General features: G+C 69.9%; 54 protein-coding genes and 3 pseudogenes (2 of these 57 running past the window's edge). 29 read left to right on the top strand and 28 right to left on the bottom strand.

The window, feature by feature from the left end:
• The 4 genes from ACH492_RS12740 to ACH492_RS12725 all read right to left on the bottom strand — a co-directional run.
• A protein-coding gene (locus ACH492_RS12740) for a hypothetical protein (RefSeq protein WP_398985629.1) crosses the window boundary here: on the bottom strand, positions 1-290 show its 5' end (the start). It extends 910 nt beyond the left edge of the window; 290 of the gene's 1200 nt are visible here — the first part of the coding sequence; it begins with the start codon at positions 288-290; the stop codon falls past the left edge of the window.
• Positions 281-637: an NADH-quinone oxidoreductase subunit A gene (locus tag ACH492_RS12735; protein ID WP_398985627.1), complete on the bottom strand. Its 357-nt coding sequence runs from the start codon at positions 635-637 to the stop codon at positions 281-283. The genes ACH492_RS12740 and ACH492_RS12735 overlap by 10 nt, the downstream gene beginning before the upstream one ends.
• Before the next feature lie 120 nt (positions 638-757).
• Positions 758-1051, bottom strand: a complete 294-nt coding sequence (locus ACH492_RS12730; RefSeq protein WP_398985625.1) for a hypothetical protein — start codon at positions 1049-1051, stop codon at positions 758-760.
• On the bottom strand, positions 1048-1416 hold the full coding sequence (locus ACH492_RS12725) for a BlaI/MecI/CopY family transcriptional regulator (RefSeq protein WP_398985623.1): 369 nt from the start codon (positions 1414-1416) through the stop codon (positions 1048-1050). The genes ACH492_RS12730 and ACH492_RS12725 overlap by 4 nt, the downstream gene beginning before the upstream one ends.
• A gap of 83 nt (positions 1417-1499) precedes the next feature.
• Here ACH492_RS12725 and ACH492_RS12720 point away from each other — a divergent pair, with 83 nt between their 5' ends.
• Together ACH492_RS12720 and ACH492_RS12715 are read left to right on the top strand one after the other, a co-directional pair.
• Entirely contained in the window at positions 1500-1916 is a 417-nt protein-coding gene (locus ACH492_RS12720; protein ID WP_398985621.1) for a DUF6153 family protein, read from the top strand.
• A gap of 91 nt (positions 1917-2007) precedes the next feature.
• The gene (locus ACH492_RS12715; protein ID WP_398985619.1) at positions 2008-2637 is read left to right on the top strand and encodes a DUF305 domain-containing protein; all 630 of its coding nucleotides are present in this window, start codon (positions 2008-2010) and stop codon (positions 2635-2637) included.
• 260 nt (positions 2638-2897) lie between these two features.
• Here the strand turns inward: ACH492_RS12715 and ACH492_RS12710 are convergent, their stop codons facing one another.
• The 5 genes from ACH492_RS12710 to ACH492_RS12690 all read right to left on the bottom strand — a co-directional run bounded on the left by ACH492_RS12710 (position 2898) and on the right by ACH492_RS12690 (position 8162).
• Positions 2898-3707 carry a S1 family peptidase gene (locus ACH492_RS12710; RefSeq protein WP_398985617.1) on the bottom strand — a complete coding sequence of 270 codons (810 nt, stop codon included), beginning with the start codon at positions 3705-3707 and terminating at the stop codon, positions 2898-2900.
• 248 nt (positions 3708-3955) lie between these two features.
• Positions 3956-4513 carry a hypothetical protein gene (locus tag ACH492_RS12705; protein WP_398985615.1) on the bottom strand — a complete coding sequence of 186 codons (558 nt, stop codon included), beginning with the start codon at positions 4511-4513 and terminating at the stop codon, positions 3956-3958.
• A gap of 2 nt (positions 4514-4515) precedes the next feature.
• The gene (locus tag ACH492_RS12700) at positions 4516-5550 is read right to left on the bottom strand and encodes an ABC transporter ATP-binding protein (RefSeq protein WP_398985613.1); all 1035 of its coding nucleotides are present in this window, start codon (positions 5548-5550) and stop codon (positions 4516-4518) included.
• Complete coding sequence (locus ACH492_RS12695) at positions 5547-7136, bottom strand: ABC transporter permease (protein WP_398985611.1); 1590 nt, start codon at positions 7134-7136, stop codon at positions 5547-5549. Before ACH492_RS12695 ends, ACH492_RS12700 begins: the two co-directional genes overlap by 4 nt.
• Positions 7137-7142: 6 nt before the next feature.
• A complete protein-coding gene (locus ACH492_RS12690) occupies positions 7143-8162 on the bottom strand; it encodes an iron ABC transporter substrate-binding protein (protein WP_398985609.1) in 1020 nt (339 codons plus the stop codon).
• A 271-nt stretch (positions 8163-8433) separates the two neighbouring features.
• On the opposite strand from ACH492_RS12690, the gene ACH492_RS12685 reads away from it, so the two are divergent.
• Positions 8434-11037: an AMP-binding protein gene (locus ACH492_RS12685; protein ID WP_398985607.1), complete on the top strand. Its 2604-nt coding sequence runs from the start codon at positions 8434-8436 to the stop codon at positions 11035-11037.
• Here ACH492_RS12685 and pcaD read toward each other — a convergent pair.
• The 4 genes and pseudogenes from pcaD to pcaH form a co-directional block, all read right to left on the bottom strand.
• Positions 11036-11782 (bottom strand): annotated as a pseudogene (gene pcaD / locus ACH492_RS12680) (3-oxoadipate enol-lactonase); the annotation flags it as partial. The gene ACH492_RS12685 and the pseudogene pcaD overlap by 2 nt on opposite strands.
• Positions 11779-13116 (bottom strand): 3-carboxy-cis,cis-muconate cycloisomerase, encoded by a 1338-nt coding sequence (pcaB, locus tag ACH492_RS12675; RefSeq protein WP_398985606.1) that lies wholly within the window; start codon positions 13114-13116, stop codon positions 11779-11781. The pseudogene pcaD and the gene pcaB, both read right to left, overlap by 4 nt.
• Before the next feature lie 5 nt (positions 13117-13121).
• A complete protein-coding gene (pcaG, locus tag ACH492_RS12670; protein ID WP_398985605.1) occupies positions 13122-13673 on the bottom strand; it encodes a protocatechuate 3,4-dioxygenase subunit alpha in 552 nt (183 codons plus the stop codon).
• On the bottom strand, positions 13673-14434 hold the full coding sequence (pcaH, locus tag ACH492_RS12665; protein ID WP_398985603.1) for a protocatechuate 3,4-dioxygenase subunit beta: 762 nt from the start codon (positions 14432-14434) through the stop codon (positions 13673-13675). The genes pcaG and pcaH overlap by 1 nt, the downstream gene beginning before the upstream one ends.
• Before the next feature lie 161 nt (positions 14435-14595).
• Between pcaH and ACH492_RS12660 the strand changes: the two genes are divergently transcribed.
• The 6 genes and pseudogenes from ACH492_RS12660 (at position 14596) to ACH492_RS12635 (ending at position 19205) form a co-directional block, all read left to right on the top strand.
• Complete coding sequence (locus tag ACH492_RS12660; RefSeq protein ID WP_398985601.1) at positions 14596-15078, top strand: MarR family winged helix-turn-helix transcriptional regulator; 483 nt, start codon at positions 14596-14598, stop codon at positions 15076-15078.
• Between the two features lie 15 nt (positions 15079-15093).
• Positions 15094-15374: pseudogene (locus tag ACH492_RS12655) on the top strand (molybdopterin-dependent oxidoreductase); the annotation flags it as partial.
• A 232-nt stretch (positions 15375-15606) separates the two neighbouring features.
• The gene (locus tag ACH492_RS12650; protein WP_398985599.1) at positions 15607-17862 is read left to right on the top strand and encodes a nitrate- and nitrite sensing domain-containing protein; all 2256 of its coding nucleotides are present in this window, start codon (positions 15607-15609) and stop codon (positions 17860-17862) included.
• Positions 17859-18263, top strand: coding sequence for a roadblock/LC7 domain-containing protein (locus ACH492_RS12645; RefSeq protein ID WP_307665060.1), 405 nt, complete (start codon positions 17859-17861; stop codon positions 18261-18263). Before ACH492_RS12650 ends, ACH492_RS12645 begins: the two co-directional genes overlap by 4 nt.
• A 50-nt stretch (positions 18264-18313) precedes the next feature.
• Positions 18314-18628, top strand: coding sequence for a DUF742 domain-containing protein (locus ACH492_RS12640; protein ID WP_398985597.1), 315 nt, complete (start codon positions 18314-18316; stop codon positions 18626-18628).
• On the top strand, positions 18615-19205 hold the full coding sequence (locus ACH492_RS12635) for a GTP-binding protein (RefSeq protein WP_398985595.1): 591 nt from the start codon (positions 18615-18617) through the stop codon (positions 19203-19205). Before ACH492_RS12640 ends, ACH492_RS12635 begins: the two co-directional genes overlap by 14 nt.
• 33 nt (positions 19206-19238) lie before the next feature.
• Here the strand turns inward: ACH492_RS12635 and ACH492_RS12630 are convergent, their stop codons facing one another.
• From ACH492_RS12630 to ACH492_RS12610, 5 genes are all read right to left on the bottom strand, one after another.
• Positions 19239-19691 carry a YbhB/YbcL family Raf kinase inhibitor-like protein gene (locus ACH492_RS12630; RefSeq protein WP_398985593.1) on the bottom strand — a complete coding sequence of 151 codons (453 nt, stop codon included), beginning with the start codon at positions 19689-19691 and terminating at the stop codon, positions 19239-19241.
• Positions 19692-20148: 457 nt separating this feature from the next.
• Positions 20149-21513, bottom strand: a complete 1365-nt coding sequence (locus ACH492_RS12625; protein ID WP_398985591.1) for a carotenoid oxygenase family protein — start codon at positions 21511-21513, stop codon at positions 20149-20151.
• 117 nt (positions 21514-21630) lie between these two features.
• Entirely contained in the window at positions 21631-22077 is a 447-nt protein-coding gene (locus ACH492_RS12620) for an SRPBCC family protein (RefSeq protein WP_398985589.1), read from the bottom strand.
• A 32-nt stretch (positions 22078-22109) separates the two neighbouring features.
• Positions 22110-23660, bottom strand: a complete 1551-nt coding sequence (locus ACH492_RS12615; RefSeq protein ID WP_398985587.1) for an MFS transporter — start codon at positions 23658-23660, stop codon at positions 22110-22112.
• 102 nt (positions 23661-23762) lie between these two features.
• The gene (locus ACH492_RS12610) at positions 23763-24329 is read right to left on the bottom strand and encodes a TetR/AcrR family transcriptional regulator (RefSeq protein WP_398985585.1); all 567 of its coding nucleotides are present in this window, start codon (positions 24327-24329) and stop codon (positions 23763-23765) included.
• 174 nt (positions 24330-24503) lie between these two features.
• Between ACH492_RS12610 and ACH492_RS12605 the strand changes: the two genes are divergently transcribed.
• The 3 genes from ACH492_RS12605 to ACH492_RS12595 all read left to right on the top strand — a co-directional run bounded on the left by ACH492_RS12605 (position 24504) and on the right by ACH492_RS12595 (position 25711).
• A complete protein-coding gene (locus tag ACH492_RS12605; protein WP_398985583.1) occupies positions 24504-24695 on the top strand; it encodes a DUF6381 family protein in 192 nt (63 codons plus the stop codon).
• Between the two features lie 136 nt (positions 24696-24831).
• Positions 24832-25521, top strand: coding sequence for a HemK2/MTQ2 family protein methyltransferase (locus tag ACH492_RS12600; RefSeq protein WP_398985581.1), 690 nt, complete (start codon positions 24832-24834; stop codon positions 25519-25521).
• On the top strand, positions 25502-25711 hold the full coding sequence (locus ACH492_RS12595) for a CDGSH iron-sulfur domain-containing protein (RefSeq protein WP_398985579.1): 210 nt from the start codon (positions 25502-25504) through the stop codon (positions 25709-25711). Before ACH492_RS12600 ends, ACH492_RS12595 begins: the two co-directional genes overlap by 20 nt.
• A gap of 65 nt (positions 25712-25776) precedes the next feature.
• Here ACH492_RS12595 and ACH492_RS12590 read toward each other — a convergent pair whose 3' ends face one another.
• On the bottom strand, positions 25777-27063 hold the full coding sequence (locus tag ACH492_RS12590; RefSeq protein ID WP_398985577.1) for a peptide ligase PGM1-related protein: 1287 nt from the start codon (positions 27061-27063) through the stop codon (positions 25777-25779).
• 108 nt (positions 27064-27171) lie between these two features.
• Between ACH492_RS12590 and ACH492_RS12585 the strand changes: the two genes are divergently transcribed.
• Positions 27172-28161 carry an iron-containing redox enzyme family protein gene (locus ACH492_RS12585; protein ID WP_398985575.1) on the top strand — a complete coding sequence of 330 codons (990 nt, stop codon included), beginning with the start codon at positions 27172-27174 and terminating at the stop codon, positions 28159-28161.
• 5 nt (positions 28162-28166) lie between these two features.
• On the opposite strand, the gene ACH492_RS12580 is transcribed toward ACH492_RS12585, so the two are convergent.
• Together ACH492_RS12580 and ACH492_RS12575 are read right to left on the bottom strand one after the other, a co-directional pair.
• Positions 28167-28334 carry a hypothetical protein gene (locus ACH492_RS12580; protein ID WP_398985573.1) on the bottom strand — a complete coding sequence of 56 codons (168 nt, stop codon included), beginning with the start codon at positions 28332-28334 and terminating at the stop codon, positions 28167-28169.
• A gap of 336 nt (positions 28335-28670) precedes the next feature.
• Positions 28671-28841 carry a hypothetical protein gene (locus ACH492_RS12575; protein WP_398985571.1) on the bottom strand — a complete coding sequence of 57 codons (171 nt, stop codon included), beginning with the start codon at positions 28839-28841 and terminating at the stop codon, positions 28671-28673.
• A gap of 71 nt (positions 28842-28912) precedes the next feature.
• Between ACH492_RS12575 and ACH492_RS12570 the strand changes: the two genes are divergently transcribed.
• Positions 28913-30568 (top strand): serine hydrolase, encoded by a 1656-nt coding sequence (locus tag ACH492_RS12570; protein WP_398985569.1) that lies wholly within the window; start codon positions 28913-28915, stop codon positions 30566-30568.
• On the opposite strand, the gene ACH492_RS12565 is transcribed toward ACH492_RS12570, so the two are convergent.
• Complete coding sequence (locus ACH492_RS12565; protein ID WP_398985567.1) at positions 30563-31510, bottom strand: nucleoside hydrolase; 948 nt, start codon at positions 31508-31510, stop codon at positions 30563-30565. The genes ACH492_RS12570 and ACH492_RS12565 overlap by 6 nt on opposite strands.
• Before the next feature lie 438 nt (positions 31511-31948).
• Between ACH492_RS12565 and ACH492_RS12560 the strand changes: the two are divergent.
• The 3 genes and pseudogenes from ACH492_RS12560 to ACH492_RS12550 all read left to right on the top strand — a co-directional run.
• Positions 31949-32692, top strand: a pseudogene (locus ACH492_RS12560) (NADP-dependent oxidoreductase); the annotation flags it as partial.
• On the top strand, positions 32688-32852 hold the full coding sequence (locus ACH492_RS12555; RefSeq protein WP_398986213.1) for a zinc-binding dehydrogenase: 165 nt from the start codon (positions 32688-32690) through the stop codon (positions 32850-32852). The pseudogene ACH492_RS12560 and the gene ACH492_RS12555, both read left to right, overlap by 5 nt.
• Before the next feature lie 51 nt (positions 32853-32903).
• Positions 32904-33935: an aldo/keto reductase gene (locus tag ACH492_RS12550; RefSeq protein WP_398985565.1), complete on the top strand. Its 1032-nt coding sequence runs from the start codon at positions 32904-32906 to the stop codon at positions 33933-33935.
• A gap of 16 nt (positions 33936-33951) precedes the next feature.
• Here the strand turns inward: ACH492_RS12550 and ACH492_RS12545 are convergent, their stop codons facing one another.
• The gene (locus tag ACH492_RS12545; protein ID WP_398985563.1) at positions 33952-34179 is read right to left on the bottom strand and encodes a hypothetical protein; all 228 of its coding nucleotides are present in this window, start codon (positions 34177-34179) and stop codon (positions 33952-33954) included.
• A gap of 143 nt (positions 34180-34322) precedes the next feature.
• Between ACH492_RS12545 and ACH492_RS12540 the strand changes: the two genes are divergently transcribed.
• From ACH492_RS12540 to fxsT, 12 genes are all read left to right on the top strand, one after another.
• Positions 34323-34877: a (2Fe-2S)-binding protein gene (locus tag ACH492_RS12540; protein WP_398985561.1), complete on the top strand. Its 555-nt coding sequence runs from the start codon at positions 34323-34325 to the stop codon at positions 34875-34877.
• Positions 34874-37249, top strand: coding sequence for a xanthine dehydrogenase family protein molybdopterin-binding subunit (locus ACH492_RS12535; protein ID WP_398985559.1), 2376 nt, complete (start codon positions 34874-34876; stop codon positions 37247-37249). The genes ACH492_RS12540 and ACH492_RS12535 overlap by 4 nt, the downstream gene beginning before the upstream one ends.
• Complete coding sequence (locus ACH492_RS12530) at positions 37246-38109, top strand: xanthine dehydrogenase family protein subunit M (RefSeq protein WP_356226089.1); 864 nt, start codon at positions 37246-37248, stop codon at positions 38107-38109. Before ACH492_RS12535 ends, ACH492_RS12530 begins: the two co-directional genes overlap by 4 nt.
• The gene (locus ACH492_RS12525) at positions 38106-38993 is read left to right on the top strand and encodes an AAA family ATPase (protein ID WP_398985557.1); all 888 of its coding nucleotides are present in this window, start codon (positions 38106-38108) and stop codon (positions 38991-38993) included. Before ACH492_RS12530 ends, ACH492_RS12525 begins: the two co-directional genes overlap by 4 nt.
• Before the next feature lie 4 nt (positions 38994-38997).
• Entirely contained in the window at positions 38998-40152 is a 1155-nt protein-coding gene (locus ACH492_RS12520) for a VWA domain-containing protein (RefSeq protein ID WP_398985555.1), read from the top strand.
• Entirely contained in the window at positions 40145-41257 is a 1113-nt protein-coding gene (locus ACH492_RS12515; protein WP_398985553.1) for an XdhC family protein, read from the top strand. The genes ACH492_RS12520 and ACH492_RS12515 overlap by 8 nt, the downstream gene beginning before the upstream one ends.
• Positions 41258-41267: 10 nt before the next feature.
• The gene (locus ACH492_RS12510; RefSeq protein WP_398985551.1) at positions 41268-41945 is read left to right on the top strand and encodes an SRPBCC family protein; all 678 of its coding nucleotides are present in this window, start codon (positions 41268-41270) and stop codon (positions 41943-41945) included.
• A 153-nt stretch (positions 41946-42098) separates the two neighbouring features.
• Positions 42099-42278, top strand: a complete 180-nt coding sequence (locus tag ACH492_RS12505) for an FXSXX-COOH protein (protein ID WP_398985549.1) — start codon at positions 42099-42101, stop codon at positions 42276-42278.
• 56 nt (positions 42279-42334) lie between these two features.
• Positions 42335-44608 carry an FxsB family cyclophane-forming radical SAM/SPASM peptide maturase gene (locus ACH492_RS12500; RefSeq protein WP_398985547.1) on the top strand — a complete coding sequence of 758 codons (2274 nt, stop codon included), beginning with the start codon at positions 42335-42337 and terminating at the stop codon, positions 44606-44608.
• A 127-nt stretch (positions 44609-44735) separates the two neighbouring features.
• A complete protein-coding gene (locus tag ACH492_RS12495; RefSeq protein WP_398985545.1) occupies positions 44736-45407 on the top strand; it encodes a TIR-like protein FxsC in 672 nt (223 codons plus the stop codon).
• A 1-nt stretch (position 45408) separates the two neighbouring features.
• Positions 45409-46635, top strand: a complete 1227-nt coding sequence (gene fsxC / locus ACH492_RS12490; protein ID WP_398985543.1) for an FxsC protein — start codon at positions 45409-45411, stop codon at positions 46633-46635.
• Positions 46632-50615: an FxSxx-COOH system tetratricopeptide repeat protein gene (gene fxsT, locus ACH492_RS12485; protein ID WP_398985541.1), complete on the top strand. Its 3984-nt coding sequence runs from the start codon at positions 46632-46634 to the stop codon at positions 50613-50615. The genes fsxC and fxsT overlap by 4 nt, the downstream gene beginning before the upstream one ends.
• Before the next feature lie 9 nt (positions 50616-50624).
• Here fxsT and ACH492_RS12480 read toward each other — a convergent pair whose 3' ends face one another.
• From ACH492_RS12480 to ACH492_RS12460, 5 genes are all read right to left on the bottom strand, one after another.
• Complete coding sequence (locus ACH492_RS12480; protein WP_398985539.1) at positions 50625-51548, bottom strand: alpha/beta fold hydrolase; 924 nt, start codon at positions 51546-51548, stop codon at positions 50625-50627.
• A 279-nt stretch (positions 51549-51827) separates the two neighbouring features.
• Positions 51828-52223, bottom strand: coding sequence for a hypothetical protein (locus tag ACH492_RS12475; RefSeq protein ID WP_398985537.1), 396 nt, complete (start codon positions 52221-52223; stop codon positions 51828-51830).
• A gap of 340 nt (positions 52224-52563) precedes the next feature.
• Entirely contained in the window at positions 52564-53487 is a 924-nt protein-coding gene (locus tag ACH492_RS12470) for a MurR/RpiR family transcriptional regulator (RefSeq protein ID WP_398985535.1), read from the bottom strand.
• Between the two features lie 49 nt (positions 53488-53536).
• On the bottom strand, positions 53537-55372 hold the full coding sequence (locus ACH492_RS12465) for a glycoside hydrolase family 15 protein (RefSeq protein WP_398985532.1): 1836 nt from the start codon (positions 55370-55372) through the stop codon (positions 53537-53539).
• Between the two features lie 235 nt (positions 55373-55607).
• On the bottom strand, positions 55608-56040 hold the 3' portion of the coding sequence (locus ACH492_RS12460; RefSeq protein WP_398985530.1) for an SDR family oxidoreductase. Its footprint extends 605 nt past the window's final position; 433 of the gene's 1038 nt are visible here — the last part of the coding sequence; its start codon lies beyond the right edge, outside the window — the gene reads right to left on this strand; the stop codon is at positions 55608-55610.

The following is a 56040-nucleotide window of genomic DNA, read 5'->3' as shown; positions in this document are numbered from 1 at the left end:
TGTCCCCGGTCAAGGGCGTCGGCGGCCTGTTCCACATCCCTGACGGTCACGCGGGCCCTGGGCGCCGGAATGCCGAGCCACAGCCGCTCGGCCCAGTCGTCCTCCGTGGTGGTGGGCTCGCCCACGCGCACGAGCAGATCCGCGGAGGCCGGTCCTGCGACGCACGGCCAGCCGCGGCGCTGCAGCTCCGCCTCGACGAACAACCGCTCCCGAGTAGCCCCGGGGGACACCGCCAGCAGCACACCCGGTCGCACCGTGGCCGCCCGGAGGAACCTGTTCCTCAGCTCCACCTGAACGCCCCCTCACGCCAGGCATAACCCACCCCCGCGAGAAGCACGCCGAGGAAGAGGAACATCTCAACGACCGCACTGGTGCCGACCTCGGAGACGGCCCTCGTCCATGGGTACATGAAGAGCATTTCCATGTCGAAGGCGAGAAAGATCATCGTTACGGGATACCAGCGCACATGGAACCGCGAGAGCGGATGCTCTCGTGGCTCGAGCCCTCCGCTGAACGGGCCGGTGTACAGAGGCTCACGGACGGCACGAACGGCGGCTGCCACGGAATGGAGCAGAGCGACCGCCGCCACGACCAGCACAAGCAGGATGAAGACCGGTTGCCAGTCGGAAGTTCCCATGCGAGCCCCTTCACGGCGCTTGGGTCGCAGTACGACCACCGGGACGCAGCATCTCAGCCGCTTCCGTCGGGCGGAGGGCGCGACACCATGGTGACCGTGACATTTGCCCTGGCAGATCTGTCAGAGACCGGGAGGGCAGGCGACCAGCAACGGCAGCAGGGGTGCCGCGGCGGCCATGGCTGCCACGGAACAGCAGAGCGCCGGGTGTGGGCAGCGGCGGGGGATCAGGATCCGCTGCATGCGGAGCAGCGCCGGGTGTCCGCCCGCGCCGAACGCGCCCTTCGGAGCACGGGCCGCGGCCGCCGCGAGGGCAGGGGCCCGGTGCGGCCAGGTGCTGCGCAGCAGGATCCGCGGCGCGGCGAAGCCGACCGCGGCCGCATAGCCGGCCAGGGCCGGGGCCGGGGCCGCGTTCATGGTTCGGTCCGTCGGCCCACCTTTCGCAGGGCCTTGCGCAGGGCCGCAACCTCGTCGTCGGACATCTTCTCTACGAACTGGACAAGAGCGGCCGACCGGTCCTCGCTCGCCCCGAGTGCGTCCTCCATCAGAGCTGCCGAATATGCCTCGCGGCTGCGTACTGGCGTGTACGACCAAGCCCGCCCCTGCTTGCCTCGCAGCAGCCAGCCCTTGTGGAACAGGATGTTGGTGACGGTCATCACCGTCGTGTACGCGAGGGGTCGCTGTTCATTGATGTCGTCGACGATTTCCCGCACCGTGGCGGGGCGGTTCCATCTCCAGAGACGGTCCATAATCTCCGCCTCGAGTTCCCCCAGCCGACGCATGGCCCCGATTCCCTTCGCCCCTGTTGTACGTAAAGACATAGTAGACGGGAGTGTGAACGCGGTCCGCGTGCACTGTGTTTACGATGGGGGCGATGTCACGCAACGAGAAGCCCGGTGAGCCGCAACAGCTGTTGCGGCTCACCGGGCTTCTCGTGTTCGGGCTGCTCATAGGGCTGCTTGGCATGCATGGCCTCGGGTCCGTACCGGCCGCGGCACATATGACGGGGCATGTGCATACTGCTGAGCCCCAGCAGGTCGCCGTCATGGACGCGCCGGATGAATGCGGCCACGACGGCCACGGGCGCAGCGGGCATGCGGATCACGCCGATGCGACGTGTGCCTCGAGCGGCGTGGCCGGGTCTCCCGTGCTTCCCGCCCTCGTCCCGGCATCGATCGGTCATGCCGAGGGCGCCGAGGGGCCGATCACCGCCACTGGCAGCGGTCCCGACGGAGGCAGGGCGCCTCCCTCTCTCTCAGAATTGCAACTCCTGCGGATTTAGGGCAGGCCACGCGACGCCGCTATCTGTCCGTTCTGGGCGCGGCGCCGCGATTCGCCATGCTCTTTCACAGACAAATCCCAGGAGTTCCCGCATGAACGCGCACCACAAGCAGATCCGCCGTACCGCCCTCGTCGCCGCCACCGCAGTGGCCGCCCTGGTCCTGGCCGCCTGTGGCGGTGGCGGGCACGACATGGGGTCCACGGAGTCCGGCTCCTCGTCGGCCGCCACCACAGCACCGGCGAAGGCAGGGGACCACAACGCGGCGGATGTCGCCTTCTCCACGGAGATGATCCAGCACCACCGCCAGGCAGTGGAGATGGCCGAACTGGCTGCCACTCGCGCCTCGTCCACCGAGACCAAGGACCTGGCCACGAAGATCAAGGGCGCCCAGGACCCGGAGATCAAGACCATGTCCGGCTGGCTCACCTCGTGGGGCGAGGAGGTCCCCGCCGACATGTCCGGCATGGGACACGACATGTCGTCGGCCATGCCCGGCATGATGAGCACGGACGACATGGACAAGCTGGGGAAGGCGAAGGGCGCCGAGTTCGACAAGGCGTTCGCCGAGATGATGATCAAGCATCACGAGGGCGCCATCGAGATGGCCAAGACCGAGAAGGCGGAGGGCGAGTACGCCCCCGCCAAGAGGCTGGCCGACGATGTGATCAGGGCTCAGACGGCCGAGATCGAGCAGATGAACAAGATGCTCGGCAAGATCTGAGTCGCTGAGGCGGGGCGGCCGGCGGAGCAATCCGCCGACCGCCCCGCGGCGTCTTGGCCGGGTACTACGGGGGCGGGAGGGCTCGCATGGCGAGCCCGGCATCCGGCCGTATGGAACTAAGCAGTTGTGTTGGCGAATTTCGCCAACCGGAGCCCGACCGGTCAGAGGACCCCGACCGAGCCGCGTCCCGGTGCCGTGCGGCCAGAGGCCCGGCGCCGGGACGCGGTGGTGCTCAACTGCTCAACACGTACTGACCGGCGTCAGCCGCCCAGCCCGTCGGCGGCCTGCTTGATGTCCGCCGAGAAGGTGCTCACCTCGGTGTAGACACCGGGCTTGCCCGGGCGCGCGCAGCCCTCGCCCCAGCTGACGATGCCGACCTGGATCCAGGCGCCCGCGTCGTCCTTGCGGAACATGGGGCCGCCGGAGTCGCCCTGGCAGGTGTCGACGCCGCCGGTGTCCAGGATCCCGGCGCAGAGCTCTTCGCCGGGGGTCAGCTGGTCGCCGTACGCCTTCTGACAGGTGGCGTCGTCGATGGACGGGACCTTGGCCTTGAGCAGATGGCGCTGCTGGCTGCCGCCTTCCTTGTCCGCGCCCCAGCCGGCGATGTCGAAATCGCCAGTGTTGAACTTGTCGTCCCCGGCGATCGGCAGGGTCGGCAGATCGATCGGCTTCTCGAGCTTGATGAGGGCCCAGTCCTTGCCCTTACCGTTGTAGCCGGGCGCCTGGAGGACCTCTGTGGACTTCACGCTTATCGCGTTGGAGTCCTCCAGGTCGACGACGCCCGCCGTCGCGGTGATGCCGGTGTTCGGGCCGCTGCCGTCGACGCAGTGGGCGGCGGTCAGAACAATGTCCTTGGCGTACAGCGCGCCGCCACAGCCCATGGACAGGCGGACCATGAACGGGAATTCACCCTGGTCGGCCTTGGTTCCGCCGACGACCTTCGTGCCTACGTCACCGCGTGGGGTCGGTGTGGAGGCGGCGTTGGCCGCGCCGGGCTGGAGGCTGAAGGCGGCGAGGGCGACGGCACCGATCGCGGTGGTCGTCCTGAGGTGCTTCAGGTAGCTCTTCAACGGACTTCCTCTCGTGGGGGGTACGCCTCAATGGCGAGCTCATGCCAACCACGGAACCGGAAGTCGCCACCGAATGAAGTGCGTTGGAAAACGGCAGCACGCCGCAAGGCGTCCGAACCCAGTGGGGGATGAGTCCGCAAAGCGCCCTGCGATTATGTGGAACAAGCGGCCGGGGTGACAAGGGGGCTGCAATCCACCAACTCCTTTAGGACTCGGGCCCGTTGGGTCCATACCGGCCGATCCCAGCGCTAATGCCGCCTGCTGTTACACGAGTGATACGAAATCTCCGGAGAGCTGTGTTGTTGGCGCAATCCGCGCTGAAGTCGCGGCGAGAGTACGTTAATCCGGCCGGTGGCGTAGGCAGCGGCGCGTTGTGGCTCCCGGCGGCGCCGTCCTGCGACGCCGTCGTTGCGGGCGACCTGGCGCCGAGATCGCAATGTACGAGCCCGCCCGGCCAGTGCTCCCGCACTAAGCCGCCGGCAGAGTCCCCTGGCAGGTACCCGGTCAGCCGTTGTGATCAGCGCCTCGAGTACCGCGAGCGAGCAGCACGGTACTTGGCTGAGCGACCCGCGGCTGCGGAAGATGTGGACGGTGGCCTGGACGAAATTGGCGAGCTCCGGGTCGGTCTGGGCATTCAGCGCGTCAATGAAGCGATGGATGCTGACGAATTCGGCGAACGGCGCGAAGATATTGCGGTCCTGTGCTTCGTCATGAGCCTGTACGGAAACTTTCCGATATCGCTCCGCTATGCGTGCGGGGAATTTCGAGCGGTCCGGGGCGCCGCGCCGTCGTTCAACGACCAGCATGCTCAGGAGTGCAGGGTCGCCTCGCCCGTGACGTGGATGCCGGTGCGCTGGCCGGGGCGTACGGCAACGGGTCCGGCGACTCGGATGTCCACCGGACTCGTCAGCCCGTCGACGTCGACGGTGACCATGGCGTCGTGGCCGTAGAAGCTCACTTCGGTCACGGTGCCCTGGACTGCCGTTGCGGTTTCGGTGAGTTGCAGTTGCTCGGGCCGAAGGAGGACGGTCCCGGTGCGGCTGTCCCCGGCGGGCGGGGCGAGGGGCAACCGGCCCAGCGCGGTGGTGGCTGTGCCGTTCGCGGCGGTTGCGGGCAGAAGTACGGCGTCGCCGACGAAACGGGCCACCCAGGGGTCGGCGGGGTGCTGGTAGACCTCCTGGGGCGTGTCGCACTGGGCGACCCGCCCGTTTCGTACGACCGCGACGAGGTCGGCCGTGGAGAGAGCCTCCTGTTGGTCATGGGTGACCAGAACGGCGGTGGCGCCGGTGGCGTGCAGGGCGGCGCGAACATCTGCCCGGACTCCCGCGCGCAGGGAGCTGTCGAGGGCGTTGAACGGCTCATCGAGCAGGACCAGCGCGGGTTTTGGTGCCAGGGCCCGGGCCAGGGCGACGCGTTGCTGCTGACCGCCGGAGAGTTCATGGGGCATCCGGTTGCCGTATCCGCCCAGGCCGACGAGTTCGAGCATCTCTTCCGACCGGCTGCGGCGCTTGCCGCGATCGGTGCCGGTCAGGCCGAAGGCGACGTTGCGGGCGACGCTCAAGTGCGGGAAGAGCGCACCTTCCTGCGGGACGATGCCGATGCTCCGGCTCTCCGGCGGCAGGTTCAGCCCCGGGGCGGTCAGGGTGCGCCCCGCGACCGTGACGGTGCCCGAGTCGGCGCGCAGGAAGCCGGCGATGATGCGGAGCAGGGTGGTCTTGCCGCAGCCGGACGGACCGAGCACGGCAGCGAGCGCGCCGCCGGGGACGGTGAGGTCCACCCCCTTGAGGACGGCCGCGTCCGGGCCGTAGGCCTTGGACACTCCGGTGATTTGCAGAGCGGTCATGTGCGGTGCCTCCCGAGGAGGTAGGAGGGGATCGCGGCCAGCAGGATCAGGGTGGCGGCGTACGGGGCGGCGGCGGCGAAAGATCCTGTTCCGGTCTCCGTCCACAGGCGGGTGGCCAGGGTGTCCATGCCGGTGGGGCGCAGCAGCAGGGTGGCGGGCAGTTCCTTCATGCAGACCACGAAGGTCAGGGCGGCCCCGGCGGCGACGCCGGGTGCGGCCAGCGGCACGGTGATCTCACGCAGGACCCGAAGCGGGCTGCGGCCGAGTGAGCGTGCGACGTCCTCCAGGACAGGTGGAGCCTGGAGCACGGCGGCGCGGGTGGCGGCCACTGCCACGGGCAGGAAGAGCACGGCGTACGCGCAGACCAGCAACGGGAGTTCCTGGTAGAGCGGTTCGGCGTAGCGGACGGCGAAGAAGACCAGGGACAGCGCGACGGTGATGCCCGGCAGGGCGTGGCCCGCGTAGGCGGACTGTTCCAGCAGATGCGCGGTCCGGCCCCGGTGGCGGGCGGCGATCACCCCGACGGGCAGGGCGAGCAGCGTGGTGAGTGCGGCGCCCGCGGCGGCGATGCCGAGCGTCGTGGCGGCGATGTCGAGGAGTCCCGCCGGGTCCCAGGTCGCGGAGTTGCCGACGGCCAGCCAGTATCCGAGCGTGGCCAGCGGAGTGACCACCGCGACGGCCGTGACCGCCGCGCACCAGGTCAGCGCGGCCACCCGCCACCGGCCCAGCGGTGCGGGGACGGCGCGGCGTGCCGTGCCGGTACCGGTCCTGGCGTGCCCCGCGCGTCCGCGCGTACGCGCCTCAAGGGCGACCAGTGCCACAGTCATCACCACCAGCACGACGCTCAGCGCGGCGGCCGGGGTGCGGTCGAAACTTGCCCGGTAGGACGTGTAGATGCCGCGGGTGAAAGTGTCGTAGCGCATCAGGGAGACCGCGCCGAAGTCGGACAGCACATACAGCGCGACCAGCACCGCGCCTCCCGCCGCCGCGGGGCGGATCTGGGGCAGCGTGACACGCAGGAAGGTCCGCAGCGGCCCGAGGCCGAGCGAGCGGGACACTTCCTCCTGTGCCGGATCGGTGCCGCGCAGCGCCGCAGTGACCGGCAGGTAGACGTACGGGAAGCTGACCAGCGTCAGCGCCAGCGCGGCTCCCGGGAAGCCCGCCAGTTCCGGGAAGGCGGAGAGCCAGGCAAAGGCCGCGACGTAACTCGGCACGGCCAGCGGCAGGGTAACCAGCACCGACCAGACGCGGGCACCGGGCAGCGAGGTCCGCACGGTCAGCCAGGCCAGCGAGACCCCCAGGAGCAGGCAGGCCGTCACAACGACGGCGGCGAGCCCGAGACTGCGGCCGAGCAGCTGGGCGGTGCGCTCATTGGCGACGACGTTCCAGGCGAAGCCGGGGCCGCGTTCCAGAGAGCGCACCGCGAGATAGCCGAGCGGCAGCAGCGCGAACAGCGCGGCGACAATGGCCGGCACCAGCAGAACGGCCGGCGGTCGGCGGCCGGCACTCAGCCGCCCGGCCGGCGCGGGAGCGCCGGCCGGGCGGGCAGTGGGATCCGTCCGGACGACGGGATCCTTGGTGTGCATGACGGCTCAGACCATCCCGGCATCCTGCAGCATCTTCAGGGTCTCCTGCAGCGATTCGAGCTTGCCGAGGTCGATCTTGGGGGCGTCGAGGGAGTCCATCGGCGGCAGGTCCTTGACCGTGCTGGTGACGCCGGCGGCCAGCGGGTACTCCTTGGTGTCCTCGGCGAAGTAGGTCTGCGCCTTCTTCGAGAGCAGGAAGTCGACGGCCTTCTGGGCCACGGGGGCCTGGTCGCTGCCCTTGAGGATGCCGACTCCGGCCGCGTTCACGAGGGCGCCCGGGTCGCCGCCCGGCAGGAAGTGGATCTTTGCGCCCACCTTGTCCTCGCCCTTCTCGGCGACCTGCTCGTACCAGTAGTAGTGGTTGACCAGGCCGAGGGAGACCTCTCCCTCCCCGACTGCGTCCAGCACCTTGAGGTTGTTCTCGTACACCTTCGGATCGTTGGCCTTCAGGCCCTTCAGCCAGGTGCGGGTGGCTTCGTCGCCCTCCAGGACGCGCATGCCGGTGACGAAGGCCTGGAAGGAGGCGTTGGTCGGGACGTATCCGATCTTGCCCTTCCACTCCGGCTTGGTCAGCTCGTGGACGCTGTCCGGCACTTTGGTGACCTTGCCGGGGTTGTACGCGAGGACGCGCACGCGCCCGGAGGTGCCCACCCAGTCGCCCGCGCCGCCGCGGAACGCCGCGTCGACCTGGTCCAGCGACGTTTGCGGCAACTTCTGCAGTCGGCCCTTCGTGGAGAGGGCTCCAAGGGCTCCGGCGTCCTGGGAGAAGAACAGCCCGGCCTTGGTCTTGTCGCCCTCCTCCAGGATTTGGGCAGCCAGCTCGGCGCTGTCGCCGTAGCGGACAGCGACCTTGGTGCCGACCGCCTTCTCCAGCTCGTCCAGCAGCGGTTTGACCAGCTTCTCGTTGCGGCCGGAGTAGATGATGAGCCCGGCGTCGTCTTCCTCGTTGCCGCAGCTCGCGAGTGCGGGCAGCAGCAGGGCTGCCGCGAGGAGCGCGGTCAGACGTCGGACCAAGGGGCGTCGCATGAGAGAAGCCTTCCTGCGTGGCTCACTTCCGTCGCCGCACGTCGCGTCGTCAGGGAGCGAGCGGCGTAGCGGTGCCGCGGAGGAACCTTTGAACGCCCTATAAATAAGGTAAAGCTAACCTATCGTCAAGGGTGACGTACACAACAGGTACGCGGTGGGCGACCGGACGGCGAAGCCGACCCTACCGGCGGCCGTTCTGTGGATCTTCAGTGGATCAGCTGTGACTGCGCTGTGACTATCAAATAAAGTAAGGCTTTCCTAAGATGCCCTCGTGATAGCGCCTTCCGGCCTGCTCCCAGGCACCAAGACCGTCCCGTTCGCCCGCAGTCTCGCGGCCCACGGCGACCGCACGGCGGTCATCACTGCCGACGGCCCGGTGTCCTACCGTGAGCTCGCCGCACGGGTGGCCGAGACCGCACGCCGCCTCGGCCCGGAACGGCGCCTTGTCCTCCTAGTCGGCGCCAACACGCTCGACGCTCTCGTTGTCCACCTGGCGGCGCTGGCCGGGGGGCACCCCGTCCTGCTGGTGCCGGGCGACCATGCCGGAGCCGTGCAGTCGCTGACCGACGCGTACAACCCGGATGTCGTGGCACGCCCTGACGGCGGCGCATGGGTGCTCGACGAGCGACGCGCGGTCTCAGCGCACACCCTGCACCCGGACCTCGCGCTGCTGCTCAGCACGTCAGGCTCCACGGGATCAGCCAAACTCGTCCGCCTGTCGCACGAGAACCTGCAGGCCAACGCGGAATCCATCGCGGGATACCTGGGCATCCGTGACAGCGACCGCGCGGCCACGACCCTGCCCATGCACTACTGCTACGGCCTCTCCGTCATCCACAGCCATCTGCTGCGCGGCGCCGGCCTGATCCTCACCGACCTCTCGGTCGCCGACGCCTGCTTCTGGGAGCTGTTCCGGACCGGCCGAGGTTCGACACTGGCCGGGGTCCCCTACACCTTCGACCTGCTCGACCGGGTCGGCTTCGCCACGATGGAGCTGCCGCATCTGCGTTACGTCACCCAGGCGGGCGGGCGGCTGGCGCCCGACCGGGTCGCGCACTACGCGGCCCTGGGCCGGGCCGCCGGCTGGGACCTGTTCGTCATGTACGGCCAGACCGAGGCGACGGCCCGCATGGCGTACCTGCCACCGGACCTCGCTCACACCCATCCCGAGGCGGCCGGTGTCGCGATCCCCGGCGGCTCCTTCCGGTTGCAGCCGCTGCCGGACTGGCCCGGCCAGGACACCGGCGAGCTGGTGTACGCGGGCCCCAACGTCATGCTCGGCTACGCCGAAAGCCCTGACGACCTCGGGCTCGGCCGGTCAATCGACGAGCTGCACACCGGTGACATCGCCCGGCGTACTCCCGACGGACTGTACGAAATCCTCGGGCGGCGAAGCCGGTTCGCGAAGATCCTCGGCCTGCGGATCGATCCGCAACAGGTCGAGGCGATGCTCGAGAGGCATGGCATCACCTCCTTCTGCACTGGTGACGACGACGAGTTGGTGGTCGCCGTCTCGGGCGATCCGGACGCTGTCGACGCGGCGAGCGTGCGGCGGATGGTGACCGGCGAATGCGGCCTGCCGGCTCGCGCCGTGCGTGTCCGAGTCCTCACCGAACTGCCCCGGCTCGCCACGGGAAAGGCCGACTACCGGGCCATACGCGAACTGACCCGGCCCGAGGCCTCCGCAGACGCGGCGAAGTCCGTGGCGGCCCGGCGGACGACGCCCACCGGACCAGTCGACCTGTGCCGGCTGTACGCGGAGATTCTCGACCGGGACCAGGTCACGGAGGACAGCAGCTTCGTCGGCCTGGGCGGCGACTCGCTGTCGTACGTCGAGATGTCACTGAACCTCGAGGAGGCGCTCGGCCATCTGCCCGACAACTGGCACACGCTCCCGATCCGTGAGCTCAGGAAGCCGTCGGGGCAGCCGGCCGAGGACCGGCCGAAAACCCGCCGCCGCACCCTGGAGACCGGGGTCGCCCTGCGCGCCGTCGCCATCGTGCTGATCGTCGGCTCGCACATCCATCTCTTCATGGTCAAGGGCGGCGCCCATGTGCTGCTGGGAGTGGCCGGGTACAACTTCGCCCGCTTCCACCTCACTTCGGCCGACCGCCGCGAGCGACTGCGGAACCTCGGGCGGAGCATCACACGGATCGCCGCGCCGAGCGTTGCCTGGCTCGCACTGATGCTGCTGGTCACCGACGACTACCGGCTCACCGATGTCCTGCTGCTCACCAGCCTCCTCGGAGCGCACACCGGCTTCTGGTTCATCGAAGCCCTGGTCTACATACTGGCGGCCGTCGCCGCCGTGCTCGCCATACCGCTCGTGGACCGCACCGAGAGGCGCTTCCCCTTCGCCGTTCCCGCGGCTCTGATGACGCTCGGGCTGATCGGGCGCTACGACCTCTTCGGCCTCGATGCCCGCGGCCACATTCCGCTGGCGGTCACCGTCTTCTGGCTCTTCGCCATGGGGTGGGCCGCCGCGAAGGCGGTCACTGTGCGGCAGCGGCTGCTGGTGACGGTCGCAGCCATGGCGACGGTTCCGGGATTCTTCGGGCAGCCCGCCCGCGAGGCGGTCATCATCGCCGGCCTCGCACTCCTGGTGTGGGTACGGAATCTGCCGAGTCTGGCCTCCGTCAACCGGGTGGCAGGCGTACTGGCCGGCAGCTCTCTCTACATTTACGTGACGCACTGGCAGGTCTTCCCGCGACTGGACGACCAGTTCGCGGTGGTGTCGTTGATCGCCTCACTCCTCGTCGGCATCGCATACGCCGCCTTGGCGACGAGGGTGATGCGGTGGCGGCCGTTCCCACGAGAGCGGTGGATCAAGCTCCGTTCACGGCGGGGGAGCATGGGCTCGGTCCCGCGACCGTGAAGTGGGCGCGCAGGGCGGCGAGTACGGCATCCGGGCGCTCGGCGGGCGCGAGGTGGGAGGCGTGCGCGAGTTCGTTGAGTGTGGCGCCGGGGACGGCGTCGCTGATCTCCCGGGCATGAACGGGCGGGGTGGCCGGGTCTTCCCGGCCCGCGATCACCAGCGTCGGGGCGGTGATCGACGGCAGCACATCGCGCACGTCGTAGGTGGCCAGGGCGTCGCAACAGGCCGCGTACGCCACCGCGTCAGTGTGCCGCAGGTCGTCCAACAGGCCGGGCACCGTGAAGCCGGGAGTGAACCAGCGTGCGGCAGCCGTCCGGGCGATCGGGTCCGTGCCTTCGCGACGTACCAGCGCTGCCCGCTCGCGCCACGGCGCGGCGTCACCGAAGTGCGCCGAGGAGCAGACCACGGCGAGTCGGTCGATCCGCTGGGGGTGGTGGGCGGCGAGCCACAGGCCGACGGCTCCGCCGAGTGAGACTCCGGCGTACGAGAAGCGGTCGACGCCCAGCGAGTCGGCCAGGTCGAGTACGAGTCCGGAGAGGTCGGCGACTGTCGCTCCGGGGCCGATCAGGTCCGCGAGGGAGCCGCCGTGGCCGGGCAGGTCCCACCGTACGACCCGGTGTCCGGCGGAGAGCTCGGGCGCGACGGCGTCCCACAAGGCCGTGGAGGTACCGAGGGACGGGCCGAGCAGGAGCGGGGGAGCGGTGGCGGGGCCTTCACAACGATGGTGCAGCAACCTGTCGTTCATCGGCGTTCCAGTGCGTGGTCTGTGAGGGTACCGGCGGATCCGGTGTAGCGGGCGGGGTCGGTGAGTTCGGCCGGCAGGAGCCCGACCAGGCCCGGGACTTCGCCGAGGACATCCGTGAGGCTTTCGCCTTTCGCACGGGCCCGCTCGGCGGCGGTGGTCAGGAGCTCCTTCGCGCGGGCCCGGCCCAGACGAGCGCCGAGGACCGCGGCCAGGCGCTCCGAGCCGATCAACCCGTCGGTGAGATCGAGGTGTTCGCGCATCTGATCTGGATGGACCCGCAGGCCTTCGGAGAGTTCGGCGGCATCCCGGGCGGCGCCCCCGATGAGCCGCAGCAGGTCGCGCAGCGGCTCCCACTCGGCGTGCCAGGCGCCGGCCGGCCGCTCGTCCTCGGCCGCCATCGAGCCGTACAGCACGGAGGCGAGGGCGGGAGCCCGTCGCGCGGCCGCGGCGACGAGCGTGGCGCGTACCGGGTTGGCCTTGTGCGGCATTGCGGATGAGCCACCGCCACGGCCCTCGCTCACCTCACCGATCTCGGTGCGGGAGAGGGTGAGCACATCGACCGCGGCCTTGCCCAGTGCCCCCGCCGTGAAAGCGAGGGCGCCCGCGAGGTCGGCGACCGGAGTGCGCAGGGTGTGCCAGGGCAGCGTTGGCTCCCTGAGCCCGGTCTCCTGCGCGTACGCCGCCACCAGCCGTGCTCCCACCTCCTCGCCGGGTTTCGCCCAGGCGCTGAAGGCCGCCAATGTGCCTGCCGCGCCGCCGAGCTGGGCGGGCAGGGACTCCCGCACAGCAGCGAGCCGGTCGCGCGCGTCCAGCACCAGTGACCGCCAGCCGGCCGCCTTCAGCCCGAAGGTGGTCGGCACGGCGTGCTGGGTGAGAGTGCGGCCAGGCATCACCGTGTCGCGGTGCTCCCGGGCCAGCCGCTCCAGCGCGCCGGAGGTCCGTCCGAGGTCGTCGAGGATGAGGGACAGCGTCCGCGAGGCGACCAGCATGGCTGCCGTGTCGAGGATGTCCTGACTGGTGGCTCCCCGGTGGACGTACTCGGCCGCCTCATGCGGTACCGCGGCGGTCAGGTCCCCGACCAGCGGGATCACCGGATTGCCGCCGGAGCGGGCGCGCAGAGCCATGTCCCGTACGTCGAAGTGGGCCGCGTCCGCCGCCGAAGTCACCTCCCGGGCCGCTTCCTCGGGCGCGAGCCCGCACGCTGCCTGCGCGCGAGTGAGCGCCGCCTCGGCATCGAGCATCGCCTGGAGGAACGCGGCGTCGGAGGTGGCGGACTCGGCGGGGGAGCCCGCCCGCCCGGGGGCCAGCAGTCCGTCGTCGCTCGCGTACGTCATCGGAATCAGAACTCCAGGAAGACCGTTTCGCCGTCGCCCTGCAGGCGGACGTCGAAGCGGTACGTGCCGTGCGGTCCCAAGTGGGCGATCAGCGTTGCCCGCCGGGCCGGCTCGAGTGAGTCGAGGAGTGCGTCCCCGGGCGCGTCCTGCAGATAGGCGCGCGTGTACAGGTGGTGCAGCAGGCCGCGGGCGAAAACGGCGACGCAGATGTACGGGACTCCGCCGGGCGGAAGTGTACGGACGGCCCAGTGACCATCGGCGTCCGTCGGCACCCGGCCGAAACCGGTGAAGCCCACACCGTCGCGGCCGACGACCCGGCCGGTGACAGGGTCGTGGCGCAGCGATCCCGTCCGTCCCGTGCGGGAGCCGTCCGGAGCGGGCTGCCAGGTCTCGACGAGCGCGTCCGGTACGGGGTTTCCGGCACCGTCGAACACATGGCCGTGCAGGGTGATGGTGTCGGGGTGGCCTGCGGGGGCGACCTCGCCGCCGCCGGTGAACGGCAGGGCGTATCCGTAGAACGGGCCGACGGTCTGCGAAGGCGTGGGCGGCGTGGACATCAGTGGCCTTCCTCGGTCCAGGTGGCGGACGGGCCGTCCAGGACGATGTCCCAGCGGTATCCGAGTGACCACTCGGGGACGGACAGATCGTGGTCGTAAGCGGCCACGAGACGCTCGCGGGCACCGCTGTCGGTGACGGACTGCAGTACCGGGTCGTACCCGAAGAGCGGGTCGCCGGGGAAGTACATCTGCGTGACCAGACGCTGGGTGAACGCGGTCCCGAAGAGCGAGAAGTGGATGTGGGCCGGGCGCCATGCGTTCACGTGGTTGCGCCACGGGTAGGCGCCGGGCTTGATCGTCGTAAAGCCGTAGCGGCCCTCGTCGTCGGTGAGGCAGCGCCCGAATCCGGTGAAGTTCGGGTCGAGCGGCGCCGGGTGCTGATCGAGTTGATGCGCGTACCTCCCGGAGGCGTTGGCCTGCCACAGCTCGACGAGCTGGCCGCGCACCGGCCGGCCGGTGCGGTCGAGGATGCGGCCGGTGACGGTGATCCGCTCTCCGAGCGGCTCGCCCAGGTGCTGCCGGGTCAGATCGCGGTCCAGGTCGGTGACGTCGGTGACGCCGAAGGCGGGCCCGGACAGCTCGACGGCCTCGGGGTCCCGCATGGGTGCCGGCGGCCGGTGCGGATGGCGCAAGTGGCTGCTGCGGTACGGCGGGTAGTCACGCGGCGGGTGGTGCCCGCCGGTCGCGGCGGCCCGCACCTCGGCGATCTCGTCGTCGATGTCACGCTGGCTCAGGCCGTCGGGCAGGGGCTCGGAGGTCACTAGCCGACCTTTCCGTTCGCATAATTAGTCAGTGTACTGAGCATTGACCTATGGGTGAGAAGCTAGCTGCCCTGAACCTGGCCGGTCAATACCCTCAGTACACTGGCAGTCGAAGAGACCGAGAATCGATGAAAGAGCAGTGCGTAGGAGAGGACGGTGCCGTGTCTGCGGTCGACCTGAGCAGCCATCCAGGACACCTGGCACGGCGCCTCCAGCAGGCCCACCATCTGCTGTGGAACACGATGGTCTCCGAGGAGACCACCTCGCCCCAGTTCGCCGTCCTCAACGCCCTGGTCGCCGACCCGGGCCTGGACCAGCGTACGGTGGGGGAGCGGGTCGGCCTGGACCGCTCGACCATCGCCGAGGTGATCAGCAGGCTGGACCGGCGCGGCCTGCTGCACAAGGTGCGAGACCCCCAGGACGGCCGGCGCTTTCTGCTCCGGGTCACGGACGAGGGGGTCCGTACACATCGCAAGGTCTCGCTGCGTACGGCCCGGATGAACCAGGTATTCCTCGCCCCGCTCGCCCCGGAGGAGCAGACGCTCTTCCTCCAGCTGATGCGGCGCGTCGCGGAGGCCGCCGAAGAGCTGCGCAATCCCGCCGAGTCCCTCGGTGCGACGCAATCGCGCGCGGCACGTCCATGAACGTGTACAGACGGCCTCGGGGTCACCGAACACAGCCAGGGCTCGACGATGGTGATGGCATGGCCAACCTCGCCATGGCCACCGGCAACATCGGCCGCGACGGCGTCGGCGTGAACCCGCTGCGCGGGCAGAACAACGTGCAGGGCTCGTGCGACATGGGCTCCTTCCCGCACGAACTGCCGGGCTACCGGCATGTGTCGGACGACGCGGTACGTACGGTCTTCGAGACGCTGTGGGGGAGGACCCTCCAGTCGGAGCCGGGCTTGCGCATCCCCAACATGTTCGACTCGGCGATCGACGGCTCCTCGGTTGAACTTCGATACAGCCTCTGGTCTGCGACACCCCCTGACGCCATTACCATGCATCGATCACTGCGACAACCTCTCTTTTTCTCGGCGTGGCTGGTTATGATCTGCATCCCTCGCGTCCCCGCTCTCCCCGCCCCGAGGACTGATGTCACCCAAAGCGCCGGAAGGCCAACGAAACCTGTCGAGAATTCGTCGGCGGCGTACCCTGCGCCTGCGTACCTTGCTCATCTGGCTGGCGGTGGTCCCCACCGTGGCGATGGGTGTCCAAGTGGGTGTGACCGCCGACCGATTGCTGGAGCAGTCGAAGCAACTGCGCGCCGATGTGGCGGCCGGTGAGCGGATCGGCATACCCCTGTACAAGCTCATGGTCGAGATGCAGGCCGAGCGGGCGCTGACGGCTGCGCGGTGGGCGGGCTCTTCCGTGTCCGAGAAGGACCTGCGCAACCGGCGCACGGCAACGGACCAGGCCGCGGCCGAATTCCGCCGGTCGTCCGCCACCGCCGCGACGGGATCCGAGCAGGCGGACCGTCGCCTCCTGGAGGTGAGGAAAGGCCTCGACGACCTGGACGCCTACCGCGAACGCGTGGACGCCCGCAGCGGTATCGCCGACAGTTCGATCGCCTACTACACCAGCGTGATCACCCAGATGATCCGCTTCTACCAGGACGAGTTCAGCCACGTCGAAGACGGCGAGCTCTCCCAGGAGAGCCGCGTGGTCGTGGCCATGTTCTCGGCGTCGGAGATCCTGGCGCAGGAGGACACGATCCTCGCGCAGGCCGGGCCGTCCAGGGAGCTGAGCACCTCCAGGTTCGCCGACTTCGTCAACGCCGTCGGAGCCCACAGCTATCTGTACGACATATGGATCGTGCCCTATCTGTCCGGCGACGGGAGCGAGCTCTACGCGCAGATCAACGGCTCGGACGCGTGGCAGACCAAGAGACGCATCGAGCAGGTGGTCGTGTCCGAGCACACGGACGTCGGCCTCCGTGTGAAGCTGCCCAGGGAGATCGGCGGCTGGCCGGCCGCGCATGAGAAGTGGGCGGCGCAGTGGGGCACGCTGAACGCCGAGCGGGCGCGGGGACTGCTCGCACACGCCGACGCCAAGGCGGCAGAGCTCGAGGCGGAGGTCGCCTGGCTGGTCGCGGGGAGCGGCGGGGCACTGCTGATCGTCGCAGGCGTCGTCGTGTTCACCACGCGCACGGTGCTCCGCCGCCTGCGCGGTCTGCACGAACGCACGGTGACCATCGCCGAGGAGACGCTGCCGGACGTCGTGGCGCGTCTGCAGCATGGTCAGCCCGTCGATGCCGACAGGCTGCCCAGGCCGAGGGGGGATCAGGACGAGGTCGGACGTATCAGCGATGCGTTCGCCCGGGTCGTTGCCGTTTCCGTCGACGGGCACAGGCAGCTCGCGGACGAGCGTCACGGCTTCGGTATGTTCGCCGCGGGCATCGCCTCACGCACCGGAAACCTGGTCAGCCGCCAGTTGAGCCTCACCGAAGACCTCCAGGACACCTTCGGCCACGACGAAGCGCTCCTCGCCCAGTTGATGAGGTCCGACCAGCTGACGGTGGGCATGCGGCGGCAGATCGAGAACCTGCTCATCCTGGCGGGCGGTGAGATCCCTGACCCGCACACCGAGCCCATGCGCGTCGCCGACCTGCTGCGCGAGGCCGCCGCGGAAGTCGAGGACTTCCGGCGGATCGAGCGGCAGGCCCTGGACGAGATCAGCGTGGAACCGCGCGTGATCAGCCAGATCAGCCACCTCCTGGCCGAGCTGCTGGACAATGCCACCCGGTTCTCACCGCCGAGGTCGAAGGTCGTCATCCGGGCCGACTTGGTGGCTGACGGTCTGTCGGTCGAGATCGAGGACCGCGGTCCGCGAGTGAGCCCCGCGAGCTACGAGGAGATGAACGGGCGGCTGCACTCGGCCCCGCCGTACGCCGTCCTGGCGGAGAACGCACACAGGCTGGGTCTCTTCGTGGTCGGCCACCTCGCCGAGCAACTCCGGGCCACGGTCACGCTGCGCAGGTCGGTATACGGCGGGACGTCGGCCATAGTGATCATTCCCAAGGAGCTACTCGTGCCGACCGAGCGGGAACAGCCACGCAAGCTGGTGCCGCCCGTCCCCCCTCAGCCTGTCCCCACCAAGCCTCTCCCCGCACCGCGCCGCATCGATGAACGCAAGCCCGAACTGGTCCTGCATTCGCGGTCCGGGCTGCCGAGCCGTCGGACGCATGAGCGGTCGCAGGAGAGCATGCAGCCGGTTCGGCCCGTGGCGCTGGACGGCGACTCCCGGCCTGCCCTGCCCGAGCGCGTCCCGCAGACCCATATCGCCGAGCAACTCCGCGAGCCACGCGAACCGGAACCAGTGGTCGGTCAGAACGCGGCGACACCTGAAGAGGTGGCCGACGCCTGGGCGGACTACGAACACGGAACCCAGACAGTAGAAGCAGAGCTCCGACAGGATCAGCCATGACGACGACATCGAACGACATGATCTACAGCATCCTGGACAACAATCTGAGCAGGATCGCCGGCGTCCAGGGCGCCGTGCTCCTGTCCAACGACGGGATCAAGCTCAGCGCCTACCTGCTGGAACGGCCGCAGGCGGAGCGTATAGCCGCGGCGTCCTCCGGAATCGCGGCCACGATGAAGGCGATATCGAGGGAGGTCGGCGGTGGCCGGGTGATCCGCCAGCTGGTCGAGATGGACGACAGGTATCTCTGCATCGTCGGATGCGGGGAGGGCAGCACGCTCATCGTCGTGACCTCCCGCAAGGCACGGCTCGGGGAGTTGGGCGGCGAGGCGGTGCGGACCGCGCAGGCGCTCGGTGAGTGGCTGGGCACACCTGAGCGCACCCAGGCGCCCACGTCGTAATGGCGGACGATCCGCAGCACGGAGGCCGCCGCCGGACGCGGCTGTACGCCATGACCGATGGCCGTACCGCCGCTCCGCACACCGTCCTGACCATGGACACCACGATCACGGCCGTGGTCGCCGCGGACGCCCACGGCGGCCTGCCCACCGAGTGGCAGGCCATTCTCTCCATGTGCCCGGCGCCGGATGGGCGGGCGGTCGCCGAGATCGCGGCCCGGATGCACATGCGCCTCACTCCGATGACGGTCCTTCTCGGCGAACTCGCGGACCGCGGGCTGATCCACCACCGGCCGCCCCTGGCGGAGGCCGAGACCACCAATGTCCACCTGCTCATGAGAATCAGGGACAGCCTTGCCCGAATATGACTCCCCTGCCCAGGAAGCTGCCCCCGTCAAGATCCTGATCGCCGGGGGATTCGGCGTCGGTAAGACGACGCTGGTCGAGACGGTCTCCGAGATCGAGCCGCTGCGTACGGAGGAGCGGCTGACGGCCGCGGGGGTCGGCGTCGACGACCTCGACGGCATCGAGTCCAAGACGGTGACCACCGTCGCGATGGACTTCGGCCGAATCACCCTCACCGACGCCGGAGTCGTCCTCTATCTGTTCGGTACGCCGGGCCAGGAGCGCTTCTGGTTCATGTGGGACGACCTGCTGAACGGGGCTCTCGGAGCGATCGTGCTGGTCGACACCCGGCGCCTGGACCGCAGCTTCCCGGCCGTCGACTTCTTCGAGAACCGCGGGCTTCCGTTCGTGGTCGGGGCGAACTGCTTCAACGGCGAGCAGCCGTACACCGCCGAGGAGATCGGGGCGGCGCTGCATCTGCGTGACCCGAACACGCCCATCCTCATGCTCGACGCCCGCTCCCGTCAGGACGCCCGTGACACCCTGCTGTCGCTTCTCGACATGCTCATCGCCAAGGCAGAGACCTCTGCGCCCGTCTGAACGAAGAGGCCGCAGCGCATCAGCGTGGACGCGTCAGCGCTGATACGTGCCCACCAGTGTGCCGGCGGCCAACTCCCGCCCGTTCAGGGCCTGATGCACGGAGTCGGACGACACATGGCCGTGCAGGGGCAGCGGCTCGGACACGGCAAACAGCCGGAAGAAGTAGCGGTGCGCCCCGTGCCCCGGTGGAGGCATCGGCCCGCCCCAGCCCACTCGTCCGAAGCCGTTGGGCCACTCGCGGCCGCCGGGAGGTGTCCCGCCCTCCTCCACCCCCGGACTCTCCGGCGCGATACCGGTGACCAGCCAGTGCAGGAACGTCCCACTCGGGGCGTCGGGGTCCTCGCAGAGCAGGACCAGCTCGGCCGTTCCGTCCGGCACCCCGGACCAGGTCAAGGGAGGCGAAACATCGTCCCCTTCCCCGCTGTAGCGGCGGGGGATCGCCTCGTGGTCGCTGAACGCCGTGCTTGTGATCTCGATTCGGGTCATGTGCGCCGCTGTACCCGGATGGGCACGGAAGGCACCGGTCCGGTCGGCAGAACACTCGATCGGCCGAGGGGGCCCGCCGCACCCTGCGCGGCATCGTCTCCGGCCGGACGGGCTACAGCCGATGCGCGCAGGCGCGGACGCGCCTGGGGCAGGACGCCGCGTCGGGGGAGACCACCGCGCTCGCGAACGCGGCGGTGGATCCGGTGCGGCGGCTGAGCGGTGCGTCAGCCATGGCCGACACCCAGCCGATGACCCTCAACGGCGTGCTGCGGCTGGGCCGGGTGCGGAGCCTCGCGACCGCGACGGTCGGCAAGGACGGAAACGGCTGGCGCGATCCGCAGGCAAGAGGCCGTACCGGAGACATCCAGTACAGCCTCTCGCCAGTTCTGTTTGTACGAGGCCGGGCGCCAGGCAGTCAGTGCCCGGCACCCGGCTCCGGCTTCGGCTTCGGTTCCTGTCAAGCCGCGGCGTCGGCGGCGTCCGGGATCCAGGAGCCGTGGATCATGGCCGGCACCCGACGCGGCAGGTGGATGGTGGCGATCGGCGGGACGGACAGATCGGATGCGTCCAGGACGAGCATCCTCGAGGCGTCCTGGTTCAGGTCGCTGACGATGGTCAGCAGATAGCCGGCGTCCTCGTCGGTCGCGTCCGCGGCCGGGACGAACACGGCCTCGCTGGGAAGCTGTCCCGTTCCCACGGGCAGCAGTTGGCGGGCTCCGGTCGACCGGTCGTACTTGACGAGGGCGTGGTTGCCGATACCCAGGTCGTCCGGGAAGGAGAGCGCGTACTGGTAGCGGTGCTCCCGGCCGAGGACGTCCTCGTTGATGGTCGGGAACTCCACCGTCAGGTCGTCTGTGACCTCTTCCTTGACGTTGCCCGCCGCCAGGTCGACCGTCCAACGCCGCTGGCGGGAGCCGGAGTTGGGCTCGGCACCGCGGTCCGGGGCGCCCACCCACCAGTTCCAGGAGCGCTGCCAGCCGGTGCGGCCCACGCACGGGCCCTCGACGACGATCCGTCCGTACGCGTCCTCGTAGGCGTTGGCGAAGTGCATCCCGTACCCCTGACCGATCTCGAACCAGCGGATCCTGCTCGCGCCGCCGACGCCCCGCGGCATGATGCCGATGCGGGACTGCTGCTCGTCGCTCCAGCTGTACGGGATGCCCGAGTGCTCGGCCGGGTCGAAGGTCACCGACCCCTCCAGGAACACGACGTAGTGCTCGGTGATGGCGAAGTCGTGCTTCAGCGCGGCGCCGGCTCCAGGGACCTCCTGGCTCTGCAGGACGTCACCCTTCGGGGAGGCCACATGGTGGACCAGGAACGGCGGGAACGGTGAGGACGCGAAGAAGTGCAGCTCACCGGTGACCGGGTCCTCCTTGGGATGCGCGGTCATCGCCGTGGTCAGCTTCCCGCCGAAGTCGAATGCGCCCACGGTCTCCAGATCGGCCGTCAGCTCGAAGGGGAGCGCCGACTCGCACAGCGCGAGCAGTCGGCCGCCGTGCTCGATGACATGCGTGCCCGCGGTGCTGGCGGTCAGGTCGGGGCCCCGGTCCGTCATATACGGCGCGCCGTCAAAGGCGGGAGTGTGCACCCAGCGGTTGCGGTACCACTCGGCGCGGCCGTCACGCAGCCGGATGCCGTGCACCATGCCGCTGCCCTTGAACCAGTGGGTGGGGGTGATTCCGGGCTTCGGGTTGTGGCTGTTGCGGATCAGCCGGCCTGTCAGCTCGGGCGGCAGGCTGCCCTCGACGGTGAGTTCCGTCGCCGTGATCTCGTCGGCGACGGGGGTGTAGTGCCCGGTCAGGTAGGGCTTGTTCGTGCTCATGCTGGTGTCCTCTCCTACGCGTTGTGCTTGGGGACCGACTTGGGTGAGTGGGTAGTCGTGGTGACCTCTCGCGGAGGGCGGCGGGGAGCGGGACGGCTCCCCGCCGCCGCAATGCCGCTAGCGGCGCTCGGCCTCGGTCTTCAGGTGGCTCAGCCACGACTCCAGGGACTGTTCGAGCGCCTGCCGGAGCTGCGCGGGCTGGGCCTCGACCGGAGCTCCGCTCCAGGACTCCTCGGTGTGGACGGTGACCACGCCGTCCGTCTCCTTGAAGGTCCATACGTGGACTCCGTCAATGCCCTGCGACGGGCCTCCCCAGACGATGCGCCGGCGGGGCACGATCTGACGGACCGTGGAGGTGATGTCGAGGCCGTGGGTGAGCCACCGGAAACTGACGGCGGGGGCGAGCGGGCCGTCGAGCTCGGCCCGCTCGATGTCCGGGTTCCAGTCGGCCCAGGAGTCGATGTCCGTGTGCACCGCCCAGACGGTGGCGAGCGGGGCGTTGACGGTGATCGAGAGCCGTACGACGACGGGGGCGCCCTCGTCGACGGTGATGTCGGTGTTCATGTCGTGATCTCCTTCGGGAATTCCTGGCTGGTTCAGCGGGTGGTGGGTGTGGTCCGCGCGGCGCTGTTGCCCGGTGGACCGGGGTCGGGAGCCGGAGCCGGAGGCGGCTCGGTGGACGGCGGCGCCGGGTGACGGCGCGCCAGGAGAGGGGTCAGGGCGGCCCCGGCGGCGACGACGGCCGCCGAGGCGAGGAACGCTGCCCGGTAGCCCTCGGTGAGGGCCGCCGCATGGGAGTAGTGGTGCTCGAATGCGGCGGTACGGGATGCGGCGAGGGTGCCGAGCGCGGCCAGCCCCAGCGCTCCGCCGACCTGCCGGGTGGTGTTGACCAGGCCGCTGGCGAGGCCCGTGTCGGCGGACTGGACGCCGGTGACGGCGGCACCGGTGAGCTGTACGAAGGCAATGCCCAGGCCGAGGCCGATGACAACGATGGGACCGAGCACAGCGGCGGCGAAGGTTCCGGTCGCGGAGATACGGGCCAGCCACAGCAGTCCGGCAACCTGGGCCAACAGCCCCGCGGCGAGGGTGACGGCCGGTCCCAGCCGGCGGGCGAGCCGTGGTGCCAGGGACGACCCGGCCATGTTCGCCGCCGCCAGCGGTAGTTGCGAAAGTCCCGCCTGCAGCGGCCCGTGGCCGAGCACCTGTTGCTGATAGAGGGGAAGGAAGAAGAACAGTCCGACCCAGACGGCGCCCAGGAGTGCCATGACGAGATTGGCCGGACCTACCGAGCCCGTCGTGAGCAGGCGCGGCGGCAGCAGGGGTGCGGGGTGGCGCCGCTCGACCAGGACGAAGAGCGCGAGCAGGACGGCGGCGGCCGTCATGCTGCCCAGGACCCAGGGATCGCTCCAGCCGGAGCGGCCGGCGGTCGTGAGGCCGTAGACGAGGGCGACGAGACCGGTCGTGACGGTGACCGCTCCGGTGAGGTCGAGGCGCCGGGGGCCGCGGCCGGGAACCGGGTCGGCGGGCACGAGCACCATGGTCGCGGCGAGGACCACGGCCGCTGCGAGCGCGGATGCGTGGAAGACCCAGGGCCAGCCCAGCGTCTCGGTGAGTACCCCGCCCAGCAGGACTCCGGCGGCGCCGCCCGCGCCGGAGACCGCGCCCCACACCCCGAGCGCCCTGCCGCGGCGTGGGCCGGGCGGAAAGTGCCGCATGACCAGGGAGAGTGCGGCGGGTGCCACGGCGGCGGCACCGACGCCCTGCGCGGCACGGGCGGCGATCAGCGTCCACGGGGCGGTGGACAGGCCCGCTCCCAGCGACGCGGCGGCGAAGAGCGCGAGGCCCGCGAGGAGGATCCGGCGCCCGCCAACGAGGTCGGCGGCCCGTCCGCCGAGGAGCAGCAGCGCTCCGAAGGTGAGCCCGTAGGAGTTGACGACCCAGGACAGGCCTGCGTCGGACAGACCGACGCTGTCGCGGACCGAGGGAAGGGCGACGTTGACTATGGACGTGCTGAGCACGACCGCGAACTGCGCAGCGGCCAGAACGGCCAGGGTGGCCCCGGGACGGCCTGCGGGGCGGCCGTCGGATGCGGCGGACGAGGGCGGCGCACCGGACCCGTCGGCGGCGCCGTTCGGTGTGCTGGGCATGCGGACTCCTGTGTGTGGTTGACCACTCATTCATTGGTTCAGAAAAAAGGCGAGGCGTCGGTCCGTGCGCGGTGCGGGCCGACGCCCTGCCGGGTTGCGCTGTCAGAAGTGCCGGATGCCCGCCGTGAGGGTGCGCGTCCAGGGGGCGTCCACCTTCTCCGCGTCCATCGACACCAGCAGGTGGCACAGCATGCCGGTGGCGAAGAACTCCTGGATCTGCCGGTCCTCGCCCCCGGAGGCCCCGCGGACGTACTCCACCAGGCGGGCGTACCCCGCCCGCACGGCGTCCCGGACCGCCACCTCGGAGACCGCGGCCGCCTGGGCGTGCATCTGCACAAGCAGGAGGTCGTTGTCGCTGATCAGCCGGGCGTAGGCATCGCCCATCGCGGAGAGGACGGCCTCGGGCGAACCGCCCTTGGCGCCGGCGGCGCCGACCTCCAGGCTCTCCCGCACCCGAACGAAGCAGTGCTCGACGACCGCGACGAACAGGGACTCCTTGCTGGGGAAGAGCCGGTAGACGTACGCCTGGGAGATGCCTGCGGCCCTGGCCACCTCGGAGGTCGTCGTGCCGTAGTACCCCTTCGACGCGAAGGCTCCGATGGCGGTGCGCAGTACCGTGTCGCGGCGCTCTTCGGCGGTGGACAGTTGACGGCGGCGTTCGGATTGCATGTGAGTACTTAACCACTCACACTTTTGGGCGTCAAGGACTCAGGGTGGCCAGAGGGGTCGGACCGCGCAAGGCAAGGGGCTGGGTGTAACACGCGGTGACGGTTCGACGTGCGAGCGTGGCGGGTCCCTGTTTCGCTGAATCTGCCCGCTTTCCCTCCGAGCAAGGAGTCACCCATGAGCGTCGCAGGCGAATCTGGCGGCCGAGCGCAGCAGATGCGCGACAAGGCCAAGCAACTGTCCGAAGCCGCGGAGCGCGCGAGCGACCCGCAGGAGCGACAGAGGCTTCAGGAGAAGGCTCGGCGACTGCAGGGACAGAGCCGGCAGCAGGACGCGGGCGGCGACCGGGACGAGTTCCCTCCTGCCTGACTGGTCTGTCCTGCCGATGGCCCGCCCTCGCGTCGAGGGCAGGCCATCGGCGCGTGGCATAGGTATCTGTACGCGGCATCAGTAACGAAATGCTCCCACCCTGTGATCTTTCCGGCTTATGGGGCACCCGGGGTCCATGACGACTCTGCCTCGTGACACAGGCGACGCCGGCGGCCCGCTGGTAGTGCCGCCTGGTGTGTACCCGCCGCAGGAAGACACCTTTCTGCTGGCCGAAGCCCTGGACCGGGAACCGCTCCGACCCGGCGCGGACGTACTCGACGTCGGGACGGGCGGCGGAGCGCTTGCCCTTGCCGCCGCGCGCCGCGGGGCCCGGGTGACCGCCGTCGACACGGCATGGCGGGCCGTGCTGGCCACCAGGCTCAACGCGGCCCTCGCCCAACTCAACGTCGAAGTGCTCCATGGTGATCTGCTGACTCCCGCCGCAGGCCGCCGATTCGACCTCATCGTGACGAACCCGCCCTACGTGCCCGCCCCCGGGGGCCACTCGCCGCGCGGCGGACCGGCACGCGCCTGGGACGCGGGCCGCGACGGCCGGGCCCTGGTGGACCGGATATGTGCCGGTGCTGCCGCCCTGCTGCGGCCGGGCGGAGCGCTGCTGCTGGTGCACTCCGCAGTGTGCGGTGTGGAGTCCACGCTGGAGCGCCTCGCGCTGGCCGGCCTCGGAACAGCGGTGACCGACCGGCGCTGGATACCGTTCGGGCCGGTCATGCGCTCCCGGACGGCGTGGCTGGAGGAGCAGGGGCTTATCGCTCCCGGCCAGGAGAAGGAAGAGCTGGTGATCATCCGTGCCTGCCGGCCCCAGTGAACGGCCGCGTCGCATCACTGTGACGAAGGACGGCCCGGTGCTCGTGGAAGGCCCAGTCGAGGTGTTGCTCGAGGACGGGAGCAGCGTGACGTCGGACCGCTTCACCGTGGCGCTGTGCACATGCCGCCGCAGCCGGTCGTACCCCTGGTGCGACACCAGCCACCGACGTCGGGACAAGGGTTGTCGATGAACTCGATGAACTCGAACTCGATGAACTCGAACTCGATGAGCTCGAACCCGAGGAACAGTCCTTCGCTACGGGAGCAGCTCCATCTCCCGCGTCAGCCGCGCCTCGATCTCCGCCGTCCTGGCCGGATCGGCACCGATCACCGCATACCGCCAGGACACGCCGTCCGCGGGAGCGTCGGCGTACAGGATCACCCCCTCCCTGCGGGCCGGATTCCAGTCCAGCCCTGCCGCCCGCAGGAGTTTCACGGCGTCGGCGAATCCGTACGCCGCTCTGGACCGCCCGTTCGCGATCAGCCATGCGGGGGAGCTCAGCCCGGCGGCGCGGCCGAGGCGGCCGGCCATGACGTGCGGGGTGGTGGTGGCCGTCCGGCGGACGTTGCTCTCAGTGGCGTACAGCCTGCCGTCCGGGGCGAGGACCGCGTCCAGTCCGTACGGGCCGGCGTACCCCTGCCGAGCCAGGTAGCGCCCGAGCGCCAGGCCCCACTGCTCCAGCTCCTTCGCGGCGTCCTCCGCCATGTCTTGGAGAGGTGATACGTAGCCGGTGAAAGACCCGCCGGACGTGCGCATCTCACCGCTGAACATAGGCCGGGGCCTGCTGCGGCACGCCTCCAGCTGGACGCTGACCGACCGGGCCACGTCGAGACACTGCTCGACCACCCAGTCCCCGTCGACACCAACGAGGCAGGCCGGCCAGTCCCGCTCCCACGACGGGTCGGCGTGCTCAATACGAGAGACGAACCGCACCCCGTGACCACCGGCGGAGCGGTCGGGCTTGACCACCACCCGCTCGTGCCGCGCCAGCAGTTCAGCCACCGTCCGCGTCAGCCGATCGCGTCGGCAGACCTGCCCGGGCGGCAGCCTCATCCCCAGATCACGGGCGACCGCGCGGAAGCCGGACTTCGTATTGAGCCGGGACGTCACGTCCAGTGCACTCGTGCCCACTCCGCCGGGCCCGTACGGGACTACCGGCACCTCCAGCTCCGCGGCGAGTGCGACCGAAGGGACGTCCAGTGCGGTGGGCAGCAGTCTGGCACCCTCCCGCCCGGCGATCAGCGCCCGGAGCTCGTCCATGAGCCCGGCCCGGCGTACCGCCTCCGCCATCGGCACACCCGGCGTCGCCGGTACGGTCACCACGGCCACGGAGTCGTACGGCACGCCCAGCAGCTCTCCCGCGTAACGCCGGAAGTCCCGGCCGAGCGGCACGGGGGAGACCAGCACATCACCGGGGCGCGCCAGCCAGATCTTGCGCGGTGCCTGTGCCGCCCACTGCTCCAGCACCTCGTGGGACGCCAGATCGACGGCCACCTCGGACAGAAAGTTGGCGTAGATGATCCACGGCTCGCGGTGCTCCACGTTTCACATCGTGTCCCGTTGCGCCGGTGTGCGACAGCTCGGGCGGCGGAACCCACCTGCGTGGAGCATCCGCCCGATAAAGGGAAGATCACGGGGTACTGGGGGGATATGGCCACAGAACAGCAGGGACCTGTGCTACCGCGGGAGCGTGGTGAACTCTCGGCGGCGATCATCCGCTACCTCGGCGGAGAAACAACGTTGCCCGGAAGCCAGGCCGTGCAAAAGGCGGACGCTTACGGGGAAGATCTGCAGCTCGCTCTCTATTTGACCTACGAGCTCCATTACCGCGGCTTTGCGGGTGTCGATGCAGCACTCGAATGGGACCCGGCGCTCCTGGGCGTGCGTTCCCTGCTCGAGAATCGATTTCTTGACGCACTGCGCGCCGACGCCACCCGCCATGAAACCGTGGACGACGCATTGGCGGACCTTCTGCTGGAGCCGGTCAACGACACCGGCGTCTCTCATTTCCTCCAGGACGAGGGAGAGCTGTGGCAGGTGTGCGAATACGCCGCGCAACGGTCGCTCTATCACCTCAAGGAGGCCGATCCACACGCCTGGGTACTGCCGCGGCTGTGGGGGCGTGCCAAGGCCGGCATGGCCGCCGTGGAATTCGACGAATTCGGCGGAGGACGGGCGGAGCGAGTCCACGCTCAACTCTTTGCGGACCTCATGACCGATCTCGGCCTCGACGCGACATACGGCCACTACCTGAATTCCGGTTCAGCCCAGGCGCTGGCCACCGTGAACCTCATGTCACTGTTCGGTCTGCACCGGGCCCTGCGCGGATCCCTGGTGGGACACTTCGCCGCCGTTGAAATCACCTCCTCTCCCGGATCGAGGCGACTGGCCGCGGCGATGAACCGCACCGGGGCCGGGCCCGCAGCGGAGTTCTTCTACAACGAACACGTCGAAGCCGACGCGGTGCACGAGCAGGTCGTGCGGCGCGAGGTCATCGCAGGCCTCCTGAAGGAGGAGCCCCAACTGGAGGCCGACATCGCATTCGGCATCGACGCGACGGAGCACCTCGAGAGCCGCCTCGCCGACTGCCTCCTCGCCGCCTGGCGCAGCGACACGTCGTCGCTGCGCACCGACTCCTAGCACTACTACCTGTACTCGTCGTCGTGCAGCTCGACGACACGGGCCTGCTCCGCGCGGTCGGCTTCACTAGCCGAGTCCGGGTCGGAATCGAAGAGGCGATCGTCGTGGTGAGGGGCGATGTCGGCGTCCGGCTCTGCTTCGAACGTCTCAGGGTCGGTCGGGTCGAAGTGCATCGGTGTCTCCGCGAAGTGATGTCTCCAGGCGGTGGTTTGTGGCGACGGTATCGGTGCCGCGCAGGCGCACGCCGCAGGCGCGCGAGGAGCGCGCCGATGCCACCCTTCTTCCCCCGCCCAAACCGGCTTCACTGGATGCCCGATCAGCCGTGCGGTGCGGTGGAGATGTGGAACAGACGCGGCGTGTCAGCCGCCGGGGAGGCTGCGGGCGTTGCGGCGCTCACCGGGGCCGCGCTGCCGAAGCGGACCGGGCCGCCATCCGGGCGTCCCGGGAACTGATGGCCGGCGCCGAGCAGTTCGGCGGCGCCGCGCCCCACCCCGGCACGGACTCCACGTTCACTGGTCCGAACCCTTCGACTTCGCGGAACAGCTCGGCAATCCGCCGCTCTCGTCGGGCCGGGAGGTGACGCTGCGAATGCCGATGCGGTCGGGGCGGTAGGCGGTTGCCGGCCGGGTGCGCAGCCCGGCCGACGCCCAGCCCTTCACCGCGCACGGCCGGCTGCTCATCGTCCGCGTGCCCTGAAGCACCCGAACGCCTGCGGGCGACAACGTCCCACGGCGGGCGTTCAATGGAATGTATGCATGCTGCGAAGGGCGTACGACTACGCAGAAGCCGTTCGCTCGCCGTATCGGGCCTGGCCGTGCTGCTGACCACGGCGACGGCCCTGACATCCGGCGCCGCCGCGCCGAGCCCGTCACCCTCACCCTCCCCATCGCCGTCCGCTCCGCAGGCACCCCCGCCCCAGCCCCCGCCCCAGCTCACCAAAGCCGATGTGGACGGCGCCATCGGCAAGCTCGACGGTGTCGTAGAGAACGCGATGAAGCGAACCGGCGTGCCCGGCGCGGCCGTCGGCGTCGTCTATGGGGACCGGGTTGTCTACCTCAAGGGCTTCGGCGAGCGAAGGATCGGCCAGTCCGCGCAGGTTGGGCCCGACACCGTGTTCCAGCTGGCGTCGCTGTCGAAGCCGCTCGCATCCACCGTCGTCGCCGGGGCCGTCGGGCAAAAGGTCGTCAGCTGGGACGAGCCGGTGGCCGGGCACCTCCCCGGCTTCGCACTCAAGGATCCCTGGGCGACCAGCCATGTCACCATCGCGGATCTGTTCTCGCACCGAAGCGGCCTGCCCGACCACGCCGGCGATCTGCTGGAGGACCTCGGCTACGACCGTACGTACATCTTGAGCCATCTGAAGTACGAGCCGCTCGACCCGTTCCGCGCGAGCTACGCGTACACCAACTTCGGCCTCACCGCGGCCGCGGAGGCCGTCGCCCGCGCCAAGGGCGTCAGCTGGGAGAAACTCAGCGACGACACCCTGTTCAAGCCGGCCGGAATGGAGTCCACCAGCGCCCTCTTCGCCGACTACGAGAAGGCGTCGGACAAGGCCGTCACCCATGTGAAGACCGAAGACGGCAGCTGGCAGGCGAAGTTCGTACGGGACGCGGACGCGCAGTCGCCGGCCGGCGGCGTCAGCTCCACCGCCGACGACATGACCCGGTGGCTGCGGCTCCAGCTGGCGAACGGGAAGCTCGACGGCCGGCAGATCATCGACGCCGAAAGCCTGGAACACACCCACCTGCCCGAGACGCTGTCCCAGCCGCCGGCGGCCCCGGCCGGCCGCACCGGCTTCTACGGCCTGGGCTGGAACGTCAGTTACGACGACCACGGCAGGCTCCGCCTCAGCCACTCCGGCGCCTTCGCGCTCGGCGCCAACACCAATGTGACGATGCTGCCCGGCGAGAAGCTCGGCATCGTCGTCCTCACCAACGGCCAACCGGTCGGCATGGCCGACGCCGTCGCCCTCGACTTCTTCGACATCGCCCAGAACGGCAAGCCCACCGCCGACTGGCTGCCCTTGGTCGCCGGGATCTACGAGCAGCAGGAGCAGGCCGCCAAGTCCCCCACCAACTACGCCGATCCGCCCGCGAACCCCAAGGCAGCCCGTGCCGACAGCGCGTACACCGGTACGTATGAGAGCGCCTACTACGGAAAGCTTGTGGTCACGGCGGACCAGGACGGGCTCAATCTCCAACTCGGGCCGAAACCGATGCGGTTCCGCCTCACCCACTACGACGGCGACACGTTCAGCTTTGCCACCACGGGGGAGAACGCGGTCGGCCTCACCGGCGTCACCTTCACCGTCGGCGACCGCGACACCGCGTCAAAGGTGCGCGTCGAATACCTCGATCAGAACGGCCTGGGCACTTTCGCCCGCGCCGGGCCCGCTGCCCGATCATGAACGACCGGGGCCGCCCAGCGTGCGTACCGCGTCGACGATCAGGTCCCAGAAGGCGGGGACGTTCACGTCCATCCCCACATGCGCGTTCGCCGGGCGGCCGGTGACGCCGTCCAGGTCGACCACGGTGGCACCGCGGGTGTGGGTGCCGGTCAGTTCGACCGCGACCGACGCGGAGACCAGGCTGACCAGCTGCGGATCGATGATGTGCGCCACGGTCAGGGGGTCGTGCAGCGGCGGCGCCTCGAAGCCGAAGACCTCCCGGTACCTGGCGGCGAAGAAGGTCAGCAGCTCGGTGCAGAGCCGGCTGAGCGGGGTGTCGAGCGCGTCGATCCGCGCGATCACATCGGCCGTGGCCAGCACCTGGTGACTGGCGTTCAGCCCCATCATGGTGACCGGCAGACCGCTGGAGAACACGATGTCGGCGGCCTCCGGATCACAGACGATGTTGAACTCGGCGGCGGGCGTGGTGTTGCCCCGGCCGGTCGAACCGCCCATCAGCACGATGCGCTCGATGCGCTCGGCCAGCCGGGGATGGCCGAGCAGCAGCGCCGCCACGTTGGTCAGCGGTCCGGTCGGCACGAGCGTCACCGGCACCGGATGCGCGAGCAGGGTGTCCCGGATCAGCGTGACCCCGTCCCGCGGATCCAGTGGCACGGTGGGTTCCCCGAACCCCGGCCCGTCCAGGCCCGACTCCCCGTGGATGCCGGCGGCCACCGACGCCCTCCCGTGCAGCGGCCGGTCCCGTCCGGCCCCGATCGGCACCCCCTCGACACCTGCGACTGTGCACACCCGCCGGGCGTTCAGCGTGGTCTTCTCCAGCGTCTGGTTGCCGGCGACCGTGGTGATCGCGAGCAGCTCGATCGCCGGATGTGCGGCGGCCAGCATGATGTTGAACGCGTCGTCGTGCCCGGGGTCGCAGTCGAGGATCACAGGGACGGCCATGGGTCTCCTCCTGGTAGCCGGCAACCGTGAAGCAGTATGGACAAGTACCAGCTGCCGTCGGCAACGATGCACCGTAGCCCTCGCGCACCCAGGGAGAACACGGCCTTCGAACAGCGCAGCGCCATCGTGTTCATTACGGCTGTCGTCATCGCTGTCCAGTAGGTGTGCGGCCAATTGGTGGGGCCGTTCCTCAGGGAAGTGCCGGAGTCCGGCGCCGGTGATCACCTCCTGGAGCCCGAAACCGTGCAGGGGCACGGCCAGCAGGCTGAAACTGCGTACGTTGCCGGGCCGGGAGGCGGCGGTGCTCCGTAACTTCCGGCCGCACCGTGATCCACGCCCATCGATGACCTCACAAGACCGTTCAGACCCTGTCCCCGTTCGGCGGCTCGTACGGTCGGGCTCCTCGCTTGGTCAGGTCCGACCGCGTAGAAGAGAGGCGTGGGCTCACGCCGGGTGCCCTCGAGCCCCTACTCACGTCACGTCAGGGAGTCCGCCGTGAAAGCCCTCGTCGCCACCGACTACGTGCCGCTGGACCAGATCACGGTCACCGACCACCCCACACCCACCCCGGAACCGGGCCAGGTGCTGATCAAGGTCGACGCCGCGGCGCTCAACCCGCTCGACCTGGCGCTGATCACCGGCGCCATGAAGGACATCTACCCGGTCGACCAACCGCTGGTGATCGGCATGGACGCGGCAGGCACCGTGGCCGAGGTGGGGGAGGGTGTTTCCGGCTACACGCCGGGTGATCCTGTGCTCGCCTTCACCGGATTCGTGGGTGCCGTTGCCCAGTACACGGTGGCGTCGCCCGGCCCCCTGCTGGCCCTGCGGCCTCCGGGCCTGGACAGCCTGCACGCGGCGTGCATTCCCGAATCGGGCCTGACCGCGGTCTGCCTGCTGCGCGCCGTCCGGCTCGCGGCGGGCGAGAGCGTGCTCGTGATCGGAGCCACCGGGGGGATCGGGCTGTACGCCGTGCAACTTGCCCACGCGCTCGGGTCCCGGGTGATCGCCACGGCGACCGCGGATGACGAGGAATACCTGCGCGGCCTCGGCGCCGCAGACACCGTCGACTACAAGACCGGCGACGTGGTCGAGGAGACCTTGCGCCTGGTGCCCGGCGGCGTCGACGTCGTCGTGGACCTGGTCAACTCGGGCGACGGGCTCACGGGCACGGCGCGTGCGGCCCGGCCTGGAAGACCTGGCAGCGCGGGCGGCGGACGGGCGCCTGCGGGTCGAGATCGGCGCACGCTACTCCTTGGAAGACGCCGTACAGGCCGTCGCCGACTTCGCCGGGAAGCACATCCGGGGCAAGGTCGTCATCGAGATCCCACAGCGGATGTGACGTGACGTCACGAATGCGCACCACCCCCGACCTACGAAAGGCACAGCCCTCATGAAGCGCAGGACCCTCGGTGGCACCGGCATCTCGGTCAGCGAATACGCGCTCGGCGCGATGATGTTCGGCGCCTGGGGCAACGGCGACCACGACGAGTCGGTCCGTATGATCCACCGGGCCCTGGACGCGGGCATCAACTTCGTGGACACCGCCGACATCTACAGCCAGGGTGAATCGGAGGAGATCGTCGGCAAGGCGCTCAAGGGCCGCCGGGGTGGCGTCGTGCTCGCCACGAAGGTCAGCAGCCCGATGGGCGAGGATCCCAACGAAAGGGGAAACTCGCGGCGCTGGCTCACCCGCGCCGTCGAGAACAGCCTGCGGCGCCTGGGCACCGACCACATCGACCTCTACCAGGTCCACCGCCCCGACCGAGCCACCGACATCGACGAGACCCTGTCCGCCCTCTCCGACCTCGTACGCGCGGGGAAGGTGCGCGCCATCGGCCACTCCACCTTCCCGGCGGAACAGATCGTCGAGGCCCAGTGGACGGCCGAGCGGCGCGGCCACATCCGCTTCAGGACCGAGCAGCCGCCGTACTCGATCCTGGCCCGGGGCGTGGAGACCGCGGTGCTGCCGGCCGCCCAGCGCTACGGCATGGGCGTGCTGACCTGGGGCCCGCTCAGCGCGGGCTGGCTCTCCGGCAAGTACAGGAAGCCGTCGGACGTCGACCTGACGGCGGGCAGCGGGCGAGCCGTGCTCGAGCAGCACAAGTTCGACCCGTCGGTGCCGGGCAACGCCCGCAAGCTGGAGGCCGTCGGCGAGCTGAGGAATCTCGCCGACGAGACGGGCCTGAAGCTTGCGCACCTGGCGATCGCGTTCGTACGGGCCCATCCGGCCGTCACTTCGGTGATCATCGGCCCGCGGACACCCGCCCACCTCGAGGACCTGCTGGAAGGCGTGGGCGTCGAGCTGAGCGAGGACGTGCTGGACCGGATCGACGAGATCGTGCCTCCGGGCACGGACCTGAACCGGGGCGACTCCTACTACACACCGCCTGCGCTGGCCGACAAGTCCCTGCGCCGCCGCTGAAGGGGAACGGCGCTCATCACGGCATGATCTCCAGCGGGTCGTACTGGTGCGGCCGGTCGCCGACCCAGTCGGTCCAGGTGGGGTCGTCGAGAAGGTCTGCGGCGTCCGGCAGTCCGGCCTGGCGGAGGAACTCCAGCAGATGCGCATCGGAGTGGGCGAGGCCCATGATCTGGTCCCGGACCGTGACCCGGCGGCCACCGGAGGCGGAGATCCGGTGCACGACGATCGGCGGGCGTCCCGACATGCCTCCAGCGTCCATCCAGATGGGCCCGGAGGCACCCGCGCCAGGCCCGACCGAGCGCTAGCGCGCCCCAGGGCCGCCACTTACAGTTGCACATATCGGACCAGAACGCCGTATTGATCTCGATCGTGCATCTGGGAGGGCATATGACCCGCATCTCGCTCAAGGTGGACGGCACGGCGTACGAGGACGAGGTGGAACCCCGCCTGCTGCTCGTCCACTATCTGCGCGACCGGCTGGGCCTCACCGGAACCCCTGTCGGGTGCGACACGTCCAACTGCGGAACCTGCACCGTCGATCTGGACGGTGAGAGCGTCAAGAGCTGCACGGTGCTGGCCGTCCAGGCCGACGGGGGCGAGGTGACGACCATCCAGGGCCTGGCCTCCGACAGCGACTGGCATCCGTTGCAGACGGCGTTCCATCAGCAGCACGCCCTTCAGTGCGGCTACTGCACGCCGGGCATGATCATGGCCGCCCGGGACCTGCTCAAGGAGAACCCCGACCCCACGCCCGATGAGATCCGCCACGGCCTCGAAGGCAACCTCTGCCGGTGCACCGGCTACGAGAACATCGTGCGCGCCGTCCTCGCGGCCGCCGCCGAGGAGCGGCGCCGTCGCGCCCCCTCGCCCGGAGCCGTCACGACGACCGCGCCGGACCCGCTGAAGGCTCCGGCCACGGCCGGGCAGGAGGCGTCACCATGACCGAGCAGCTCGCCGAACGCGAGGTCGGCCGTTCCCGTACGCGCAAGGAGGACGCCAGGCTCGTCACCGGCCGGACCACCTGGACGGACAACATCGCCCTCCCGGGTCTGCTGCACATGGCGATCCTTCGCAGCCCCATGGCACACGCCACAATCGGTCACGTCGACGTGACACCCGCGCTGGAGCGGCCAGGGGTGATCGCCGCCTTCAGCGGCCGCGACCTGGCCGGCGAGATGGGCTCCATGCCCTGCGTATGGCCGGTGACCGAGGACATCGTCATGCCCGACCATCCGGCGGTGGCGGTCGACGAGGTGCGGTACGTCGGCGACCCGGTGGCCGTCGTGATCGCCCGCGACCGGTACGCCGCGGCCGACGCGCTGGAGGCCGTGGACGTCGACTACACTCCGCTGCCGCCCGTGCTCGACCTGGAGGACGCGCTGGCCGACGGCGCCCCGCTGGTGCACGGCGACAAGGGCACCAACCGCTGCTACACCTGGCCGCTCGCCACGGGCGACTACGAAGCGGAGAAGGCCCGGGCCGACGTCGTGGTTCACCGCCGCTACACCCAGCAGCGGCTCATCCCGAACGCGATGGAGCCGAGGGCCGTGGTCGCCACGCCTCCCACGGCGTCCAACGAATACACCCTGTACTCATCGACGCAGGTCCCGCACGTCGCACGGGTGACGCTGTCGATGGTGACCAAAATCCCTGAGCACCAGCTGCGGGTAATAGCCCCGGACGTCGGCGGTGGCTTCGGCTCCAAGCTCCAGGTGTACGGCGAGGAAGCCCTCGCCCTCGTGCTGGCCAAGCGGCTCGGCCGGCCCGTCAAGTGGACCGAGTCCCGGTCGGAGGGCTATCAGGCCACTCACCACGGCCGCGGCCAGCTCCAGGACATCGAGCTCGCGGCGACCCGGGACGGCAAGGTGCTCGGCCTGCGGGTCGACCTGCTCGCCGACATGGGCGCGTATCTGATGCTGATCACGCCCGGCACCCCGCTCCTGGGCGCGTTCATGTACCCGGGGATCTACAAGATGAACGCGTACACGTTCAACTGCACCGGCGTCTTCACCACCAAGACCCCCACCGACGCCTACCGGGGCGCGGGCCGTCCGGAAGCGACGTTCGCGATCGAGCGGACCATGGACGAGCTGGCCGCGGAGCTCGGCCTCGACCCGATGGAGCTGCGCCGGCGCAACTGGATCGGCCACGACGAGTTCCCGTACACCTCGATCTCCGGTCTCACCTATGACAGCGGCAACTACGAAGCCGCCACCGACCGGGCGCTCGCCCTCTTCGGCTACCACGACCTGCGGGCCGAGCAGCGCGTGCGGAACGAACGGAACGACCCGATGCGGCTCGGCATCGGCATATCCACCTACACCGAGATGTGCGGCATAGCGCCGAGCCGGATTCTGCGCGACCTCCGCTATGCCGCCGGTGGTTGGGAGGCGGCCACTATCCGCATGCTGCCCACCGGCAAGGTCGAAGTGGTCACCGGCACCAGCCCGCACGGGCAGGGGCACGCCACCTGCTGGAGCCAGATCGCGGCCGACGAGCTCGGCGTGCCGTTCGACGATGTCGAGGTGGTGCACGGCGACACCAAGGCGGTTCCGCAGGGCATGGACACATACGGCTCCCGCTCGCTCGTGGTCGGCGGGGTCGCCGTCCACCTGGCCGCGCAGAAGGTGGTCGCCAAGGCCCGCAAGGTCGCCGCGCATCTGCTGGAGGCGAACGAGGCCGACCTGGAATTCTCCGGCGGTACCTTCTCGGTGAAGGGTTCGCCCGAGGCGACGAAGACCATCCAGGAGGTGGCCTTCGAGACGTTCTCGTCGCACGACATGCCCGACGGCATGGAACCGACGATCAACGCCGAGCACCTGGTCGACCCGGACAACTTCTCGTATCCGCACGGCACTCACCTGTGCGCCGTCGAGGTCGACACCGAGACAGGCCGGGCCCGCATTCGCAGTTACGTCTGCGTCGACGACGTCGGCAAGGTGATCAACCCGATGATCGTCCAGGGCCAGATCCACGGCGGCCTGGCCCAGGGCATCGCCCAGGCGCTCTTCGAGGAGGCTGTGTACGACACCGAGGGCAACCTGGTTTCCGGCACCATGGCGGACTACCTGGTGCCCTCCGCACCCGACCTGCCCAGCTTCGTCACCGACCGCACCGAGACCCCGGCGACGTCCAACCCCCTGGGTGTCAAAGGCGTCGGCGAGGCCGGGACCATCGCGTCAACCCCGGCCGTGGTCAACGCGGTCGTGGACGCGCTGCGGCCCCTCGGCGTGAGCGACGTGGCGATGCCGTGCACACCGGAACGGATCTGGCAGGCCGTCAAACAGGCCAGGGCCGAGGAGGCGACGGCATGATTCCCGCTGCATTCGACTACGCGCGGCCGCAGACGGTCGACGAAGCGGTACGCGCGCTGGCGGACGGCGGCGACGAGGCGAAGGTCCTGGCCGGCGGTCAGAGCCTGATCCCCATCCTGCGTCTGCGGCTCGCCTTCCCCGAACTGCTGGTCGACGTCGGCCGGATCCCCGAACTGCGCGGGGTGCGCGAGGACGCCGCCGCCGGTTCGCTCGTGATCGGGGCCATGACCACACACCACGACGTCATCCACGACCCGCTGGTGCGACGCCACGCGGGGCTGCTGGCCGCGGCTGCCGAGACGGTCGCCGACCCCGCCGTACGGCACCGCGGCACGCTCGGCGGCTCCCTCTCGCACGCCGACCCGGCAGGTGATCTGCCGGCGGTGCTGCTCGCCCTCGACGGCGAGCTGGTGGCCGCCGGGCCGCAGGGCCGGCGCACCATCCCGGCCGCTGAGTTCTTCACCGACTACCTCCAGACCGCGCTGCGGCCGGACGAACTGCTCGTCGAGGTCCGCGTACCGAAGACGGAGAACTGGGGATTCCACTACGAGAAGTTCAACCTGTCCGCCCAGGCCTGGGCGGTCGTCGGCGTGGCGGCGCTGGTGCGGCGCGACGACGGCCATCTCGCCGAGTCCCGTATCGGCCTGACCAACATGGGCACGACCCCCCTGCGGGCGAGCGCCACCGAAGAGGCGCTCGCCGGTGCCGACGCCGACCCTGCGGCGGTGGCACGGGCCGCCGAAGCGGCAGCGGAAGGCACCCGTCCGGCGTCCGACCTGTCGGCGTCGCGCGAGTACCGCGAACACCTCGCTCGGGTGCTCACCCGGCGAGCGGTACTGGCCGCGGCCGGGATGGAGTGACAGGTGTGACGGACGGGCCGGACGAGTTGCGAGCAGGACTGGAGAAGACCGGCTATCTCGTCGACGACGGTCTCGCCATCGCCTGCTTCCTGGCCCTGAAACTGCACCGGCCGATCTTCTGCGAGGGCGATGCGGGCGTGGGCAAGACGGCGCTCGCCTCCGCTCTCGCGCAGGTTCTCGACGCACCCCTGATCCGCCTTCAGTGCTACGAGGGCATCGACGCCTCCCAGGCCCTGTACGACTGGGACTTCCCGCGCCAGCTGCTGCATCTGCGGGCCGCCGAAGCGGCCGGGATCACCGACGCCGACCGGCTGGAGAGCGAGCTGTACAGCAGACGGTTCCTCATCGCGCGGCCGCTGCTGCAGGCGCTGGAGACCCAGCCGTCGGTGCTGCTCGTCGACGAAGTCGACCGCGCCGACGACGAGTTCGAGGCCTTTCTGCTCGAGCTGCTCTCCGAGTACACCGTCACCGTCCCCGAACTGGGCACCCTGCGGGCCCAGTCGCCGCCCGTCGTCGTACTCACCTCCAACCGCACCCGCGAGGTCCACGACGCACTGAAGCGGCGCTGCCTGTACCACTGGTTCGACCACCCGGGCTTCGAACGCGAACTCGCAATCGTCCGCAGGCGCCAGCCCCAGGTGACCGAACGGCTCGCCGCACAGGTGACCGCCGTCGTGCAGACACTGCGCACGCAGGACCTGCTCAAGCCGCCCGGTGTGGCCGAGACCATCGACTGGGCCGAGGCCCTCGACGCGCTCGGCGCGACGGAACTCGACGCGGAGCTGGCCGTCGCGACGCTCGGCTCGGTGCTCAAATACCGCGAGGACGCGGAACGGGCCAGGTCTCTCGACCTGACCGCGGTCCTCGCCGCCCGGGGAGCGTGACGTCATGCCCGCGGCACCAGCGGTGGACGCGACGGCGGTCCTCGTCGGATTCGCCCGGGCACTGCGCGAGGCCGGCCTCCCCACGGGCCCCGACCGCGTGCAGACCTTCCTGCGCGCGCTCGACATCCTCGGGGCCGAGCGCCGCTCCGACGTCTACTGGACGGGCCGGCTCACCCTGTGCGGCAGTCAGGACGACTTGGAGCGGTACGAGCGCGTGTTCGCGGCGTACTTCGCGCAGCAACAGCGGCCCCCCGACCGGCTGCGCCGCGTCCCGGCCCCGGGGCCCGTGCTCCGCGTGGTGGCCGCCGAGTCCCGCGCGCCTCTCGACGCAAGGGAAGAAGGGGCCGGGGGACCGCCCGCGGCCGCCCTTGCGAGCTCCGCGGAAGTCCTGCGCCACCGCGACATGGCCGAGTTGTCCGCGGCCGAGCGCGCGCATCTGCGCCGGCTGCTCGCGGCGTTCTCGCTCAGCGGCGAGCCGCGCCGCACTCCCCGGCTGCGACCGGCCCGGCGCGGCGGTGTCGATCCGCGGCGCACCGTAAGGGAGTTGCTGCGCCGCGGCGGAGAGCCGGCGCGGCTGCGCCACCGCGCCCCCGCGACCAAGCCGCGCCGCGTTGTGCTGCTGCTGGACGTGAGCGGTTCGATGGATCCGTATGCGGACGCCCTGCTGCGCTTCGCGCATGCCGCGGCGCACGGCTCGCCGTCCGGTACCTCTGCCCGTACGCGTACCGAGGTGTTCACCATCGGCACCCGGCTGACCTGCGTGACCCGTGAAATGGCGCACCGCGATCCGGACGCCGCTCTGGCCGCTGTCGCGTCGGCGGTGCCCGACTGGAGCGGAGGCACCCGGCTCGGCGAGACGCTCCGCGGCTTCCTCGACCGGTGGGGGCAGCGGGGCACCGCCCGCGGAGCGGTGGTCGTCGTGCTGTCCGACGGGTGGGAGCGCTCGGACCCGGCGCTGCTCGCAGCCCAGATGCGGCGGCTGCACCGACTGGCCCACCGGGTGGTGTGGGCCAACCCGCGCAAGGCGCGCCCGGGATTCGAGCCGCTGGCGGCCGGAATGGCCGCGGCGCTGCCCCACGTGGACGCGTTCGTCGAAGGACACAGCCTGGGCGCCCTGGAGCGCCTGGCGGCAGTGGTGAGAGGTGCGGCCGATGCGTGAGATCCTCCCGGCGCTGAGCCGCTGGTACGCCTCCGGAAGCCCGTTCGGGCTCGCCACCGTCGTCGCGGTCAGCCGCAGTGCGCCGCGCGGCCCCGGGGCGGCGATGGCGGTGGGCCCGGACGACCAGGTCGTGGGCAGCGTGTCCGGCGGCTGTGTGGAGGGCGCGGTGTTCGACCTCGCCAAGGATGTCGTCGAGACCGGTCGGGCGCAGTTGCAGACCTTCGGCTACAGCGACGAGGACGCCTTCGCCGTCGGGCTCACCTGCGGCGGCGAGATCACCCTCCTCGTACGCTCCGTCTCGGCCGTGGCCGACGGCTCGTTCGGCGAGGTCGCCGCGTCGGTCGCCGAGCACCGCCCGGTCGTGGTGGCGACCGTGATCGACGGCCCCGCCCCGCGCGGTGCCGTACTCGCCGTCTGGCCGGACGCGGTTTCCGGCTCGCTCGGATCGGCCGGCCTCGACGCCGCGGTCACCGCCGACGCGCGCGGCGAGCTGGCGCAGGGGGCAACAGGCCGGCGTCACTACGGCCCGCACGGCGAACGCCGCGAGGACGACGTCACCGTGTTCCTCCAGTCCTTCGCCCCGCCGCCGCGAATGCTTGTGTTCGGCGCGATCGACTTCGCCGCCGCGGTGGCCCGGATCGGCGCGTTCCTCGGCTACCGGGTCACCGTGTGCGACGCGCGCCCGGTCTTCGCCGACCCCCGCCGCTTCCCGGACGGGATCGAGGTGGTGGTCGACTGGCCGCACCGGTATCTGGGGGGCACCGAAGTCGACGACAAGACCGCGATCTGCGTGCTCACCCACGACCCGAAGTTCGACGTCCCGCTGCTCGAAGTGGCCCTGAGCACCCCGGCCGCGTACATCGGTGTGATGGGCAGCCGCCGTACGCACGAGGACCGGTTGGCGCGCCTGCGGGCGAACGGAGTCGACGCAGCCGAGCTGGAGCGGCTGCGCTCGCCCATCGGCCTCGACCTCGGCGCCCGTACTCCCGAGGAGGTGGCCGTCTCGATCGCGGCGGAGATCGTCGCGTTGCGCTGGGGCGGCAGTGGCAGCCCGCTGGCACAAACAGCCGGAGCGATCCACCGTGCCCGTTTGAAGCCGGTGTGAGGAGAAGACCATGGAGCTGCAACACCAGTTCACAGTCCCTGTCCCGGTCGGCGAGGCGTGGCGGGTGCTGCTCGACATCGAGCGGATCGCCCCCTGCATGCCGGGCGCCACCGTGGAGGGCTTCGACGGCGAGCACATCATGGGCAGGGTGAAGGTGAAGGTCGGCCCGATCACCGTGACCTACCTCGGCACCGCCACCTTCGAGGAGATGAACGAGTCGGCGCACCGGATCGTCCTGACCGCGCACGGCAAGGAAGTTCGCGGGCAAGGCACCGCGCGAGCCACCGTCACCGGAACACTGGCCGAAGGGGACGGTGGTACTTCGGTCACGGTCGTCACCGATCTGACGATCACCGGACGGCCCGCCCAGTTCGGCCGCGGCGTCATGGCCGATGTGGGCGACAAGCTCGTCGGCCAGTTCGCCGACTGTGTGTCACGGCAGTTGGCGAGCGGGGAGCCGTCTGTGAGCGCGCCCGCCGGCGCCGGGGAGGGCGCGGCCACCAGCCCCGACCGCGCCGAGGCCGACAGCGCAGAGCCTGCCGTGTTCGGCCGCACCGGCTGGTACGAGGCCGAGCCGATCGACCTCCTGCGCACCGCGGGTGTCCCGGTCGCCAAGCGCGCGGCGGTAGTTCTTGTGGTGGCCGCACTCGCCGCGCTGACGGTCATCCTCATCCGCAGAAAACGGTGACAGGCTCGGCGAGGAGGTCGCCGAGTTCGTGGATGCGGACGAGACGCGGCGCAGGCGCTCCGCCCGAGTTGGCCGGTGGGTGCCTTGTCGTTACGTAATCACGGCGTGACGATAAGAAGGCCGCCCGGAGCCGCACACCCGAGGAGACCCCCTATGGCCAGCGACGAGCAGCCGCCCGCGATTGTCTTCGGCGCCATCGAGGACCACAGCGGCACCCCGCTGGGACAGGTGCCGGAGGCGGCTCAGAACGCCGTGCTGGCGCGGGTGGGCTCGGCGCACGGAGAGACGGTGTCCGCATTCCAGTCCTCAGGGTCCGCTCAGACCTCGCCTTGATCGACGGACGGGGGAACGCTCAGGTGACGGCGGGGACGAGGCCATTCCGTCAGTTTGTGGTCAAAGTGCACAGCAGGTGCGACCTGGCCTGCGACCACTGCTACGTCTACCGGCACGCGGACCAGAGTTGGCGCGGCCGCCCGGTCACCATGCCGGATGAGATCTTCCGGCTCACCGCCGGCCGGATCGCCGAACACGCTGCCGTGCACGGCCTGTCCCGCGTCCATGTGGTACTCCACGGCGGTGAGCCGCTGCTGGCCGGCCGTGAGCGGCTGCGCGGCTTCGCTCGCGAACTGCGCGGCGCGCTGCGCGGGGTGAGCGGTCTCGACCTGCGCATGCAGACCAACGGGCTGCGGCTGGACGACGAGTTCTGCGCCATGCTGGCCGACGAGGGCATCGTCACCGGCATTTCGCTCGACGGCGACCGCATCTCCAACGACCGGCACCGGATCAGGGCCGATGGATCCGGCAGCTACGACGACGTGGTGCGAGCTGTCCGGAGGCTCGGAACGCCCGCCCACCGGCGTGCCTTCGGCGGCCTGCTGTGCACGGTCGATGTGGAGAACGATCCGGTCGCGGTGTACCGGGCCCTGGTCGAACTCGACCCGCCGGGCATCGACTTCCTGCTGCCGCACGCCACTTGGGACCGGCCGCCGCCGCGCCCGCGGGGAGAGACGGACTACGCGGACTGGCTGATCGCTGTCCATAAGAGGTGGACGGCCGACGGGAAGCCCGTACGGATCCGGATGTTCGAGTCGATCACCAGGCTCGCCAAGGGCGGACTCAGCCTTACCGAGGCCCTGGGTCTGGGCAGTTCGGACCTGCTCGTCGTAGAGACCGACGGCGCCATCGAACAGGCGGACTGGCTGAAGACCGTCGCCCACGGCGCTCCGGAAACAGGCTTCCATGTTGCGCGCGACCGCTTCGACGAAGCCGCCGACCACCCCGGCATCCGGGCCCAGCGACAGGGCCTGGGCGGACTGTCGGCCCAGTGCCGCGCGTGCCCGGTGGTGGAAGTGTGCGGCGGTGGACTGTACGGCCACCGCTTCCGGACCCCGGCCTCGACAACCGCCGGCGCTTTCGACAACCCCTCGGTGTACTGCGCCGATCTGCTCAAACTGATCCAGTACGTGGAACGCGCCGATGACACCGTCCCCTCGCACGGCCTGCGCCGGACGCACTTCGACGAGCTGGCCGGCGGCCATGGCTCAGCGGCAGCCGTCCGGGAGTTGGGCCAGGCGCAGAGCAGCCTGCGGCTGGCGCTTCTCGCGGCCGCTCACCGGGCGGCCCCGCACCCGTCGGCGGCCTGGGAGTCGATCTCCGCACTGTCTCCCGCCGCCCTGGACGCGGTGCTGGCCGACCCCTATCTGCGGGTCTGGGCGCTGGAGATCTGTGAGGGGGCGGATCCCGACCCGGGGCGGCCTGCCGAGATCGCCCTGGCCGCCGCTGTCCGGACAGGGGAGCGGCTGAGCCTGACGGTGCCGCTGCGCGAAGGGGGGATACAACTGCCGGGACTGGGGGGTCTCTTGGTGAACGGTGGTGCTCGTGAGCTGACGGTCTGCGCAGAGGACGGCGAGATCACGGTCGAGGGCCGTCCGCTGACCGCCCTGCCGGACACCCTTGTCTGGGAGCCGCTGCGATTCCTGGAGGCGGACGGGGTGCGCGTGGCGCTGGAGGACACCGATCCCTACCGGACCCGCTACCAGTCCGCGGTCCTGCCGCGGCTCAGCGCCGCCGAATTCCACAGCTGGCAGGAGGCGTTCGGCAGCGCCTGGCAGATCATCCTGGCCGAATACCCCCGGTACGCCGACGGGCTCGCCGCCGGACTGCGCGCGGTGACTCCGCTCGCATCCCCGGCCGTGAGCGAGACGTCCCGGCATGCGTTCGGCGCGGTCGGCATCGTACTGCCGCCTTCCGCCGATGACCTGGCCCTCCTGCTGATCCACGAGTTCCAGCACGTCAAGCTCGGTGCGCTGCAGGACATGTACGACCTCGTCGACGTGGAGCGCGGCCTGCACCGGGTCGCCTGGCGCGCGGACCTTCGGCCGCCCGACGCCGTGCTGCAGGGTGTCTACGCCCATCTCGCGGTGGCCGACGTCTGGCGGATCCGCGCCCGGCGCACAGCGCCCGGATCAGATCCCGGATCAGATCCCGGATCGGCGCCCGGATCAGGCACCGACGACGCCGCCCGATGGACGTCGTACTGGCGTGACGCGGTGCTGGCCGCGCTGGACACGCTGGACGCCGCCGGGGCGGCCACCGGTGTGGGCGAGCGTCTGCTGGCGGGCATTCGGGCGACGGCACTGGCACTCGACCGGCCGGCGCAATGATCCGTTGCCTTCAACCCCTAGTACCGGCAGGGGACTTCGCGCTCCAATGGATGCTCGGGCACCGGCCGCGCCGCCGGGGGCACCCTGTCGGCGTGCGGCCGGCAGTGATCACGGGGGAGGCGAGGCCATGAGCCATCCGTTCTCCTCCTCACCGCCGCCCGCGAGCCCCACGAGCCCCATGGATCAGGACCCGTACTTCTTTCTCAGCTACGCGCGTGTCCCCTCGACGGAGGAAGAACGGCGTGGAGAGCACCCGGACCAGGATCTGGTCGACTTCCACCGGGAGTTGTGCCGCCACGTCATGCAACTGACCGACCACGACGGCACCCAGCCGCCCGGCTTCCTGGACCGGCGGATGGGCATCGGCGCCGACTGGGAGAGAAACCTCAAGCAGGCGTTGGCGACCTGTCAGGTATTCGTACCCGTCTACACCAAGAGGTACTTCTCCCGGGAATGGTGCGGCAAGGAGTGGGACGCCTTCGCACGGCGGCAGGCGGAGCAGCACCGGACCCGGCCCTACACGGTCAATGCGATCGTCCCTGTTCTCTGGCTGAGTCCCGCACACCTGGATCTGCCCCCGGTCGCCGAGGCGGTCCAGTACACGCACCCGGACCTCGGACCGCCCTATCTGAAGATGGGCCTCTACGGACTGCGCGAGGCGGGGTACTCGCTGCAGTACCGCAGGGCCGTCTGGGGAATCGCCCAGACGATCGTCAAAGTCGCCCAGCAGGCGCGCCTCGAGCCGTGCGACATAGGGCTGTTCGACGACCTCCGGAACGTATTCGAGGAGGGACCGTAGGATGCCGCTCTTCTTCTTGAGTTACGCACGGATCCCGGGTGACCGGCGCACCGGGCATGACCCCGACAGGCTCGTCTTCGACTTCTACGAGAAGCTGCGGGACAGGGTTGCGACGCACGCCGGGGTGCCGAAGGCGAAGGCCGGTTTCGTCGAGCAGCCGGGCACCCCGGGAGATGAGTCCGTACGGGCGCTGACCGGCTGTCGGGTGTTCGTCCCGCTGTATTCGAAGCGGTACTTCACCGACTCGCTGTGCGGCCGTCAGTGGACCGCCGTCACGAACCGGACCGCGCCGGGGACCGCTCCCCGGATCGTGCCCGTGCTGTGGACGCCCTACCCGGCCGCCTCGGTGCCGACGGCGGTCCAGGACACCCCCGCGGTTCCGGAAGGAACGGGTGACGCGGAGGAGGCCTACGCGGCCATGGGGCTGCACCAGTTGCTGGACCTGGAGGAAGGCCAGGCCCTCCAGGTCACCGAGTGGCTCGCGCAGCGCATCGCCACCGCCGCGGCTGCCGGGACCTGGGCGCCAGGTCCCCTCGATCCGGCCGGACTGGCCCGGCTGCCGGACGCGTTCGCGGCGACGCCGCCCAGCCCGCCGCTGCGGATCACCGTGCTGGCCCCGTCCGAGGAGCGGTTGCCGCTCGGCCGCGAGGCCGCGCGCTACGGCCCGCGTCCGCTCGACTGGCGGCCGTACGGCCCGGTGGCGGGCGGTCCGGTCGCCGAGCAGGTCACGGAGCTGGCCCGCAATCTGGGCTTCGACCCCGAGGTGGTGTCGTTCGACAAGACCCTCGTCGAACTGCGGGGCACGGACACACCGGCCGCGCCCTGGATCCTCGTTGTGGACCCCTGGGCGCTGCACGATGCCAAGGTCGCCCGCCAGGCCCGCGCCTTCGACGAGGCATACCGGCCCTGGACGGCTGTGCTGACCGCCCTCGCGGACGACGACCCGCAGACCAAGGAACATTCCGAACGGCTACGCGGACTTCTGGAATCCGCTTTTCCCCGCTATTTGAGGGAGGGAAGAATGGGACAGCAGTTCGCTGTGCGGGGCCTTGTCACGGCCGACGCATTTGCCTTGTGGTTCGGTGAGTTGGCGGAGTCCGCCTACATGCGTTATCTGAGGTACATTCAGCCGCAATCGTCCCCGCGGAGCACAATGGCGGGGAGACTGCCGGGGGTCGGTGCCGACGGACTCGGCACCGACGAGGGCGGCGCGGAGGCCAGGCCATGACCGGCGAGGACGCGGGCAGGATCATCACGTTCTACTCGTACAAGGGCGGTACGGGACGGACGATGGCACTCGCCAACACCGCCTGGATCCTCGCGTCGTCCGGGAAACGGGTGCTGGTGGTCGACTGGGACCTCGACGCCCCTGGCCTCGACCGTTTCCTGCATCCCTTTCTCGACCAGGACAAGCTCCTCACCACACCGGGTGTGCTCGACCTCGTCAGCCGTTTCAGCCAGGCACTGCTGGAGCAGCAGCGGCTCGCCGAGGTGCAGTACCCGGGCTGGGACACCCACGAGCGGGCCGCGGTCGTCGACGAGGCATGGGTCGCCGAACGGGCCCGCTTCAACCACTGTGTCATTCCGGTCATTTGGGCATTCCCCGAGAACGGCAGGCTCGATTACCTCCCGGCGGGTACCAAGAACAAGGGCTATCTGAGCGCTTTCTCACAGTTCGACTGGAAGCCGTTCATGGACGGCCCGCTGGCGACGGAATTCATCGAGTCCCTCAAGTGTGAGTTCGTCCAGAATTACGACTACGTTCTCATCGACAGCCGGACCGGCCTGAGTGATATCTCCGACATCTGCACCGTCAATCTGCCGCACACGCTGGTCACCTGCTTCACCCCCAGCAGCCAGAGCATCGACGGAGCGGCCGCGGTCGCGGAGCGCATCGACGCGATGTACAGCTTCCGGAACATCCGCATCCTGCCCGTACCGATGCGAGTCGAGGACACCAACGGCCAGGCCGACCGGCTCGACGCCGCCCGTGGCCAGATCCGGCTGCGATTCGGCAGGATCCTCGGCAGGCACAGCACCATCGCCCCGCACGACTACTGGGGCAAGGTCGAGATCCCCTACCGGCCCTCATATTCGTACGAGGAACTGCTGGCTCCCTTCCGCGACACCCCCGGCAATCCCTCCACGCTGCTCGCCGCCTACGAACGGCTCACCGCGGTCGTCTCCGACGGCGAGGTGACCTCGATGCCGCGTATGGAGGAGGGGCTGCGCCAGCGCTATCTCGACCAGTACACCCGCCGCCGGCCCCTCGACGTGTCCGACGTGTACATCAGCTACGTCCCGCAGGACCGCACCTGGGCCGACTGGATCCGTGCCGTGCTCGAAGCCGCCGAATTCCGGGTGCACTTGGCCCAGGAGGGTACCGACGAGGGCGCCCGGCTCAAGGCCGAGACCGAACGCGGCGTGGAGTCCACCTCCCACACCCTCGCCGTGCTGTCCGGCGCCTATCTCCGCTCCTCCCGTTTCAGGACGACATGGGAGACGGTCTTCTCGCCGGACAAGCTCGGCAACCGCCGGCACCTGGTGCCCGTACGGATCGAGGATGTGCCGGTGAGCGCACCCTTCACCGAGCGACTCGCCGACCTCACCCGCTGCGACACCGAGGAGGCCGCCAGGGAGATCCTGCTGCGGGCCTTCGACGCAGCTCCCCTGCCGCAGCCCCGCGCCCACTTCACCGGCCCGGACCGGCTGGCTCCGCGCTATCCGGGCGCCGAGCCGCCCGTCTGGTCGGTTCCGTTGCGCACAACCTCCTTCACCGGCCGCACCGAACTCCTTGAGACCATCAGAGAGCGGCTGCGGACAGGGAATCAAGCCATCCTCCTCAGAGGCATGGGCGGAGTCGGAAAGACGCTCCTCGCGCAGGAATTCGCCCACCGTTACAAGGGCGACTACGACGTCGTGTGGCACATTCAGGCCGAGCAGCCCGACCTCGCCGTCGGGCAGTACGCGGCGATGGCCCGGTCGCTCCGCCTGCCCGAGCGGAAGAACCTCACCGAGACGGCGCGAGCGGTACGGGAAGCCCTCGATCTGGGGGAGCCGTACCACCGTTGGCTGCTGATCCTCGACAACGCGGACGAGGCGGGGAACCTGCCCGACATCCTCAAGAGCGGGCGTTCGGGACACGTCCTGATCACCAGCCAGCGCTCCGAAGGCTGGGGCCGCTACGCCGAGACCGTCGAGATCGGCGTCTTCAGCCGCCCCGAGAGCGTCAGCCACCTGCGCCGCAGGCTCCCGGACTGGGGCCCGGAGGAGGCCAACCTGGTCGCCGAAGCCCTGGGCGACCTGCCCATCGCCGTCGAGCAGGCCGCGGCAGGCATCAAGCAGACCGGCCTGAGCGCCCGCGAGTACATCAGGCTGCTCCAGGTGCCGACGGCCGGCGCCGAAGACCGCGGCCACGGCGACCAGATCGCCGATCTCACCAACGCGACCGGCGGCACCTGGGACTTCGCCATCGACCGACTTAAGGAGAACTACCCACCCGCGGTACGGCTGCTCCAATTGTGCTCGTACTTCAGCCCCGAGCCCATCTCCATGGACCTGCTGGAAGGCGTCGAGATCGCCCGGACCCTGGGCGGCAGCCGGACTGTGTCCCGCGCCTACCAGGAGCTGAGCCGTTTCGCCCTCATCCGCGTCGACCGCAAGGCCAGAAGCGTCCAGGTACACCGGCTGGTCCAGCTCTCCATGCGCAACAGCATGACCGAGCAGGAGCAGCGGGAAGCGCGTGAAACGGTCTACCGCGCGCTGGTCGCGGCCCGGCCGGGGAAGGACGACCCGGAGGACCCCAACACCTGGGACCAGTACCGGATCCTCTGGCCGCACCTCGGCACGCCCTGGGCAATGACCACGCCCGACGACGGTGTGCGAGAGCTTCTCGTCGACCGGGTCCGCCAGCTGCGCCGCCGCGGGGAATTCGCACAGGCCATGGAGCGCTGCCAGAAGTGCGTGGCCAAGTGGAGCGCGGCGGGAGACACCGACGAGCGCTGGATGCTGCACATGAAGTTCCAGATCGGCAATATCCTGCGGGCACAGGGTAAGTACGACGAGTCTCTGGCCCTGGACGAGGAAGTTCTGGAGCGGCAGCTCGCCGTCCTCGGCGACAAGGACGACCAGCACGTCCTCATGACGACCAGTAGCATCGCCGCCGATCTGCGGGGTCTCGGCCGCTTCGACGAAGCGCTGGCGTACGACCGGGAGACCCATCAGAGATACAGCGCCGTCTACGGCGATGACCACCCGCGCACGCTGACCGCGGCCAACAACCTCGCGGTCTCCCTGTCGGTTTCCGGCGACTACTACGCGGCACGCGATCTGGACCGCAAGACCTTCGAGACCCGCGAGGAGATCCTCCTCCCCGACCACCCCCTGACCATCGAGTCGGCCGTCAACCTCGGGCGTGATCTGCGGGAGTGCGGCGACTACGCGGGCTCCGTCAGCCTGCTCAAGCAGGCTCATGACCGCTGCCTGCGCAACCTCGAACTCACCGAGGGCGCGCCCACCGTCCTCAACACTGTCAAGGGGCTGGCCGGTTCGCTGCGCCGTGCGGGACGGCCGGGCGAGGCGGAGCAGTTCACCCGCAACGTCCTGAAGTACACGCCGGAGGGCGAGGGCGGGGATTCCCCGGAGCGGTTGCTGCTGAAGATGAACCTGGCCAGCGATTTCATGGCGCTGGACCGGAGGGCTGAGGCTCTGGAACTGGGGCGCGCGGTGCTGGACGACCTCCGGCGCAGCCTCGGCGAGGACCACCCGCACACGGTCGCCTGCTCAGCGAATTACGCGGTGCATCTGCTGGGCGCCGGTAAGGCCGCCGAAGCCCAGGCTCTCGCGGAGCAGGCGGTGGCCGCGTTCACCGAACTCCTCGGGGAGAACCACCCGCACGTCCTTGTCTGCCGGGTCAACCTCGCCAACGCGCAGGCGGAGCAGGGAAGTCGCAAGGAGGCCCGCAGGACGTACGAAGCGGTCTTCGACCAGCTGCGAGAAGTCCTGCAGTCCAGCCACCCCGCCGCGCTGGTGTGCGCGGGCAACCTCGCCGTACTGCTGCGGGAACTCGGTGAGCCGAGTGCGGCCGAGGCGAGGCGCGACGAGGCCCTTGCCGAGATGATCAAACGGCTCGGCGCCGACCATCCGAAGACGGTGGCTCTTCGGTCTTGGCAGCGCAGTGGTCTGGAGCTGGAGCCGCACCCGATCTGAGCGCAGCTGTCATACGGCGCTGTCGCGGACCCAGGCCAGGATCCGCGGCAGCGCCGGCAGCGCCGCGAAGTGGGCGGCCGAGGGCTGCAGTACGGCGGTCGCTCCGGGAATCCGGTCCGCCAGCCAGCGGAAGTGGCTGACGGGGGAGAAGACGTCCTGCTCGCCGTGCCAGAGCAGGACCGGTACGCCTTCGATGTCCTCAGGCCTGAAGCCCCACGGCTCGCGGAACGACACAAGATCGTCCACCCAGCCCGCCGGCTCCGGCGGATCCTCCAGCTCCGCTTCCCGTCCGGTCAACTCACCAACAGCGGAAAGGTAGTTGAGCAGAAGCAGGTCACGGATCCCGGCATCCTCGACGACCAGACGGTCCACATCGGGCATCTCCCCCGTCAGAGAGCTGAGGAGGGAGGACGGGTTTCTTCGGATGGCGTCGGCGTTGCGCGCGAGAAGTGCGCCCACCTGGGTGAGATCCGGCGAGTGCCGGGCCATCATGCTGTACGTCATCACATTGGAATCGGCCATGCCGACCAGCCAGTCCAGGCCTTCGGCGTCCGGCGGCGCCACAGTGACCACCGCGGCGGTGCTCGCCACCCGGTCGGGGTTGAGTGCCGCACACGCCAGTGCGTGCGGCCCCCCGCCGGAGCGGCCGACCACCGAATACTGCTCAAGATCCAGCGCGTCGGCGATGGCGGCGACATCCTTCGCGCCGTGGGCGACTCTCCGGCCGGGGTGGCGGTCCGAATCCCCGTACCCCGGGCGGTCGTACGCGATCAGGCGGATCCCGAGCTTGTGCAGGTCAAAGGTCCGGGGCCGGGGCCCGCGCCGACTGCCGGGCGTGCCGTGCAGCAGGAATACCGGGTACCCCTTGGGGTCCCCCCACTCCTCGTATGCCAGCTTCCCGTCGCGGTCGGGGGCTTGCACCAAACCTGACACCCGTTGCCTCCCGTTGCCAGCGGCTCTCAGCCCGGAACGGCGCCCCCGCCCAGCATGGTGGACGGGGGCGCCGTTGGTAGCGCTCAAATCAGCCGATTTGCCTGACCCTGGGGCGTCGAAGAAGTGCGATCCGTGCCCGGCAGGCTGTCGGCCGTAATGAAAGTAGCCGACCCGCCTGAGCCGCGCGCGGTGAACCCCCGTGGAGCCGCGGGTTGCCGGGGTGAGGCAGGGGAGTGGAGGTTGACGCGCTCCCAGGTGTGTGACCGCCTGCGCGGAACGCTAGGCGTGCGACCGCCTGCGCTGGACATCCGTGCCCGCCAGGAGGGCTTCGGTGATGAGCCGGACGCCGCGGGCCAGCCGGTTGAGCTGCTCCAGCTCGATGGCGTACAGCCTGATGGTGCTCTCGATGATCGTGTCGGACACTCCGAGGGTGGGCAGCTCCGCCCTGCTGGTCTGCAGCGCGACCCGCACGGCCCGGATCTCGTGCTGCAGCTGGAGCTGCGCATGGCGCGCGAGAAGGATGTGGTGGCGGGTGAGCGTCGAATAGCCGGCGTAGCGGGCCGGCAGGAGGTCTCGCAGCCAGCGTGCCGCCGTGCGCTCCCAGTCGTGGCTGCCGGGGGCCTTGACCTGACAAGGCCAGTCCGGGCTGAGCGGTGTGTAGGTCTGGGAGGACATCGTCGTCCCTTCCGGATGCGATGCGTGCGGGCTCTGAGGGTGGAGGTTTTTGGCGGCCCCGGCCCAGGGGTTGACCAGGGCCGCCACGGGTGTCCGCGAGAAGCGGAGCGCCCGGGTGGAACACCATGGGGCGACGTGAGGAGGGAGCGTCGTCCCTGGGTGTTCGGTCATATGGCCTGCGGAATTTCCTTCGGGAAGGGCTGAGACTGGCTCGCGGCTTCGGGGCACACCGGCGGTCACCAGGTGCAGTAAATATATATACCGTTGAGTAAGCAAGAGTATGAAAAATTTCATGCACGGGTTGTGATGCCGCGGCCGAACCGATGCGCGCCGGTCCGCGTCAGTCCTCGAGGAAGAAGTTGTGCTGTTCCGCGGCCTGCTCGTACCCCTCGAGCCGCACCTGCGTACGTCCCGGATCCGCGTCGGCCATGGCCTGCAGGACGGCTGCGGACAGCACCCCCGGCGCCGAATACGAGTCGAAGACGAGCCGGGATCCGGTGCCCGCGGTGAGCGCCACATCGGCTTCGTCCACCAGCGGCCCCAGTGTCAGGTCGGTGATCAGCGCGACGCGCAGCCCCGTCCTGCGGGCGGCCCGCATCGCCGCCAAGGTCTCATTGGCGTGCCTCGGCATCGCGAAGGCGAGCACCCATGTCCCGCCCGCCTCCCGCGACTGGAGCAGCGCGTCGTAGGCGACGCTGCCCCCGCGGGTCACCAGGCGCACATCGGGGTGGATCCGCCTCGCCGCGTAGGCGAAGTACTCCGCCAGGGACACCGAGATCCGCAGGCCCAGAATCGTCAGCGGCGTCGACCGGGCAAGTTCGCGGCCGACGTCGAGGATCTGGTTGGGGTCGGCGAGCAGACGCCGCAGGCTCTCCAGGTTCTCGATCTCGGCGTCGACAGCGGCCTGCAGCTCATTGCGGCGGATCTCTTCGCGCGTGTCCGGGTGACGGGCGACCGCGCTGAGCGCGATGGGCTGGAGCGCCTCGCGGAGCGCGGGGAAGCCGCTGAAACCCAAGGACGAGGCGAAGCGGGTCACCGACGGCTGGCTCACCCCCACGCGCTCCGCGAGCTCCGTGATCGACAGGAACGCCGCTTCGGTGAGGTGGTCGACCAGGTACTGGGCGATGCGCCGCTGGGCGGGGGACAGCCGGTGGCCGCCGAACAGTGCGAGGACCCTGTCCGTGGGGGCCGCCTCGGTGTCCGGAGACTGGTGTCCCGGCGTGATCGCAGCCGCCTGCGCTCGTGCCTGCTGCCCTGATGGCACCGATGTGCCTCCTTCTCGTCCCACGCGTGAAACATAGCTCACGAGTCGGCTACGGCTCCCGGGCTTCGGCCTTGTCGAGTGCGTCGTCCAGCGCCATCGCCGCCGTGATGAGCGACAGGTGGGTGAACGCCTGGGGGAAGTTGCCCAGTTGCTCTCCCGTCGGGCCGATCTCCTCGGCGAAGAGCCCCACATGGTTGGCGTAGGTGAGCATTTTCTCGAAGGCGTAGCGTGCCTCGTCGCCGCGGCCCGCACGGGCGAGCGCATGTACGTAGTGGAAGGTGCACAGGGTGAACGTGCCCTCGGAGCCCCGCAGTCCGTCGGGGGACGCGGACGGGTCGTAGCGGTAGACGAGGCTGTCGGAGACCAGCTCGCGGTCCATGGCGTCGAGAGTGGCGAGCCAGCGCGGGTCCTTCGGCGCGACGAACCCGACCAGGGGCATGAGCAGCAGTGAGGCGTCCAGGACGTCGGAGTCGTAGTGCTGGACGAATGCCCGGCGCTTCTCGCTCCAGCCGCGCTCCATCACCTGGAGGAAGATCGCGTCGCGGGTGGCGGTCCAGCGCTCCAGGTCGGCGGGGCGCGCGTACTCCCTGGCCAGACGGACGCCGCGGTCGAAGGCCACCCAGGACATCAGCCGGCTGTAGGTGAAGTCCTTGCGGCCGCCGCGGGTCTCCCAGATGCCCTCGTCGGGCTGGTCCCAGTTGTCGGCCAGCCAGTCCAGGACACGGGCGATCGCCTGCCAGCCCTCGAAGCCGCCGGTCTCCGCGATGCCGCCGGACTGCGTCAGGGCGAACGCCGCCTCGCCGTAGATGTCGAGCTGGAGCTGATCGGCCGCGCCGTTCCCGATACGTACCGGGAAGGATTTGAGGTAGCCCTCCAGGTGGTCGAGGACCTCCTCGCGGAGGTGCGGGTCCCCGTCCACCCGGTACATGATCTGCAGCGGCTCGCCGGAGCCGGCCGCGCCCGCGGCCAGCCGCCCGCCGAGCCAGAGGCGGAAGGCGTTCGCCTCCTCGGTGAAACCCAGGTCGATCAGCGCACCCAGAGACAGCGAGGCGTCCCGGATCCACGTGTAGCGGTAGTCCCAGTTTCGCTCGCCGCCGACCTGCTCGGGCAGTCCGGCGGTGGCGGCGGCGATCGGGGCGCCGGTGGGGGCGTAGGTGAGGAGCTTGAGCGTGATGGCCGAGCGGTTCACGGTCTGCCGCCAGCGGCCGCGGTACCGGGAGGTACGCAGCCACCTGTGCCAGAACTGTACGGTCGACCGCCAGGTGGCCTCCGCCACCGCGCGGCCGAGCGGCTCGGGTGGCTCCCCGCCGTTGGCGCAGGTGGTCAGCACGACCGCGGCGGTCTCTCCGGCCTGAAGCGTGACGGTGCTCTGGACATCGTTGCCGTTGTCGGTCCACAGCGGTGCGCTGCTCTGCAGGTGCAGGTCGATGCCGGGGCCGGTGAATACGGCACTGTCGCCCGACTCGGTCAGCTTGAGCGCGTGGGTGGCCCGGCCGTAGTCGAAGCGAGGGCTGCACTCCACGGTGAAGCGCACACTGCCGCGTACGACGCGCATTACCCGGAACATACGGTGCCGGTCCGTCGCGGTCTCTGGGGAGTCCAGCGGCATGAAGTCCACGACCTCGCCCACCCCCTCGGCGGTGAGGAAGCGGGTGACGAGGACCGCGGTGTCGGGGAGGTACAACTGGGTGACACGGGCGTCCGGGTGGTCGGCGGTGATCCTGAAGCTGCCGCCACGCTCGTTGTCGAGGAGGGCGGCGAAGATGCTGGGCGAGTCGAATCGCGGGGCGCAGAACCAGTCGATCGCTCCGTCGGATGCCACCAGGGCGACGGTCTGCAGGTCCCCGATCATGCCGTGGTCTGCGATGGGCGGGTAGTGGCGCATTGCGGTTCTCCCTCGTCAGGAGCCGGTGGCTCCGCCTGCGTCAGTACGCCCTGGACAGCACCATCCTGCGATGGCCGGGGTGACCCCGCACGTCAACGCGTCCGAGGGTGTCGGCGGTTTCTCGTGCGGGCGGTCTCCATGTAGTTAAAGTTTGAACTAATGGCGGAGGGTGAGGAGGTCGCATCATGGCCGATGCGGCCTGAGTCGCCGGGGGGAGTGACTTTTGAGGTCCGGTTCAATGCGCCTTGTGGCCCGCGAGCGGAGCCGTGGGTTCGCCACTGCCCTGGCGAACTCCACGCAGGAATTCCGCGATTGCCTCGAGCGACGTGTGTGACGGCGTCCAGCCCAGCTCGTCATGCGCACGAGAGGGGTCGAGGAGGGGCAGCCGCAGTACCGCGTCGAACAGGTGCGGTGACGCCGGGGCCACATGCAGCCCCCAGGCAGTGGCCAGCACGGCCCGTACCGCTTGCCGCGGTACGCGCACCACGCGTGCGTCGAGGAGTTCGCCCAACGACCCTGCGTCGACCACCGGTCCGGCGGCCAGATTGAACGCTCCGCGCACCTCGCGCAGCACAGCCAGGCGGTAGGCCTCCGCGGCGTCGTCGGTGTGCAGCGCCTGGAAGCGCAGGCCCTTCAAGTCCGGTACGTACGGCAGAAGTTCGGGTCGC

Origin of the sequence: Streptomyces sp. NPDC019443, assembly GCF_044389785.1 — a bacterium.
Classification (GTDB): Bacteria; Actinomycetota; Actinomycetes; order Streptomycetales; family Streptomycetaceae; genus Streptomyces.
The sequence above is the reverse complement of the archived record's forward strand: the minus strand, read 5'-3'. Positions and strand labels throughout refer to the sequence as shown.

What these genes read in the sequence shown, in the direction of transcription:
- ACH492_RS12605 (WP_398985583.1), top strand. Translation starts at nt 24,504, where the DNA reads ATGAGCGTCGCAGGCGAATCTGGCGGCCGAGCGCAGCAGATGCGCGAC.
- ACH492_RS12515 (WP_398985553.1), top strand. Translation starts at nt 40,145, where the DNA reads ATGCGTGAGATCCTCCCGGCGCTGAGCCGCTGGTACGCCTCCGGAAGC.
- ACH492_RS12645 (WP_307665060.1), top strand. Translation starts at nt 17,859, where the DNA reads ATGACGACGACATCGAACGACATGATCTACAGCATCCTGGACAACAAT.
- ACH492_RS12540 (WP_398985561.1), top strand. Translation starts at nt 34,323, where the DNA reads ATGACCCGCATCTCGCTCAAGGTGGACGGCACGGCGTACGAGGACGAG.
- fsxC (WP_398985543.1), top strand. Translation starts at nt 45,409, where the DNA reads ATGCCGCTCTTCTTCTTGAGTTACGCACGGATCCCGGGTGACCGGCGC.
- ACH492_RS12495 (WP_398985545.1), top strand. Translation starts at nt 44,736, where the DNA reads ATGAGCCATCCGTTCTCCTCCTCACCGCCGCCCGCGAGCCCCACGAGC.
- fxsT (WP_398985541.1), top strand. Translation starts at nt 46,632, where the DNA reads ATGACCGGCGAGGACGCGGGCAGGATCATCACGTTCTACTCGTACAAG.
- ACH492_RS12520 (WP_398985555.1), top strand. Translation starts at nt 38,998, where the DNA reads ATGCCCGCGGCACCAGCGGTGGACGCGACGGCGGTCCTCGTCGGATTC.
- ACH492_RS12475 (WP_398985537.1), bottom strand. Translation starts at nt 52,223, where the DNA reads ATGTCCTCCCAGACCTACACACCGCTCAGCCCGGACTGGCCTTGTCAG.
- ACH492_RS12600 (WP_398985581.1), top strand. Translation starts at nt 24,832, where the DNA reads ATGACGACTCTGCCTCGTGACACAGGCGACGCCGGCGGCCCGCTGGTA.
- ACH492_RS12615 (WP_398985587.1), bottom strand. Translation starts at nt 23,660, where the DNA reads ATGCCCAGCACACCGAACGGCGCCGCCGACGGGTCCGGTGCGCCGCCC.
- ACH492_RS12580 (WP_398985573.1), bottom strand. Translation starts at nt 28,334, where the DNA reads ATGCACTTCGACCCGACCGACCCTGAGACGTTCGAAGCAGAGCCGGAC.
- ACH492_RS12695 (WP_398985611.1), bottom strand. Translation starts at nt 7,136, where the DNA reads ATGCACACCAAGGATCCCGTCGTCCGGACGGATCCCACTGCCCGCCCG.
- pcaB (WP_398985606.1), bottom strand. Translation starts at nt 13,116, where the DNA reads ATGACGTACGCGAGCGACGACGGACTGCTGGCCCCCGGGCGGGCGGGC.
- ACH492_RS12545 (WP_398985563.1), bottom strand. Translation starts at nt 34,179, where the DNA reads ATGTCGGGACGCCCGCCGATCGTCGTGCACCGGATCTCCGCCTCCGGT.
- ACH492_RS12505 (WP_398985549.1), top strand. Translation starts at nt 42,099, where the DNA reads ATGGCCAGCGACGAGCAGCCGCCCGCGATTGTCTTCGGCGCCATCGAG.
- ACH492_RS12465 (WP_398985532.1), bottom strand. Translation starts at nt 55,372, where the DNA reads ATGCGCCACTACCCGCCCATCGCAGACCACGGCATGATCGGGGACCTG.
- pcaG (WP_398985605.1), bottom strand. Translation starts at nt 13,673, where the DNA reads ATGTCCACGCCGCCCACGCCTTCGCAGACCGTCGGCCCGTTCTACGGA.
- ACH492_RS12510 (WP_398985551.1), top strand. Translation starts at nt 41,268, where the DNA reads ATGGAGCTGCAACACCAGTTCACAGTCCCTGTCCCGGTCGGCGAGGCG.
- ACH492_RS12610 (WP_398985585.1), bottom strand. Translation starts at nt 24,329, where the DNA reads ATGCAATCCGAACGCCGCCGTCAACTGTCCACCGCCGAAGAGCGCCGC.
- ACH492_RS12625 (WP_398985591.1), bottom strand. Translation starts at nt 21,513, where the DNA reads ATGAGCACGAACAAGCCCTACCTGACCGGGCACTACACCCCCGTCGCC.
- ACH492_RS12700 (WP_398985613.1), bottom strand. Translation starts at nt 5,550, where the DNA reads ATGACCGCTCTGCAAATCACCGGAGTGTCCAAGGCCTACGGCCCGGAC.
- ACH492_RS12550 (WP_398985565.1), top strand. Translation starts at nt 32,904, where the DNA reads ATGAAGCGCAGGACCCTCGGTGGCACCGGCATCTCGGTCAGCGAATAC.
- ACH492_RS12705 (WP_398985615.1), bottom strand. Translation starts at nt 4,513, where the DNA reads ATGCTGGTCGTTGAACGACGGCGCGGCGCCCCGGACCGCTCGAAATTC.
- ACH492_RS12585 (WP_398985575.1), top strand. Translation starts at nt 27,172, where the DNA reads ATGGCCACAGAACAGCAGGGACCTGTGCTACCGCGGGAGCGTGGTGAA.
- ACH492_RS12570 (WP_398985569.1), top strand. Translation starts at nt 28,913, where the DNA reads ATGCATGCTGCGAAGGGCGTACGACTACGCAGAAGCCGTTCGCTCGCC.
- ACH492_RS12735 (WP_398985627.1), bottom strand. Translation starts at nt 637, where the DNA reads ATGGGAACTTCCGACTGGCAACCGGTCTTCATCCTGCTTGTGCTGGTC.
- ACH492_RS12575 (WP_398985571.1), bottom strand. Translation starts at nt 28,841, where the DNA reads ATGAGCAGCCGGCCGTGCGCGGTGAAGGGCTGGGCGTCGGCCGGGCTG.
- ACH492_RS12530 (WP_356226089.1), top strand. Translation starts at nt 37,246, where the DNA reads ATGATTCCCGCTGCATTCGACTACGCGCGGCCGCAGACGGTCGACGAA.
- ACH492_RS12715 (WP_398985619.1), top strand. Translation starts at nt 2,008, where the DNA reads ATGAACGCGCACCACAAGCAGATCCGCCGTACCGCCCTCGTCGCCGCC.
- ACH492_RS12630 (WP_398985593.1), bottom strand. Translation starts at nt 19,691, where the DNA reads ATGACCCGAATCGAGATCACAAGCACGGCGTTCAGCGACCACGAGGCG.
- ACH492_RS12565 (WP_398985567.1), bottom strand. Translation starts at nt 31,510, where the DNA reads ATGGCCGTCCCTGTGATCCTCGACTGCGACCCCGGGCACGACGACGCG.
- ACH492_RS12640 (WP_398985597.1), top strand. Translation starts at nt 18,314, where the DNA reads ATGACCGATGGCCGTACCGCCGCTCCGCACACCGTCCTGACCATGGAC.
- ACH492_RS12620 (WP_398985589.1), bottom strand. Translation starts at nt 22,077, where the DNA reads ATGAACACCGACATCACCGTCGACGAGGGCGCCCCCGTCGTCGTACGG.
- ACH492_RS12720 (WP_398985621.1), top strand. Translation starts at nt 1,500, where the DNA reads ATGGGGGCGATGTCACGCAACGAGAAGCCCGGTGAGCCGCAACAGCTG.
- ACH492_RS12725 (WP_398985623.1), bottom strand. Translation starts at nt 1,416, where the DNA reads ATGCGTCGGCTGGGGGAACTCGAGGCGGAGATTATGGACCGTCTCTGG.
- ACH492_RS12535 (WP_398985559.1), top strand. Translation starts at nt 34,874, where the DNA reads ATGACCGAGCAGCTCGCCGAACGCGAGGTCGGCCGTTCCCGTACGCGC.
- ACH492_RS12690 (WP_398985609.1), bottom strand. Translation starts at nt 8,162, where the DNA reads ATGCGACGCCCCTTGGTCCGACGTCTGACCGCGCTCCTCGCGGCAGCC.
- ACH492_RS12730 (WP_398985625.1), bottom strand. Translation starts at nt 1,051, where the DNA reads ATGAACGCGGCCCCGGCCCCGGCCCTGGCCGGCTATGCGGCCGCGGTC.